The following is a 56464-nucleotide window of genomic DNA, read 5'->3' on the forward strand; positions in this document are numbered from 1 at the left end:
TCTGCACGGGTTCGTCGATCATGCCGCAAAAGAAGAATCCCGACGTGCCCGAGCTCGCGCGCGGCAAGACCGGCCGCGTCAACGGTCATCTGATCGCGCTGCTGACGCTCATGAAAGGCCAGCCGCTCGCGTACAACAAGGACAATCAGGAAGACAAGGAGCCGCTGTTCGACACCGTCGATACGGTCGCCGACACGCTGCGCATCTTCGCGGAAATGGCGGCGGGCATCACGGTCCAGCCGGACGCGATGCGCGCGGCGGCGCTGCAAGGCTTCTCGACCGCGACCGATCTCGCGGACTATCTCGTGAAGCGCGGCCTGCCCTTCCGCGATGCGCACGAAGCGGTCGCGCACGCGGTGCGGATCTGTGACGATCGCGGCTGCGATATCGCGGATCTGTCGCTCGAAGAAATGAAGAAGGAGTTGCCGAACGTCGCGCATCTGATCGGCGAGGACGTGTTCGGCTACCTGACGCTCGAAGGCTCGGTCGCGAGCCGCAATCACGTGGGCGGCACGGCGCCGGATCAGGTTCGTGCGGCGGCACAGGCGGCGCGCGCGGCGCTTTGATCGCGCCGATCGCCTCATGACGCCCGTAACATTGAAGGCCATTCGCAAGGATGGCCTTTTTTGTTTTCCGGCGCGGCGTCGTGTCTCTCCGCGACACCCGGCATTTTCGAGATAATCGGAAGCTCGTCTCCGCTCGTTTGTCGACAAGCCCGCAAATGATCATCCGCCCCAAGCTTAACTGGTTCCGGCTGCTATTTGTATGGCGCGGCTCGGTGCTGCCGCAACTGCTGCCGCGTCTCGGGCTGATCTTCGCGCTCTCGGTGGCGGCGATCTTCATGCACGACCACATGCGGCGATATCCGATGGGACTCGGCACCCCGCCGTTCGCGCTCGTCGGCATCGCGCTCGCGGTGTTTCTCGGCTTTCGCAACAGCGCGAGCTACGAACGCTGGTGGGAAGGGAGGAAGCTGTGGGGCGCGCTGCTCAATACGTCGCGCGCGCTGGGACAGCAAGTGTTGTCCTTGCCCGAGCCACGCGATCCGGCTCAATCGCGGCGCTTTCTCGCGGCGCTCGGCGGACTGGCGCATGCGCTGCGCCATCAGTTGCGCGGCACCGATGCGCTCGCCGATCTCGCCCCGCGTCTGCCGCCCGAACTGCACGCGCGCGTGGCCGCCGCGAAGTACCGTCCCGCGCTGATTTTGGTCTGGCTCGGCGAATGGGTCGCGCAGCGCCGGCGCGAGAACGCCATCGACGGCTACGCGCTGCTGGCCATCGAGCACAACCTGAACGCGCTGTCGGACGTGATCGGCGGATGCGAGCGCATCGCTGCGACGCCGCTGCCGTTCTCGTACTCGGTGATGATCCACCGGACCATCTATCTCTTTTGCGTCCTGCTGCCTTTCGGGCTCGTCGATGGCGCGGGCCTGCTCACGCCGCTGTTCGCGCTGCTGGTCGCGTATGCGTTCATGGCGCTCGAGGCGATCGCCGCGCAGATCGAAGATCCGTTCGGTGTAGAGGAGAACGATCTTGCGCTCAATGCGATCTGCGAGACAATCGAGATCGCGCTGCACGATATGGCGGCCGATCCGGCATTCGTGCAGCCGCCACAACCGTCCACCATCACGCGCGATTTCATTCTCGACTGAAGTCGGGTCGGCCGCGGTCTTTCACCCGGCGACACAATGAGTTTCGTGATAGCGGATGCTGCGCGCGCACGACATCGTTCATAATCGTGCCGATTTATCCTGGAGAAATTGTTTTGAAACTGTTCTACAAGGCAGGCGCCTGTTCTCTTGCATCGCACATCGTCCTCGAAGAATCGGGGCTGCCGTACGAAGTCGAAGCCGTCGATCTGAAGACCAAGCTCACCGCGGGCGGCGCGGATTTCAACCGGATCAACGCAAAGGGCTACGTTCCCGCCCTGCTGCTCGACAGCGGCGAATTGCTGACCGAAGGCCCGGCGATCATGCAGTACGTCGCGGACCAGGCGCCGGCGAAGAATCTCGCGCCGCTCAGCGACGGCATGGCGCGCTATCGCCTGCAAAGCTGGCTCACGTTCATCGGCACGGAACTGCACAAGAACTTCTCGCCGTTCTTCAATCCGGCCGCGTCGAGCGACTGGAAGGCGGCTGCGATGGCCAACCTCGAGCGCCGGCTCACCTACGTCGCGCAGCAAGTCGACGACAAGCAGTATCTGCTCGGCAACGAATTCAGCATCGGCGATGCGTATCTCTTCACCGTGCTCGGCTGGGCGAAGCACATCGATCTCGACCTCGGCAAGTGGCCTGCGCTGACCGCCTATCAGGCGCGCGTCGGTGCGCGCCCTGGCGTGCAGGCGGCGATGAAGGCGGAAGGTTTGATTTAAGCTGTCATCGCGCTTCGAATAAACAAACGGCCCGCGAGGGCCGTTTGCTTTTGCACATCACATCAATCCCGCACGCAGTCGACGAAATACTCGACACGCCCGTTGATCATCTCGCCCACCAGCCCGTGGATATCCGTGTGGAAGCCCGGGAAGCGTTCGTTGAACTCGCGCGCGAAACGCAGGTAATCGACGATCGTGCGATTGAACCGCTCGCCCGGAATCAGTAACGGAATGCCCGGCGGGTACGGCGTGAGCAGGATCGACGTCACGCGCCCTTCGAGCTCGTCGATAGGCACGCGGTCGATCTCGCGATGCGCGAGCTTGGCGAACGCTTCGGACGGCTTCATCGCCGGCTCCATGCTGGACAGATACATCTCGGTGGTCAGACGCGCGATGTTGTTCGCGCGATAGACGCTGTGGATCTGCTCGCACAGATCGCGCAGGCCGATGCGCTCATACGACGGATGCTGCGCGACGAACTCCGGCAGCACGCGCCACAGCGGCTGGTTGTTGTCGTAGTCGTCCTTGAACTGCTGGAGTTCGGTGACCATCGAGTTCCAGCGGCCCTTCGTGATGCCGATCGTGAACATGATGAAGAACGAGTACAGACCCGTCTTCTCCACGATGATGCCGTGCTCCGCCAGATACTTCGTGACGATCGCGGCCGGAATGCCGTTGTCGCCGAACTCGCCGTCCACGTCGAGTCCCGGCGTGATGATCGTCGCCTTGATCGGGTCGAGCATGTTGAAGCCTTCCGCGAGCGGGCCGAAGCCGTGCCAGCGGTCGTTGGGCTTCAGCACCCAGTCCTCGCGGTCGCCGATGCCCTCCTCGGCCAGTGCGTCCGGGCCCCAGACCTTGAAGAACCAGTCGTCGCCGTATTCGTCGTCGACCTTGCGCATGGCGCGGCGGAAATCCAGCGCCTCCGCGATCGATTCTTCCACGAGCGCCTCGCCGCCCGGCGCTTCCATCATCGCGGCCGCGACGTCGCACGAAGCGATGATCGCGTATTGCGGCGAAGTGGACGTGTGCATCAGATACGCCTCGTTGAAACGATGACGGTCGAAGGTGCTGTTCTCGCTGTCCTGCACGAGAATCTGCGACGCCTGCGAAATGCCGGCGAGCAGCTTGTGCGTGGAGTGCGTCGCGAACACGAGCGCGCCGGTGCGCGGACGGCCCGCGCCGATCGCGTGCATGTCCTGATAGAACGAGTGGAACTCGGCGTGCGGCAGCCACGCTTCGTCGAAGTGCAGCGTGTCGAGCAGGTCGCCGAGCAGGTCCTTGATCATTTCGACGTTATAAATGACGCCGTCGTACGTGCTCTGCGTGATCGTCAGAATGCGCGGCTTGATCTTCGGGTTCTTCTCGAGCGCCTCGCGCGCGAACGGATTCGCCTCGATCTTCCTGCGAATGTTTTCCGGCTTGAATTCATCGCGCGGAATCGGCCCGATGATGCCGAAGTGATTGCGCGTCGGCGTGAGGAACACGGGAATCGCGCCCGTCATGGTGATCGCGTGCAGGATCGACTTGTGGCAATTGCGATCGACCAGCACGATGTCGCCCGGCGCAACGGTCGCGTGCCACACGATCTTGTTCGACGTCGACGTGCCGTTGGTCACGAAAAAGAGATGATCCGCGCCGAAGATGCGCGCCGCGTTGCGCTCCGAAGCCGCGACCGGGCCGGTGTGATCGAGCAGCTGGCCGAGCTCTTCCACCGCGTTGCAGACGTCGGCGCGCAGCATGTTTTCGCCGAAGAACTGGTGGAACATCTGTCCCAGCGGATTCTTCAGGAACGCCACGCCGCCCGAGTGCCCCGGACAGTGCCACGAATACGAGCCTTCGTCCGCGTACTGCACGAGTTCCTTGAAGAACGGCGGCGCGAGCGCATCGAGATACACCTTCGCTTCGCGAATCACATGGCGCGCCACAAATTCCGGCGTGTCCTCGAACATGTGGATGAAGCCGTGCAGCTCGCGCAGGATGTCGTTCGGCAGATGGCGCGAAGTGCGCGTCTCGCCGTACAGGAAAATGGGGATATCGGCGTTGCGGCGGCGCACCGCGTTGATGAACGCGCGCAGTGCGACGATCGCCGAAGCGAGTTCCGGGGTATCGCCTTCCACAACGACGTTGTCCGCATAAGGCAGCAACTCGTCGTCATCGATGGACAGAATGAAACACGACGCGCGGCTCGACTGCTGCGCGAACGCGGCGAGGTCGCCGTAGCTCGTCAGGCCGAGGACTTCGGCGCCTTCTTTCTCGATCGCCTCGGCAAGCGCCCGGATGCCGGAACCCGAGATGTTCTCGGAGCGAAAGTCTTCGTCGATGATGACGACGGGGAAGCGGAACTTCATGGGGCGAATCTCCAAATGGAAACGACCGCTGCCCGGGAAGCAATCCCGGAACCAGCGGTCTTTCGACAAGCGTTTGACGTGTGCGTTTCTTCGAGCGCGGCTATCAGTTCAGCGATCAGGTCTTCGGCAGCGTCACGCCGTGCTGCCCTTGATACTTGCCGCCGCGATCCGCGTACGACGTTTCGCACATTTCATCGCTTTCGAAGAACAAGACTTGGGCGACGCCCTCGTTCGCATAAATTTTGGCAGGCAAAGGTGTCGTATTCGAGAATTCGAGCGTGACATAGCCTTCCCACTCCGGCTCGAACGGCGTCACGTTGACGATGATCCCGCAGCGCGCGTAGGTGGACTTGCCCAGACACACGGTCAGGCAGGAGCGCGGAATGCGGAAATATTCGACCGTGCGCGCGAGCGCGAAGGAATTCGGCGGAATGATGCAGACATCGCCCTTGAAGTCGACGAACGATTTCTCGTCGAAAGCCTTCGGATCGACGATCGTGGAATTGATGTTGGTGAAGATCTTGAATTCGTCGGCGACGCGGATATCGTAGCCGTAGCTCGACGTGCCGTAGCTCACGATCTTGCGGCCGTCCTCGGCCACGCGCACCTGATCGCGCACGAACGGCTCGATCATTTTGTGCTCTTCGGCCATGCGGCGAATCCACTTGTCGGACTTGATGCTCATAGGGGACGCTACTCAGGGATGAACGGCTCCGGTCTCGCGACCGCCGCCTGCGGTGAAACGGAGCATGGCTCGCCGCGGCGTGTCGCGCGAGCCAGGCCAAACGAAATCGAAAGCGCGTATTTTACGCGATTGAGCCGCGGCGCCGCGCGCGACGCGAACGGCCGCCAGCGGCTAGCGGCGGATGACGCCGCACGCCAGCGCGGGGCCCACGTTGTGCGGCGCGAGCGCGTAGGGGTCCATGGCCTCGCGATGCAGCATGATGGCGCGCGAAATAACCGAGCGCACTCCGTCGAGCGAGACGTCGGTGGCGACGATGAAGCCGGTGGCCGCGCCGGTCGGGTCGGCGTGGATATTGCCGAGTTCGCCCTCGAGCCGCGAGCTCGGCTTTCTGCGCTCCGAGGGCAGCGCGAACACCGGGCTCGTGTCCTGTTCGTTGACGGCGATGCAGTCGCTGCGCTCATGCACGGTCAGCGCGTGATCGCTGTTGGGCGGCATGTCGGTGAAGCTGTAGGAAACCTGCACGCCGTCCGCGCGCTCGATCATCGTGACGGTGCCGCGCGTCGCGTTGCCGGGCGTCGGCTGGAGCATCGCGTCCGCGCGCTTTTCGTGATTCTGGAAGATGAGGCCGCAGCCGGAGAGCGCAACGCTGCACGCAGCCGTTGCGATCAACGCGCGAAACGCCCGTCCGTCGAATCTGTGTCTCATGCGATCCTCTCGGCGGCCCGCCGACGCCCGGTGCGTCCAGGCGGCCGCCTGTCGAAGGCGACATGATACCGCGAGCCGCGTTGCACAAGGCTCGCGCAGATTCGATCGTGCGCTCGAAATCAGGTGTTCTGCACGACGATGCTCGGAAACTTCGAGCTCATGTCGCGCTGACGCTCGGCGATCGAGATCGCGACGCGCCGCGCAATCGCCCGATACGCCTCCGCGATGCGGCTCTCCGGCTGCGACACGACGGTTGGCTGGCCGGCGTCGGTGCGCTCGCGAATGGCGATATCGAGCGGCAGGGAGCCGAGAATCTCGACGCCGTATTCCTTCGCCATGCGCTCGCCGCCACCCGTGCCGAAAATGTGCTCTTCATGACCGCAGTTCGAGCAGACATGCGTGCTCATGTTCTCGACGATACCGAGAATCGGAATGCCGACCTTCTCGAACATCTTGAGGCCCTTCTTCGCGTCGAGCAGCGCGATGTCCTGCGGCGTCGTGACGATCACCGCGCCGGTCACCGGCACTTTCTGCGACAGCGTGAGCTGGATGTCCCCCGTGCCCGGCGGCATGTCGACGACGAGGTAATCGAGGTCGCGCCAGTTGGTCTGACGCAGCAATTGCTCGAGCGCGGAAGTGACCATCGGGCCGCGCCAGACCATCGGATTGTCCTGCTCGATCAGAAAGCCGATGGAATTCGCCTGGATGCCGTGCCCTTCGAGCGGGTTCATCGTCTGATTGTCGGGCGACTCGGGACGGCCGGAAATGCCGAGCATCATCGGCAGGGACGGGCCGTAGATGTCCGCGTCGAGCATTCCGACCGAAGCGCCTTCGGCCGCGAGCGCGAGCGCCAGATTCGCCGCGGTCGTGCTCTTGCCGACACCGCCCTTGCCCGACGCCACCGCGATAATGTTCTTGACGTTAGGCAGCAGTTTCACGCCGCGCTGGACCGTGTGCGCGACGACCTGCGACGTAACGTCCACGCTCACATTGCCGACGCCGGGCAACGTGCGCAGCGCGCCTTCCACCTGCGCGCGGATCGCGCCGAACTGGGACTTCGCCGGATAGCCGAGCACCACGCTCACCGAAACGTTCGCGCCATCGACGGCAACATTGCGGAAGCTTTTTGTGTCGACGAACTTGCGGTTGGTGTTCGGATCGGTCAGTGTGGCGAGTGCGTTGTCGATCTTCGCGCGGTCAATGCTCATCGAAACTCCATGGAACGCTTGTTGCTAAAGGCCTTTGGAGCGGTCGCATCAAGCTGAAGAAATTGAAAGTAATTGTTAGCGCCGTTGCGCGTGTCTCGCGCGCATTGCACTATCCCGCTGCAAATCTTTCCGGGGACGCATCGCATCGGGCAGTCCTGCGCCTTTCTCAATATTGTAGAGGCTCGTCCCGAGGCACGTCCGAAGACCCTTTCGCACTGTCGGCGCCCGGCGCCGAATCGTTCGTTGAATCAAGGAGATCAAGTATGAACACGAAGTTGATGACCCGCTTGTCCGTCGTCGCGCTGGTAGGAGCGCTTCTGGCAGGCTGCCAGACGCAGCAAGGCACCAACACCGCGGTCGGCACCGGTGCGGGCGCTGCGACGGGAGCGGCAATCGGCGCAATCTTCGGCGGCGGCAAGGGCGCGGCGATCGGCGCGGGCGCAGGCGCGGCAGCAGGCGGCATCGTCGGCTACAACTGGCAGAACATCAAGAACAAGATTTCGGGCGACTCGAAGGGCACCGGCACGCAGGTGACCGAGCAGCAGGACGGCTCGCTCAAGGTCAACATCCCTAATTCGATTTCCTTCGATACGAACAGCTACGCCATCAAGCCGTCGTTCGATCCGGTGCTGAATTCCGTCACGCAGACGATGCAGCAGCATCCGGAACTGATCGCCAACGTCATCGGCCATACGGACAACACCGGTCAGCCGGCCTACAACCAGACGCTGTCGCAGAACCGCGCGCAGAGCGTGTCCTCGTACATCTCGACGCACGGCGTGCCGGCGCAGCGTTTGTCGGCGCAGGGCATGGGCCAGAACCAGCCGATCGCGGACAACTCGACGGAAGCGGGCCGTGCGCAGAATCGTCGCGTGGAAATCTATCTGCGCGCGACCGCGCAGCCGGGTCAGGTTCAGTAAAACGGTTGATTTGAAAGGAGAATCCGCCTTCGCGAAGGCGGATGGCCGGGTAGCGATTCAGCGTTGTTCAGGTGTCTGAAAAATTTTTGAAACTTGGGCGCGCGGCGCTTGTCTGTCTTTACGGTAGGTGGATGGCCAAGCCATCACCTGCCATTCTCCTCTTGTCGTTGTTGCTCCGGGGCCCGATTGGACCCCGGTTTTTTTTGGGCCTGTGGTTTTGCGCTTCGCGCTTCAGGCAATCGAGATGTTCAGGCGCTTTCCGAGCGAGTGGAACGCCGCTTCCATTGCTTCCAGCTTCGATGAATGGCGCGGGTTGAGCAGACGGTCGACTTGCGGCATATGTACGTTGAGACGGCGCGCGAGCTCCGACTTGCGTACGCCTTGACGGATCATCTCGTTGGCGAGAAGGACTTTGGTCACCGTCAGCGCGGGCAGGCTCACCACGAGTTGCCCTTTTTTGCGCTTGGACGGCATGGGCACCTCGCGTTTGTCGTCGAAATAGAATTCGATGGCCGTTTCAAGCGCATCAAGTCCATTGAGCAGCGCCTCTCCCTCGTCGTCTCCCGCTGTAATGGCTTCCGGGATATCTGGGAACGTAACAAGGAAAGTGTTGTTCGCGTCGAGTTCCAGATTGACTGGATAGGAAAGCATGATGGTGGATTCTCCAAAGAACATTGCGCCCTCGCTCATTTCAGTCCGAGTTGTCTCTTGATCGCTTCCGCGATTCCATTGCCGATCTCTTTGCTACCGTAGTCCGGGAACGTGGGCTTCTTGCCATTGGGCGTCGCGCGAAAGTGACTCCCCTTGCCTGGCGTAAGTTCGACGCCTTGCTCGCGAAGTCATCTTTTGAATTCACTGAACTTCATGATCCCTCCAGACAATGCGGAGAGATCAAAACACAACACGAATGTTGTATCCTGCTAAGCGAAAAATGCAACTTATTTGATGCATTTTGTCGTTGCAGGAAAGCAGTGTTTCGCCCCACGCCGTGCCGATCCCGCCCGCCTTCCCCCACCCTGCTAAAATCGAATTCCGCATTTTTTTACCAACCCCAAGCACTTCCACGGGCCGCGCCTTTATGTCAGCACCGATTTCAGCCTCCGCCTCCGCCGCGCCCGCCGCTTTCGCCAACGAAAACGGCCGCCGCCAGATCCTCGTCACGTCCGCGTTGCCGTATGCGAATGGTCAGATTCATATCGGCCACATGGTCGAGTACATTCAGACGGATATCTGGGTTCGGACGCTGCGAATGCATGGCCATGAGGTCTACTACGTCGGCGCGGACGACACGCACGGCACGCCCGTCATGCTGCGCGCCGAAAAGGAAGGCATCACGCCCAAGGCGCTGATCGAGCGCGTGTGGAAGGAACACAAGCGCGATTTCGACAGCTTCGGCATCTCGTTCGATAACTACTACTCGACCGATGCCGAAGAAAATCGCGTGCTTTGCGACTCCATCTACACCGCGCTCCAGCAAGCCGGCCTGATCGAAGCGCGCGACATCGAGCAGGCCTACGATCCGGTCAAGGAAATGTTCCTGCCGGACCGCTTCATCAAGGGTCAGTGCCCGAAGTGCGGCGCGAAGGATCAGTACGGCGACAACTGCGAAGTCTGCGGCTCGACCTACCAGCCGACCGAGCTCGTCAATCCGTACTCGGTCGTCTCGGGCGCGACGCCCATCCGCAAGACCTCGACACATTACTTCTTCAAGCTCTCCGACCCGCGCTGCGAAGACTTCCTGCGCGGCTGGGTGAGCGGCCTCGCGCAACCCGAAGCCACCAACAAGATGCGCGAGTGGCTGGGCGACAAGGGCGAGGCGAAGCTCGCCGACTGGGACATCTCGCGCGATGCGCCCTACTTCGGCTTCGAGATTCCGGGCGCGCCGGGCAAGTACTTCTACGTCTGGGTCGATGCGCCGGTCGGCTATTACGCGAGCTTCCAGAATCTCGCGGGCCGCATCGGCGTGAATTTCGACGAATGGGTGAAGCCGGGCGCCAAAGCCGAGCAGTACCACTTCATCGGCAAGGACATTCTGTACTTCCATACGCTGTTCTGGCCGGCGATGCTCGAGTTCTCCGGCCATCGCACGCCGACGAACGTGTTCGCGCACGGCTTTCTCACCGTGGACGGCGCGAAGATGTCGAAGTCGCGCGGCACCTTCATCACCGCGCAGAGCGTGATCGACACGGGCATCAATCCGGAATGGCTGCGCTACTACTTCGCCGCCAAGCTCAACAGCACGATGGAAGACATCGACCTGAATCTGGAGGACTTCCAGGCGCGCGTGAACAGCGATCTGGTCGGCAAGTACGTGAACATCGCGAGCCGCGCGGCGGGCTTTCTGATCAAGCGTTTCGACGGCCGCGTGCAGGACAGCGCGATGAATCATCCGCTGATCGGGCAACTGCGTGCGGCGATTCCGCAGATCGCCGGCTTTTACGAGGCGCGCGAATACGGCCGTGCGCTGCGCACGACGATGGAACTGGCCGACGCCGTCAACGCGTACGTCGATACCGCCAAGCCGTGGGAACAGGCGAAGGACCCGGCGAACGCCGTGGCGCTGCACGAAACCTGCAGCGTGAGCCTGGAGGCATTCCGCCTGCTGTCGCTCGCGCTGAAGCCGGTGCTGCCGAAGCTGATCGAAGCGGTGGAAGCGTTCCTCGGCATCGCCCCGCTCGTCTGGGCCGATGCGAACCAGCCGTTGTCGTCGGCGCACGCGATCAACGCGTACAAGCACCTGACGACGCGTGTCGATCCGAAGCAGATCGAAGCGCTGCTCGCCGCGAATCGCGAATCGCTGCAACCGGGCGCGGAAGCCGCCGCGACCACTGCCGCCGCCGCTCCCGCAAAATCAACGAAGAAAGCCGAAGCGAAGCAGGAAGAACCTGGCGTTATCTCCATCGACGACTTCGCGAAGGTCGATCTGCGTATTGCGAAGATCGTCGACTGCCAGGCCGTCGAAGGCTCCGACAAGCTCTTGCAACTGACGCTCGACGTCGGCGAGGAGAAGACGCGCAACGTGTTCTCGGGCATCAAGTCGGCATATCAGCCGCAGGACCTGATCGGCAAGCTCACGGTCATGGTCGTGAACCTCGCTCCGCGCAAGATGAAGTTCGGGCTGTCGGAAGGCATGGTGCTCGCCGCATCCGCCAGCGACGAAAAGGCCGAGCCCGGCCTGTACATTCTCGAGCCGCACAGCGGCGCGAAGCCGGGCATGCGCGTGAAGTAAGAACGCCGTCCTGAAGCACGAAGGGCACGCGAAACCGCGTGCCCTTTTTGTTTGCCGGCGCCGTCCGCTGGGCCGCCTGGTTCAGCCGCTCAATCCGCGTCGTGCGAAGAATCCGCGCCGGACGCATCCGAAGCACCCGACGCGTCAGCCGCACCCGATGCACCCGAAGCCGAATCCGCCGCCGACGCCCGCGCCGCCGAGGACGACGACGCCCACAGCCGCGCCCACGAATTGAAGCGCCGCGTATAGGACAGATCGACGCCCTGATACGTGCCGCCATACGCCGTCACGGCCCAGTAGCGCGATAGGTTGAGCGTCGCCTTGACCGCGTTCTGCGCCGATTGCAGCCCTTGCTCGTAGCCGATCACGAGGCGCTCGTTGATCGCCTTCGACAACAGCACGACTTGCGGGTCGGTCAGCCCCACTTCGCTCGAACCGACAGTGAACTCGTCGAGCCCGACCGTCTGCGCGATCTTCGCCCCGCCCCTGCTGCCGAGCAGCGCGAGCGCGCTCGTCATGGCGCTCTGCTGGCCGACGTTGTTGCCCTGATCGGTGCCGTGGCCGAAGAGCAGCCACGAGAGCTTTTCGTTGTCCGGCACGCTCGGCTCGGAGATCAGCTTGGCGACCGGCGCCTGCACAGTGCCCGTCACCTGAACGCCCGCCTCGACTTCCTGATTGCGCCGCATCGCAAGAATATTGATGCCCGGATTCGCCACCGGCCCGTTGAACGTGAAGAAGCCGTTCTCGATGTTCAGCTTGCGCCCGAACGCGGTGTACGACGAACCCGGCGTCGTCACGCGCACGTTGCCGACCGCGCGCAGCGGCATGTTCGGCGCGCTCGTCGCCGTGATCGTGCCCGCGAGGCCGAGATCCGCGCCCGCGCCCTTGAAGCGAAACTTCTGCCCCAGATTGATTTCGATGTTCGCGCGCGGCGTGAACGGCCCGACGGGCTTCTCGGTCTTCGCCGTGATCGACTGGTTCTCGCCCTTGATCGTGCCGTCGGGACGCTCGATCACGACATCGTCGCCGAGCGAGGGCGCGGACGATTCCGGCAGATCGATGAGCGCGTGATCGACGGTGAACTTGCCGTCGATCGCCATGCCGCCCTGCAGCCCCGCGTTCGCGATGTTCGCGCTGCCGGACAACATCAGCTCGCGATCCGGCGAAGCGAACAGCTCCAGCTTGTCCGCGATGATGCTCGCGGTCAGATCGGGCTGCTGCTGGTCGAGCCGCACCTTGCCGGTCGCGCGCAGCGTGCCGCTCGCGCCGTGGAACTCCACGCGCTGCAAGTCGACGAGATTCTCCGTGAGCGCAATCCGGATGATGCCGTCCTTCAGTTGCACGCCCTGATCGACGACCGTTGCGGAGAGGTTGTCGCCGGTGAGCGAGCCGGACAGATTCGGCTTCGCGACGATGCCCGCGATCACCAGCTTGAGCGCGATCCTGCCGCCAAGCAGATAGTTCGCGCCGAGCAGCCCGCCGGTCGTGCGCAGTTCGGGAATGTTCGCGTCGATGCCGCCGGTGAGCGGCGCGTTGTCGTCGATGGTGAGCATGCCGTCGCGATTGGCGAGCGGCGTATGCACGTTGGCGTCGATCAAGCCGATGCGGCTCGCCTGCACATGCAGCGACGCATTCAGGCGATTGCCGTTGCTGAAGTCCGCGCGCGCCGCCACGTCGGTCACGCCGAGCGCGGACAGGCCGCGCGTGCCGTCGATCGTCACATCGCCGCTGCGGCGCTTGATCTGCGCGTAGCCGGTCGCCGTCGCGCCGAGCGAGAAGTTCCAGTCGCCGTCGAAGATCAGATCGGTGCGGATCGGCGGTTCGGCGCCGGTCAGCTCCTGCCGCACTTCGAGCAGGTGCGGCACGGAAACGTTCGTCAAAGTGCCCGCCGATTGCAGCCGGCCGTTTTCCATCGCGAAGGATTTCAGGTTCAGCACCGCGCCTTCCGCGACGAGCCGCGTCGCGCCGAGCACGAGACGCTTCGGTCCGTAGCTCACCGAAAGCGGCGATTCGAGATTCAGCGACGGCGTGCCCTTGTTCGAGAGCTTCGTGATCGTGCCGTCCCAGTGCGGGCCGTCGGGCGCGTCGGTGAACTTTCCGTTGGCGCCGAGCGCGAGATTCACCGGCTGGCCGCGCACCTTGCCCGTGGCGGTGACGTCGAGCGTGTGATGCGCGCGCGTGCCGTTCAGGCTGGCGTCGAGGTTCGCGATATCGACGCCCTCGGTGCTCGCGTCGCGCGCCTTCAGCGTGAACACGAGCGCGCCGTTCGCGCCGTCGCGGATATCGGCGCGGCCTTCCGCATGACCGAGCCGGTTCGCGCCGAACACGACGCCATCGGCCTGATAGTTCGCCGCGACGTTCGGATGCGCGATCGAGCCGGTCAGATCGCCATCCGCCTTCACCGTGCCCGCAATGCCGAAGCCCAGCCGCTCGAGCGCGGGCGCATCGACCTTGAAGCGCAGCCGGTCGCCGGGCGCGCCGAAGCTGCCGTTCAGATCGACGTCGTTGCCCGCCACCGAGAGCGCCGCCTTGCTCGGCAACAGACGCGTGCCCGCGACCTGCACCGTGCCCTCGCCCGTCAGCGGCAGATTGTCGTACATGCTGTCGGTGAGCTTGAAGGTGGCTTTGGTCGTGAGCGTCGGCGCGAGCTGGCCGGTCGCGGCGAGCGTGCCGTTCACGCGCGCCTCGATCACGCGCGCCGGCGCGGCCGGTTTTTTCGCGACGCTTTTTTTCGCCGGCGCGGGTTTCGGCGCGATCAACTGCTGCTGCAGCAGGAGCGGATTGAAGTCGACGATCTTCGCCTTCAGGTCGTAGCTCGAATTGGCGTCCTTCTTCAGCGCGCCCGTCAGTTCGACGCGACCCTTGCCGACTTCGAGCTTCACGCTGTCGAGCGAAGTCTGCTTCGGATCGAGCTTGACCAACGCCCGCGCGCGGATCGTCGTTTTAGGATCGTTGAGATCGGCGGTGATGGTTTGCGTGCTGCCCGCGAGCACGACGCCGATCGGCCCCGCGAAATCGGTCGGGCGCAGCGTCGGTTCGATCGCGTTCAGGTCGAGCTTCGCCACCTTGAGGTCGAACTTGCCGTCGCCGCCCTTGAGCGTGCCGCCGCCCGTCACGGTCGCGTTCTTCAGGAGCCGCACGTTCAGGTCAGTGATGCTCTGCTCGGACGCGTCGAGCCGCACGTTCGCGCGGGCGTCGATCAGCGGCAGCAGCTTCTTGTCGATCGAACCGGGCTTCGCGTTCACGATCGACACCGGCCCGCTCACGACGAACGCCTTCGGATCGGCGCCCTCGACCGGCTTCACCTCGGCGCGCACGGCGAGATCGGCCTCGGGCGCGCCCGGCGCGAAGGCCTGCGGATTGAGGTGATCGACGGTGACGAGCGCCGATTTCAGCGGCACGTCGGCGAACGGCAGCGCCTCGACGTGCGCCTGGCCTTTGAGCTTCATGCCGCTCGCGTCGACGTCGGCGATCAGGTCTTCGAGCGAGCCGGACAGCCGCGCGCTCACGTTCACCGCTTCGTTGTTGACCTTGCCCGCATAGCCCGCGTCGCCCGACAGCGGGAACGGCCGCGCGCCGCCGTCGAGTTTCGCCGAAGCCGTCACGGAGCCGAACGGCGTGTCGAGCCGCTGCACCGTCGCCTGATGATGCTGGCCGTCGCTGCGGCCATTGAAGAGCAGGCGCGAGAACTCGGTCGTGGTCGTGCCCTGATGCAGGCGCAGCTTGTCGACCGACAGATCGTTGATCGCGAGCTGGATCGGAATGCGCAGGTCCTTCGGCAACTCGGTCTTCTTGCTCGGCTCGTTCGACGGCGCGATGCGCGCGTCGATGGTCCCGACATGCAGATAATCGATCGTGAAGCGCAGCGGCTCGCGCGTGAGCGCCCAGCGCCCCGAGACGCTGTCCACGGCGATATCCGTGCCGTCGTGGCCCTTCCAGTGGACATCGCGCAACTGCAGGCCGGTCGCGATCGAGCCGCCGCCGAGCTTGCCGGTGAGCTGGCCTTTGAGCAGCGAGGTCGCCGTGTCCCACGCGTAACGCGTGCCGCGCTCGGTCGTCAGCACGTAGAACACGCCGCCCACCGCGAGCGCCGCGATCAGCACGACGAGCAGTACGAACGCCCCGAGCCAGCGGAAAAGGCGCCGCCAGCCGCTTTTGCGCGGCGGCGGCGTCTGGGGTGCGCCGCCGTCGCCGCCTTCGCCGCTTTCCTTGCGGGGCGGCGGAGCGTCAGCGTCCGCGGATTTGATCGGGTCCGTCATGCCGTTTCAGTTTCCTTCATCGTTCCACACGCGCATCAGAACGCGATGCCGAGCGTCAGATACGGTTTGATGCTCTTGTTCTTGAGGCCATACGCCACGTCGACGTTCACCGGACCGACCGGGCTGCGCCAGCGCGCGCCGACGCCCACGCCCGGCTGAAACACGCGTTCGCCCCAGGTATCGGTCGCCGTGCCGATATCGAAGAAGACCGCGCCGCCCCAGTCGTGCGTGAACCAATGCTGATATTCGCTGCTGCCAGTCACCATGTACTTGGTTGGCAGAATCGATCCGTCGACGTTATTGCCGATACTCAGATAGCTGTAGCCGCGCACCGAGTTCGCGCCGCCCGCGCGGAACAAGAGCGACGCCGGCACGCCGCTCGACGGTCCGCTCGTGAAGACGCCGCCGAATTCCGCGCGGAACACGAGCAGATCGTTCTTGCCGAGCGGCACGTATTGCTGCGCGTTCGTATAGAGGCGCGCGAAAGTCTGATCCGCCAGCAAGCCCTTGACGGCGAAGCCCGCCTCCGCGCGGATGATGTTGCCGCGCCGTGGAAACAGCGGATCGTCGACATCGCGGCGCACCCACGTCCACGCGGGCACGAGCGCACGCGCGGTCGACGGATTCGGGTCGTTCTGCGTCAGGCGGTCGTCGTAGAAGGTGAGCGAATACGTCGTGTCGATGTTCTGACGCGAGCGCGAGCGCTGCACACCGACGCGCGCGCTGTAGATCTTCGTGCTGGAGACGTCCGTGATCGTGTACGAGCCGAACACGGCGTTCACCCAGCCGCGCGAATCGGGCGGCATGGCGAGCTGCACGCGACCGTACTGCTGCGTCTGGTCCAGACGTCCGGAAATCGTGAACGGATACGCGGCGTTGAAGGTATTCAGATAGCTGTACGCGCCCTGGATGTGAAACCCGGTGTCCGTCGCGTAGCCCACGCCGTAGCGGATGCTGTTGTACGGATACTCGCTGACTTTCACGTGCAGAGGCGTTTCGGTCGGCTTGTTGACGTCGGCGTCCGCGTCGATCGCCACGCTCGCGTAGTACGGCGTGTTCTGAATCTGGCGCTGCAATTCGTTGAGGCGCGCGACCTCGTAGATCTCGCCTTCCCGGATAGGATTCACGTGATCGATGATCCACGCCGGATAGCGCTTCGGGCCGCTCACGTCTAGCTTGCCGAGCGTAAAGGTCGGGCCGCTGTCGAAGGTCACCGAGAGATCGGCCAGATGCGCGCGCGGATTGATGCGCGCCTGCGAGCGCACGATCTTCGCGCCGAGATAGCGCTTCGCCTGCAACGCTCTCAGCGCCGCGTTCTTGGCGTCGTCCCAGCCGCTTTGCGTGAAAGGATCACCTTCGCTGACCGAAAAAGCGAAGCGCGCCGCGTTCTCCTGCGCGCGGTCCTCGGTCGCCACCGCGCCGGTGAAATTGAGCTGCACGGAGGCAACCATCGTGCGCGGGCCGGGATCGACGCTTACCTTGACGTTGCGCTTGCCTTCATCGGTCGTGACATCGGTGCGCACGACCGGCGAGAAGTAGCCTTCCGTGGCGACGAGATCGCGCACGTCCTTCGGCGCCGCCGTGACGAGGAACTGGAACTGGTCGTCGCTCACGTCGTCGCGTTTGGCGAAGCGGGCGATATCGAGGTTCTCCTTGAGCAGCTTCTTGACGCTGCGCGGCGCGTCGATATCGACCTCGTACTTCGCGAACGCGGGCGCGGCGAAGCCGAACGCAAGGAGCGCCAGCACCACGAGCCGCGTGGCCGACAAGCGCCCTGGCGCAGGCTTCGCGCGCAATGCGCGCAGCGGATCAAACGAACGCCCCGCCAAACGTGACCTCCGGCATCGGAAAGAGTGAGATTGAAAGGTGAATGTGCGGCCGTCGCGCTTTGGGACGCAGGCGCTATTTCACCACATCGATGCAGTGGACCATCGCAAAAATGGCCGGCTCGCGCCGCACGTGCGCCTCTTGGACGGCTCCCCTGCCGCCGGGTTCCGCGAAATACGCACGCGCGTGCGCCGCCGGCCTTCGAATCCACACGCCGATATGCGTGAGGGCCGCACGCTTGCGGTAAAATTGCGGCGCACGGGCGCGTCGCGGATTGCCGCCATCGCCGCCTTCGTCACAAAAGACGTGAAATCAGCGTCATTGCACGCGAACACGCATCGTCCCCTACGAAAGACTCAACGGAACGACCCAGGAAGCCGGATCATGTACCAGTCGGATATCACCCAGTTCATCAATCAGTTGAAAGAGCAGAAGCCGTCGCTGGAAGAAGAACAGCGCAGCGGCCGCTCGCTTCTGTGGGACAAGCAGCCGATCGACCTCGACGAGCGCAGCCAGCAGCAGCAATCGCGCGTGAAGCAGACGTCCTACGTCTACTACCAGAACTTCTGAACGTGAGCGCGGACGCGGGCCACGAGCCGCAACCGCCGCGCGGCGAGCCGCGGGAACACGCGCGCGATGAGCGGGCCGTCGCGCTCGCCACGCCCGCCACCGATTCGACGCCCGACACCATCGACGGCGTCGCGATCGCGCATCTGTACGGCGAGCCGCTGTGGAAGCTGCCCAACGACCTGTACATCCCGCCCGACGCGCTGGAAGTTTTTCTCGAAGCGTTCGAAGGTCCGCTCGACCTCTTGCTGTATCTCATCCGCAAGCAGAATTTCAACGTGCTCGACATTCCGATGGCGGATGTCACCGCGCAGTATCTCGGCTATGTCGACCAGATTCGCCAGTCGAATCTGGAACTGGCGTCGGAATACCTGCTGATGGCGGCGATGCTGATCGAAATCAAGTCGCGCATGCTGCTGCCGGTCAAGAAAGCCGACACCGGCGAAGAAGCGGAAGACCCGCGCGCCGAACTCGTGCGCCGTCTGCTCGAATACGAGCAGATGAAGCTCGCCGCCCAGAAGATCGACCATCTGCCGCAGCTCGGCCGCGACTTCCTGCGCGCGGACATTTACATCGAGCAGGCCGCCGAGCAGCGTTTTCCGGACGTCGACATGAACGACCTGCGCGCCGCGTGGGCCGACGTCATCAAGCGCGCGAAGCTCGTCCAGCATCACAAGATCACGCGCGAGGAGCTCTCGGTGCGCGAGCACATGAGCGTGATCCTGCGCCGCCTGCAGAGCGCGCGCTTCATGGAGTTCACGGAGCTGTTCGACACCACGCGCGGCGTGCCGGTGGTCGTGGTGAACTTCATCGCCATGCTGGAGCTCTCGCGCGAGGCGCTGATCGAAATCACCCAGGCCGAACCGTACGCGCCAATCTACGTGCGGCTCGCGTATTCTCCCGCTTGAGTTTTCCCTACCCTTTCCTCGTTGCGGCACTCAAGGCCGCCCGACAGGAGACACCTGCTCGATGAAAGTCATCAGCTCCATCCATGAACTGCGCGACCAGTTGCGCGGCCAGAATCGCACCGCCTTCGTCCCGACGATGGGCAACCTCCACGAAGGCCACCTCTCGCTGATGCGCCTCGCGCGCCAGCACGGCGATCCGGTAGTGGCGAGCATCTTCGTGAACCGCCTGCAATTCGGCCCGAACGAGGATTTCGACAAATATCCGCGCACGCTGCAGGACGACATCGAAAAGCTGCAGAGGGAAAACGTCTACGTGCTGTTCGCGCCGACCGAGCGCGACATGTATCCGGAGCCGCAGGAGTATCGCGTGCATCCGCCACACAATCTCGGCGACATTCTCGAAGGTGAATTCCGCCCCGGTTTCTTCACGGGCGTATGCACGGTCGTGATGAAGCTGATGTCGTGCGTGCAGCCGCGCGTCGCGGTGTTCGGCAAGAAGGACTATCAGCAGCTGATGATCGTGCGCGCCATGTGCAACCAGTTCGCGCTGCCCACGGAAATCATCGCCGCCGAAACCGTGCGCGATGAAGACGGCCTCGCGCTGTCGTCGCGCAATCGCTTTTTGTCGGCGGATGAGCGCGCCGAGGCGCCGAAGCTCGCCGAGCAGTTGCAGCGCGTGCGCGAAGCGATGCTCTCGGGCAACCGCGATATCGCGGCGCTGGAGCGCGACGCGATGAACGCGCTCGCCGAGCGCGGCTGGAAGCCCGACTACATCAGCATCCGCAAGCGCTCGAACCTGCTGCCGCCGGGCGAAGCGGACGCGGATGCGCCGCTCGTCGTGGTCGCGGCCGCGAAGCTCGGCGCGACGCGCCTCATCGACAATCTGGAAATCTGAAGCAACGCACTCAGGAAGGAAGCATCATGCAGCGCACCATGCTCAAATCGAAGATCCACCGCGCCACCGTCACGCATTGCGAGCTGCACTACGAAGGCTCGTGCGCGATCGACGAAAATCTGCTGGAAGCCGCGAATCTGCTGGAGAACGAGCAGATCGACATCTGGAACGTGAACAACGGCGAGCGTCTGACCACGTACGCCATCAAGGGCGAGCGCGGCAGCGGCATGATCTCGCTGAACGGCTCGGCCGCACGCCGCGCGCAACTGGGCGATCTCGTGATCATCGCGGCGTTCGCGCAGGTGGACGAGGAAGAGATCAAGGCGGGCTGGAAGCCGAATCTGGTTTTCGTCGACGATGAAAACCGCATCAAGGGCAGCCGCGATCACGTACCGACGCAGAACTGGACGTAAGCGCTTTTTGCCTCGCGCGAAGCCGGCGTTTCCTCACGGACCGCCGGCTTTTTCATTTCTTCGACACCCATTCCACGATCGGCTCCCACTGCTCCAGATCCTTCTCGACGCGGCTCTTCGCCACGTCCCAGATCGTGAGCCCGTGCGCGGCGAGCTGCACGTAGTTCTGCGTGTCGCGCAAAAAACCGAGCACCGGCAGATCCAGCCCTTCGACGAAGCGATGCAACTGCTCCGCCGAGCGCGTGCGCGAATCCACCCGCATGCCAACCACGCCGACCTGGATCGAGCCTTTGCGCACCGCCTTTTCCTTCGCGAGCCGGGTGAGGAAATCCTGCGTCGCGAGGATGTCGAACATTGACGGCTGGAGCGGCACGATCACCTTGTCCGCCAGTTCGAGCGCAACGGAAAGCCGGTTGCCGTGCACACCGGCGGGCGTGTCGACGACGGCTTTCTCCAGACCTTTGGGCGGCTTTCCGGGCGAATCGACGTCGATATCCCACTCCTCGATCTTCGGCAGCGTGTCGATCCGCAGCGAAAGCCACGCGTGCGAGGAGCGCTGCTTGTCCAGATCGGCGAGCGCGACCCATTCGCCCTGGGACGCGAAATAACCCGCCAGATTGGTTGCGAGCGTGCTTTTGCCGACGCCGCCTTTAGGATTTGCCACCACGATCACGGTCATTAAGTGTCCTGGATCTTGTTGTGCGCGCGAACGGACTGCGGGCGTTCGGGGCGCGGTTTTCGTCGTTACGAGAACAGGTGCATGATTTCGAGCGTTGATATTATCGGCAAAACTCGCGCGGCCGGCATCTATGCCGAACGGCCGTACGACTTTCCTCCTCTCCTTTGACCGAACGCCCATGACCATGCTCCGCCCCGACGTCACGCTCGACTTCCTTCGCAACCGCCAGAAAGGCCGCCTGCCCGAGCTGCTCGGCGTGCAACTGATTTCTCTCGATCAGGGCCGGTTGAGCGGCGAGCTCACGATCCGGCCGGAATTGCTCGCGCCCAACGGCTTTCTGCATGCGGCGACGGTCGTCGGTCTCGCGGATACGTGTTGCGGATATGCGTGCATCGCGCATCTGCCGGAGAAGGCGCAAAACTTCACGACGCTCGAACTGAAGAGCAATCATGTGTCGACGACGCGCGAGGGAAGGATCATCGCGAAGGCGTCGGCCGTGCATCTCGGGCGCAGCACGCAGGTCTGGGACGCGACGGTGACCAACGGCGACGGCAAGCTCATCGCGATGTTCCGGTGCACGCAGATGATTCTTTATTGAGCGAAAGCAGCTTCGAGCGCGCCCATGTCCAGCGATTCCGCGAACGAATCCGCCAGCCGGTCCAGCGAGGCCTCGCGCAGCGCCGGGTAATCCAGCGCCTGGGCGCTCTGCACGCCCGCCCACGCGAGCAGCGCGGCGCAGGCTTCGGGCGTGTCGAACACGCCATGCAGATAGGTCGCGGCGATCTGACCGTCGTCGGAGATCGCGCCGTCGAAACGTCCCGAATCCAGCGCGACGAACGGCCGCGCCAGCGCCGCGCCGTACGTGCGTCCCATGTGAATTTCGTACCCGCGCACGGGCGCTCGCGTGTCGCCGAGCGTCAGCGCGCCCGCGACATTTTCCAGTTGCTTCTGTGGCGTCAGCACGGTGAAGAGATCGAGCAATCCGAGCCCGCCGGCGCAGCCCGCCGCGCCTTCCACGCCATCCGGATCGTCGACTTCACGTCCGAGCATCTGCATGCCGCCGCAAATGCCCAGCACCTTGCCGCCGTATCGCAAATGCCGATCGATTGCGCGATCCCAGCCGTTTTCGCGCAGCCACGCGAGATCGCGCTGCACGCTTTTCGAGCCGGGCAGCACGATCAGATCGGCGGGCGGCGGCGCGACGCCCGCGCGCACGTATGAGAAGTCGACCTGGGGATGCTCGCGCAGCGCATCGAAGTCCGTGTGATTGCTGATGCGCGGCAGCGCCGGCACGATCACTTTCAATGTCGACGCCACGTCAGACGCTGCGCGCGCGGGCGGCTGGCTCGGCAGCATGTCTTCGGCGTCGAGCGTGAGGCCGTGCAGATACGGCAGCACGCCGAACACGGGCTTGCCGGTCTGCGCCTCCAGCCAGTCGAGCCCCGGCTGCAACAAGCCGATATCCCCGCGAAACCGGTTGATGACGAAGCCGCGCACGCGCGCCCGTTCGCTCTCCGACAAACACGCGAGCGTGCCGACCAGATGCGCGAACACGCCGCCGCGATCGATATCGGCGACGAGCACGACCGGACAATCGACGTGTTCCGCGAAGCCCATGTTGGCGATATCGCCGTCGCGCAGATTGATTTCGGCGGGACTGCCCGCGCCTTCGACGATCACCGCGTCGAAGTCATGCTGCAAGCGCCCGTACGACGCGAGCACCGCGTCGAAGGCGATGCGCTTGTACGCGTGATACGCGCGCGCATCGAGATTGGCGTGCGCGTGACCGTGAATGATGACCTGCGCGCCGCGATCGCTGGTCGGCTTGAGCAGCACCGGATTGAAGTCGATGCGCGCCGCCACGCCCGCCGCGATCGCCTGCAACGCCTGCGCGCGGCCGATCTCGCCGCCATCGACGGTCACCGCGCTGTTGAGCGCCATGTTCTGCGGCTTGAACGGCGCGACCCGCACGCCCGCCCGCCGCGCGAGCCGGCACAGACCGGCGACGAGCGTGCTCTTGCCGGCGTCGGACGTCGTGCCCTGGATCATCAGCGTGCCGCGAGGCGTGAATGGCATCGGACAATTCCCATGTAGAACGACGCGCTATCTTAGCCCCTCAGTACAATATCGCGATGACCTCACGCGATCTCACATTCATTCTCGGCGGCGCGCGCTCCGGCAAGAGCGCCTGCGCGGAGCGGCTCGCGGCCGAAAGCGGCCTGCCGGTCACGTATCTCGCGACGGCGCGCATCGGTGACGCCGAGTTCGCCGAGCGCGTACGGCTGCATCGCGAACGCAGGCCCGCGCACTGGGCGCTCGCCGAAGCGCCGCTCGATCTCGCGGGCGCGTTGCGCGAGGCCGATCGCGCCGGGCATTGCGTGCTGATCGACTGCCTGACGCTGTGGCTCGCCAATCTGCTTTTCACTTCCGCCAGCGCGAGCGAAGAACTCGCAGTGCTGCCCGACCACGCGCGCGAAGCCTTCGCCCGATTCGATGCGGCGCTTGAAGAAACGCGCGGCAAGGTGATCGTCGTGAGCAACGAGATCGGGCTGGGCGTCGTGCCGCTCGGCTCTGTCACGCGCCTTTACGTCGATGAGCTCGGCCGGCTCAATCAGCGCGTCGCCGCCGCCAGCACTCGCGCGACGCTAATGGTGGCGGGCCTGCCGCTCGCGCTCAAAGGCTGAACCCGCGATGCTCTTTCTCTCCATTTACGCGATGGCCCTGCTCGCGGTGCTCGGCGTGATCGTCGATCGCATCCTCGGCGAGCCGCGCGCGCGGCATCCGCTCGTCGGTTTCGGCACGCTCGCGACGAAGCTCGAAGCACGCATGAACACGGGTTTTCGCGCGCGTCCGGCGGGCATTCTCGCGTGGTTCGTCGCGGTCGCGCCGCCGGTCGGCATGGCGTGGCTGCTGGTCAGCGTGCTGCCGTTCGCCTACGCGGGTCTCGTGCATGTGCTGCTGCTGTGGTTCGCGCTCGGCGCCAGGAGCCTGCGCGATCACATCGCGCCGATCGCGCGCGCGCTCTCCTTCGGCGATATCGAAGCGGCGCGCACGCTGACTTCGCGCATCGTTTCGCGTGACACTTCGCAAGCCGATGAAAACGCGCTCTCGCGCGCGGCGGTCGAATCCGCGCTCGAAAACGGCAACGATGCGATCTTCGGCGCGCTGTTCTGGTTCGTCGTCGCGGGCGGCCCGGGCGCGCTGATGTTTCGCCTGGCCAACACGCTCGATGCGATGTGGGGTTATCGCACGCCGCGCCATCTGCGCTTCGGCTGGGCGGCAGCGCGCTTTGACGACGTGCTCAACTTCGTCCCCGCGCGCCTCACGGCCGCGACCTACGCGCTCGCCGGCGACACGCACATGGCCTGGCACTGCTGGCGCACGCAGGCGCGCTCGTGGGACAGCCCGAACGCCGGCCCGGTGATGGCCGCGGGCGCGGGCAGCCTGAACGTGCTGATCGGCGGCGCGGCGGTGTATCACGGCGTGCTCGAAGCGCGTCCGACGCTCGGCGCGGGGCACAGCGCGAATCCGAGGCATGTGGTCGCGGCATTGCGGCTCGTCGAGCGCGCGACGCTCATGTGGCTCGCGGTGCTGCTGATCGTCGCCGTCATAAGTGTGACCACGAGTGGCTGACATGGAACGTCCCGTCCGACACGGCGGCAATCTGCGCGAAGCCGCGCGCCGCTACGCGATTCCTCTCGAAGACTGGCTCGATCTGTCGACGGGCATCAATCCGCGCGGCTATCCGGTGCCGCCCGTGCCGCCCGATGCGTGGCGTCGTCTGCCCGAAGAAGACGACGGTCTCGCCGAATCCGCCGCACGCTATTACGGCGCGCCGCTCGCGTTGCCGGTGGCCGGTTCGCAGGCGGCGATCCGCGCGTTGCCGGCGCTGCTGCCGCGCGGCACGGTCGGCGTGGCGCCGCTGACGTACGGCGAATACGCGCCGGCGTTCGCGCGTGCGGGACACGCCGTCGCGCCGCTCGATATCGACGCGCACGCACTGCCCGATGCGCTCGATCACGTGATCGTCGCCAATCCGAACAACCCCACCGCCGGGCGACTTTCACGCGATACGCTGCTGCGCTGGCACGAACGGCTTGCATCGAAAGGCGGCACGCTGATCGTCGATGAAGCTTTCGCGGACGTCGATCCCGCTGATTCGCTGGCGGATGAAACCGCGCGCGATGGTCTCGTCGTGCTGCGCTCGGTCGGCAAGTTCTTCGGGCTGGCGGGCATTCGCGCGGGCTTTGTGCTCGCGGCGCCTGCCGTCGTCGATGAACTGCGCAACACGCTCGGCGCATGGACGGTAAGCGGCCCGGCGCGTTTCGCGGTCGAAGCCGCGTTCGGCGATCGCGAATGGCAACGCGACACGCGCGCGCGCCTGCAACGCGATGGCGCGCGTCTGGCCGCGCTGATCGCGAGCCACGGTTTCGACGTGCGTTCGACGCCGCTGTTCGCGTGGACCGAAACGCCCGATGCGCCCGCGCTGCAGCACGCGCTCGCCGCGCGCGGCATCTGGACGCGCCTCTTCGACCTGCCCGGCATGACGACGAGCCTGCGCATCGGCTTGCCCGGCGCGGAAGGCGACTGGGCGCGCCTCGCACTCGCGTTGAAGGAGATTCGCGCTTGAAGCTGCGTTTCGGGATCGCGTGGGTGTCCGCGCTCGTCATGACGCAAGCGCATGCGATCACGGTTACTGATGACACCGGCGCATCGGTCACGCTCGCCGCGCCCGCGCAACGCGTCGTGTCGCTGGCGCCGCACGTCACCGAATTGCTGTTCGCGGCCGGCGGCGGCGCGCGCATCGTCGGGGCGGTTTCGTATAGCGACTATCCGAAAGAGGCGCAGTCGATTCCGCGCGTCGGCGACAACAAGGCGCTCGATCTGGAACGCATCGTCGCGCTGCATCCGGATCTGATCGTCGTATGGCGGCATGGCAATGCGGCGCGGCAGATGGATCGACTGAAAGCGCTCGGCGTGCCGATCTACTTCAGCGAGCCGAAACATCTCGCCGATATCGCCGCGAGCATCGACAAGCTCGGGGCGCTGCTCGACACACGATCCATCGCGAAGCAGGCGGCAGATGCGTTCACGCGCGACATCTCGCAATTGCGTGCGCGTTATGCGCAAAGGCCGCCGGTCAGCGTGTTCTACCAGGTCTGGGACGATCCGCTGATGACGCTCAATCGCGACAACGTCTTCGACGAAGTGATCGGGTTATGCGGCGGCGTCAACGTGTTCGCGTCGGAGCAAGCGCGCGTGCCGACGATATCGACGGAAGCCGTGCTCGCGGCCAATCCCGAGGCGATCGTCACGTCGACGCCTGGCGCGACAAAGCCGGATCGCGCGTTGCCCGCGCTCGAAAGGTGGAAGCGATGGACTTCGCTGACGGCGGTCGCGCGGGGGAATCTGTTCGGGATCGATGGTGATTTGATCAATCGGCCGACGCCGCGGATTGCAACGGGTGCCGCGGAACTGTGCCGCGATCTGGAGACGGCGCGCGAACGGCGGCCGAAATGACTAGGCGTTCCAGCGCACGAGCAGCCATTCATCGCGCACGCGCCTGAAACCTGCGATCGCGCCAAAATCGAGCGGCCATTGCAGCGCCGTTTCACGCTCGACGCCAAGCAAATGAGCCGCAAGCACGCGCACCACGCCCGCATGCGCGACCACATGCACGGCTTCATCGCGCTTCGCGCACGTCTCGTCGAACCACTCGATCACGCGCCGCGAGAACTGCGCGAAGCTCTCCCCGCCATGCGGTCTTGCATGCGTGACATCCGCTGCCCATTCATCGATCGACGCGCGATCGATCGTGTCCCACGCGCGGTCTTCCCACGCGCCGAAGTGCATCTCCGAGAGACGCGCGTCGATATGCGCGTCGGTGGCCAGAGCCTTCGCGAGCAAAGCGCATCGCTGAAGCGGGCTCGTATGCCACCCGTCGACACATGCGGGCACGTTCAGCGCTTGCATGCGCGCGATCAACTCACGCGCGAGTTCATGCACATCGCGCTTCAAGGGCACATCCGTTTGCCCGTAGCAGACGCCCGCGTCGATAGCGACTTCCGGATGGCGAATCAGTACGAGATCCATGCAAGCCCGATGAGATAGATTGCGATCTCGAACACTTGCTGCGCGAAGCCGAGGCAATCGCCCGTATAGCCGCCGATGCGACGCACGAAGTAACGCCCAATAAAGAACCGCAACACGATCGACGCCGCAATCGTGACGCACGCGAGCTTGGAATCAATCAAGAACAACCACGGCAACCCGAACACCAACGCAAGCGCAAGCGACCCCAAACCCATCCGCTGCGCGACCGGCTTCGCCTTCCCTTCGGCCCGCACGTAATCGAGCGTGACGAGATAACTGATCGCGAAAACCCGGCTCGCGGCGTGCGCGGCGATCATCGTCCAGGCGACGCGTTGCGGCGGCAGCGCCGCGAGCGTCTGCCACTTGAGCGCCAATGCAATCACGATGGCGATCGCGCCGAACGCGCCGATGCGCGAGTCATGCATGATGCGCAACGCGTCCTCGCGCGTGTATGCGCCGCCGAATGCATCGACGCAATCCGCCAGCCCGTCCTCGTGGAATGCACCGGTCAGCACGAGCGTCGCGGCCATCGAAAGCAGCACCGCGACGCCCGGCGGAAACACGCGCAACGCAGCGAGATAGACGAGCGCGGCGACACCGCCGACCATCGCGCCGACGAGCGGAAAATAGCGCGCCGCCGCATTCAGATACTCGCGCTCGAAGCCGACCCAGCGCGGCACCGGCACGCGCGTGAAATAGCCGAGCGCGGTGAAGAAGTAGCGCAGTTCGTCGAGCGGGCGGTTCATCTCAATCGGCTTTGTTCGACACGCCCGCCGACTCGAAGCTCGCCATTTCATTGACGAACGCGACGGCCGCGCGCAGGATCGGCAACGCGAGCGCCGCGCCCGTGCCTTCACCGAGCCGCAAGTCGAGTTGCAACAGCGGCGCGGCATCGAAATGCGCAAGCATGCGCCGATGCCCCGTCTCGTTCGACGCATGCGCGAACACGCAATAGCCAAGCACTTCAGGCGCGATCTTCGATGCAACCAGCAGCGCCGAAGTCGCGATGAAACCATCGACGAGAATCGTCATGCCTTCGCACGCCGCCGCGAGATAAGCGCCCGTCATCATCGCGATTTCGAAGCCGCCGAAGGTCGCGAGCGTATCGATCGCATCGCCTTCGTGCGCGTGGAGCGCGAGCGCCTTCGAAAGCACGTCGCGCTTGTGCGCGAGACCGCGGTCGTCGAGACCCGTGCCGCGCCCGACGCATTCGTCGACAGGCAAGCCACACAGGCGGCTCATCAGACACGCCGCCGCCGACGTATTCGCGATGCCCATCTCGCCGAAGCCGATCACGTTCGTGCCGAGCGATGCGTGATGCCGCACACGCGCCGCGCCGCGCGCGATGGCTTCGAGCGCGGTCTCGCGCGACATCGCCGACTCGGTCGCGAAGTTGCGCGTGCCGAGCCCGAGCGACAGACGCTCATAACCCTGATCGATAGGAATCGGCGTCGCGACGCCCGCATCGACCACTTCGAGCGTCATGCCGACCGAGCGCGACAGCGCGTTGATCGCAGCCCCGCCCGCCAGAAAATTCGCGACCATCTGCGCGGTGACTTCCTGCGGATACGAACTCACGCCCTCCTTCGCGATGCCATGATCGCCCGCGAACACGATCATCGCTGGGCGCTCGATGCGCGGCTTCGTGGTCCGCTGAATCAGACCCATCTGCAGCGCGAGCGCTTCGAGCCGGCCAAGGCTGCCGGGCGGCTTCGTCTTCGTATCGATGACACGGCGCAGTTCGGCTTCGAGCGCGTGCTCGAGTGCGCGGGGCATCGGGATGTCGTTGAACGTGGACATCGAAATTCCTCTTAAAGGCGATGAATGGTGGGCACGAGCGCTTCGTACGCGCCGTCGCGGATCAGCGCGAGCGGATAGCCGAATGCGGCGCTCGCGCGCTCGGGCGTGAGCACGTCGGCAACGGGGCCGGCGTGCGCGCCGCCGCGGCCGTCGAGCAAGAGCGCGTGCGTCGCGAAACTGCGCGCGAGATTCAGATCGTGGCACGAGAAGATTACGGTGCGCTTGTGCTCGCTCGCCGCGTCGCGCAACGCATGCAGGCAATCGATCTGATGATGCAGATCCAGATGCGAAAGCGGTTCGTCCAGCAGCAGCAGCGGCGCGTTCTGACACAGCGTGGCCGCGAGCGCGACACGCTGGCGTTCGCCGCCGGAAAGCGTCAGCACGTCGCGCGAGGCCAAGGGAGCGAGGCCGAGCAGATCGAGCGAAATGCGCGCGGCGCGACGATCGTCGTCGCTTTCCCAGCCCCAGCCGGTGAGATAGGGGAAGCGGTTCAGCAATACGGTATCGAGCACGGTCGCGCCGAACGCGTCGTGCGTGGCTTGCGGCATCAAGGCGCGCGCGCGGGCGAGTTCAGCCGGGCGCCATGAAGCGAGCGCGCGGCCATCGAGCGACACGCTGCCCGCCGCCGGCTTCGCAAGACCCGCGAGCACGTTGATGAGCGTTGTCTTGCCCGCGCCATTCGGCCCGGCGATGCACCACACCTCGCCCGATGAAATCGTCTGCGTGAGACCGTCGACGAGCGTGCGCGCGCCCGTGCGCAAAACGATGGCGTCGAGTTGCAGGCTCATCGCGGTCTCCGCAACAGCATCCACAGGAACATGGGCACGCCGATCATCGCGGTGATCACGCCCACCGGCAATTGCGCGGGCGCAATCACGGTGCGCGCGGCGAGATCGGCCGCCATCACGGCCACGCCGCCCGCGAGCGCGGCGGCGGGCACGAGCATGCGCTGATCATTGCCGAACGCGAGCCGCAGCAGATGCGGCACCACGAGCCCGACGAAGCCGATGGTTCCCGCCGTCGTAACCGCCGCGGCCGCCGCGAGCGACGCCAGCAGGTACACGCGCACACGCAATCGCGCGACCGGCACGCCGAGCGCCAACGCGGCCGCATCGCCGCGCAACAGCACGTTCAGTTGCGGCGCGACGGGCAAGATCAGAACGATGGCGGCGGCGAGCGCGATCAGCGCGGGCCACGGCGCCGCGGCGCCGTTCAGATCGCCGGTGAGCCAGAAGATCATGCCGCGCAGGCGATTCTCGGGCGCGATGCTCAGAATCAGCGTGATCAGCGCGCCCCAGCCCGACGCGAGCACGACGCCCGTCAGCAAAAGGCGCGGCGACGCGTCCTGCCCGCTGCCCCACAAATCGCGGCGCGCGAGTCCGAGCACGAGAAGAATCGATGCGAGCGCACCCGAGCACGCGGCGAGATCGACGCCCCACCACGGCGACGAAGCCAGCATCGCGATCAGCGCGAAGGTGGCCGCGCCGCCGGAGACACCGAGCACGTACGGCTCGGCGAGCGGATTGCGCAACAGCACTTGCAGAAGCGCGCCGGCCAGCGCGAGCAATGCGCCGCAAGCAAAGCCCGCGAGCGCGCGCGGCAGGCGCAGCGTGAGCACGATTTCATCGGCGATATCGGGCGTCGTGGCGTGCGCGTGCAGCAGCGCACTCAGCGCGCGCATCGGCGGCAAGGCGACACTGCCCATCGCAAGCGAAGCGACGAGCACGGCCAGCGCCGCGATGCCGAGGGCGATCCAGATGGCCGATGCCCGCGCCGCGTTCATCGCGCGCGGACGCCGCAGCGGATCAGGCGCGCCGCTCACGACGGCTGCCAGCCCAGCGTGATGTATGCGCCGCGCCGTGGCGTGTTGTACGAGTAGGCAAGTGCGTAGTCCTTGTCGAAGAGATTGTCGATGCGAGCCGTGACGTACCACGACTTCGAGATGTCATAGCGCGCCGACAGGTTCACGACGCCATAGCCCGCGAGCGTCGAGTCGTAGTCACTGCGCTGGCCGCTCACGATCCATTCGCCGCCCACGCGCCAGGGCCCGAAACTGCGATGCGCGGTGAAGGTCGCGAAGCGCCGCGCGCGGCGCGTCAGGTCTTCGTGATTCGTTTCGTCGACGGGATTCTGGAACGTCACGCCCGCGCGCAAATCCGTGCCGTACACGCGCCCCGCCCACGATCCCTCGATGCCCTGCACCTTCGCGCGCCCGACGTTCTGCGCGACATAGTAGAAGCCGCCATCGGACACGTAGTCGATCAGGTTCGAATAGCGCGTCTGGAACAGCGTCACGCGCATCACGCCCAGCGCATTCGACGCGTACTGCAACGCCGCCTCGACCGAATGGCTGCGTTCCGGCTGGATCGACGGATTGCCGCTGAACGGATAGTAGAGGTCGTCGAAACTGGGCGCGCGAAACGACGACGCGTAGCTCGCGCTCGCCTTCCAGTGCGCGTCGAAGTTGTAGGCGTAGCCCAGATAGTAGCTGTTCGCGCCGCCGAAATCGGAATACTGGTCGTGGCGCAGATTCGCCTGCAGTTCGTTCGCGCCAAGGTGACCGACATAGCCCGCGAACACCGAATCCACATGACGATCGGGCGCGCTGAGCTGATCGGAATCGAGCGTCTGATCCAGATGCTCGTAGCCGAAGAGAAGCTTGTGCGCGTCCGTGATCCTGAAATCGTTCTGCCACGTGTACTGCCGGTTCTCCGAGTTGAAGCGGCTCGTGTAGATGCCGTTCTGCTCGATGTTCGAGCGGTCCTGTCCCTGCGCGACGATGAAGTGCGTGGTCCAGTCGTCGGTGAGCCTGCCGTTCGCGAACACGGACATCGAGCGCACGCGATTGTGCGATTCGTTGATGTCGGTCGGCTGGCCGTAGGCATCGTCGAAACTGTTGATGCCGTTCGATTGCAGGAAGCGCACGCCCGCGTCCCACTTGTCGGTGAATTTGTGGCGCAGCGTCGCCGCGACGCTCTCGTTCAGATAGCCGTTCGCGTTCGGATTCGCGCCAGGCGCGATGTTCGGATCGATCGACGAAAATCCATCGGTCTTTTCGCGCGACACGTTCACGCTGAAGGTCGTGCGGCCTTCCTTGTCGAGCGCGCCGTTCACGCCCGCCGACTGACGCTGCGTGTGATAGCTGCCGTATTCGGCCTCGAAGTTGAAGCGCGGCGGATGCGGCTCGCCCTCCTTCGTGAAGATCTGCACGACGCCGCCGATCGCGTTCGATCCATACAGCGCCGACACGTTGCCGTTCACGACCTCGACGCGGCCGATCTGATCGAGCATCAGTTGCGACAACTGCGCCGCACCGAGCGACGCCGATTCGACGCGCACGCCGTCGATCAGCACGAGCGACTGCGACGACGCCGCGCCGCGTATATACAGCCCCGAGTTCGCGCCCGGCCCGCCGTTGCGCGTGATCTGCACGCCGGGCGCGAGCGCGACGAGGCCGAGCGCATCGCTTGCGTTGGCGTCGGCGATATCCTGCGCGTCGAAGAGCGAAGTCTGCGGGATGGCGTCGGCAAGCGGCTGCGGCGCGCGCGTCGACGTGACGACGACAGGCGCAAGCGTTTGCGAGGCCTCATCCGCTGCAAGCGCGGCGTGTGCGGTGGTGACGAACGGCAAGCCGACTGCAGCGACGGCGCGCGCGCGGCGGCGAAAGCGGCCGTCGCTGAGCGCGGCCAGAGGCGATGACATGTGTGAAGCGTTCCCGTTGACGATGAGCGCGACCCCGCTCCCCGCGAGATCGATGCGCGACGAACGCGCCCTGCGCGATGCATGCGATGCAAGCAGTGCGATGAGCGCGTCGGATTCTGGCCGGTATCCGGGCTGGCGACACATCGTCAGGCCTTCCCGCGCATTGAGCGCAGTGGCGTCGACACGTTTCTTGCAGTGAGTCGGAGGATCGACCCGGCGTGATGAAAAACCACACGTTTGCGCTGCAAAAACGCGCATGAGACGACTTGCAACTTGCGTTGCGGTCGCTTACCGTTGCGGGGGCAGCACAGGTTGGCTCGTCCCGGTCGTACTTCGGGGACTTCGCTCCCTGTTTCCCGTTTGACTGCATTCGCGAGAAACGCGAATGCGAGCACCAAAAAGTGCGGCAAGTGTAGGAGCGCGGGTTGGGGCCGTCAAGAAAACGGCAAGGACAGCATGGCGCGCGGCACAAGACGAATCGAACGAAAACCGGCCGGGCCTGTCTTCACGAGCGCAGACCAGCGCTCGCGTTTTCTGCACACGAATGCATGACGAGATACGCGCGAATCGATCGATTAAGCGCGAGATCGCGTGCTGTTACGTCTCGAAACGAGACAATTATCGGAAGCTCCGTTGAACCGCGCTAAAATGCGAGGTCTTTAGAGGACGCAGCACATGCTCAACGAACTCGAATCACTGTCAGGAAATATCGGCCGGCTGATCCAGATCAGCGAGCGCCATAATCAGGCGCGCGCCGCGCTGCAAGAACAAATCGAGCAACTGCGTGCGGACTATGCCAACGTGCAGGCCGAACTCGCGCAGGTGCGCGAAGAACGTGACGCGTTGCAATCGGAACGCGACTCGCTCTCCGCGAAGATCGACGACGCGCAAGTGCGCCTCAATGCGATCCTCGAAAAACTGCCCCGCGCGAAATCCGCGCTGCACGACGAGCCGGACAATCAACTCGATCTCCTCGAAGCCAATTCGCAAGGCGCGCATGAGCATGCGCACGAAGCGGAGTTGCACGGCGAGCATCATCAGGGAGAGAAGGCATGAGCACCACGCAAATCGAAGTATCCATTCTCGGGCAGCAATATCGTCTCGCTTGCTCGCCGGAAACGGAAGGCCCGCTGCGCGAAGCCGTGGCGCGCGTGGACGCCGAGATGAACAAGGTGCGCAATGCGAGCAGCGTGCGCGGCACCGATCGCATCGCGGTCATGGCGGCGCTTTCGCTGGCGTCGGAATTGCTTAAGCTGCAGGACAGCGTGCGTCACGGCGAGGCCTTCCCCGCCGAGGAAATCCGCCGCACCATGCATTCGATGAACGAACAACTGGGCGCCGTCATTGCGCAATATGAAGCGCAATGAGAGGTCTGCGCGTCGAGTCAATCAGCGCGCGATGTCGATGAAAAAAAGAAACCGCCGCGGGGCTGCAGAAGGCAAACGATTGGTGTAGAGTGTCGTTTCCCTGCCTGGTACGCCAAGGTCATATATTCCTTGAACCAATGCTACATTGGCACGGTTGCGGAACCTTGCAGCACGGGCGCGCGCGTCGCTAGTCCGATGTACCCGAAGTGTTGCTTACCGCGACCAATCTTGAACCCAGGTTCAGGATGCCGGCCTAGCGGCTGTGGCGGGGACCTAATTTAAACGGCATCGGTTTTTCCGATGCCGTTTTCGTTTGTCCTCGCAGTTTTCTTCGCGATTCGAGCACACCACCATGCGCTACTGGCTGATGAAGTCCGAACCGGACGAAGCGAGCATCGATCATCTCGCGCACGCGCCGAAGAAAACCCTGCCGTGGACCGGCGTACGCAACTATCAGGCGCGCAACTTCATGCGCGATCAGATGCAGATCGGCGACGGCGTGCTCTTCTATCATTCGAGCTGCCCGGAGCCGGGCATCGCGGGTATCGCGAAAGTGTGCTCGACCGCGTATCCCGATCCCACGCAGTTCGACCCGAAGAGCGATTACTACGATCCGAAATCCACGCAGGAAACGCCGCGCTGGATGCTCGTCGACGTGAAGTACGTGAAGAAGACGCCGCTCATTTCGCTCGCCGCGCTGCGCGAGCACGACGAACTCGCGGACATGCAGGTGCTCGCGCGCGGCAACCGGCTCTCGATCACGCCTGTGACGGAAGCGCAGTGGCGATTTATTACCGAGCGTCTCGTCTAACACGGAACTTACGACACAAGGCAAACGCCTAAATGCGGTCGCGAATCACGCGATACCTTGCGTTCGGAGTCTCTCGATGATCAACAAGAAAACCGCCGCTGCACTCGCACTTCTCGCGATGTCTGGCGCCGCGCTCAGCTTCACTCAAACCGCCGCCGCGCAAACAGTGATCAACCAGCAGCCCGCGGGCGTGCTTTCGCTGTCGGCGCAATCGAGCGCGCAAGTGCCGCAGGATGTCGTCAGTATCACACTCTTCTACGAGCAGGAAGCGGCCGATCCGTCGTCGCTCACCAACACGCTCAATCAGCGCGCCGAGGCCGCGTTGCGCGAGGCGAAAGGCGTCGATGGCGTGACGGCCAAGAGCGGCTCGTTCACCGTGTATCCGTCAACCGATCGCGACGGCAAGATTTCCGCGTGGCGCGGCCGCACGGAAGTCGTGCTCGAATCGCACGATTTCGCGGCGGCGTCGAAACTCGCGGGCAAGATGAGTTCGTCGATGCAGGTAGGCAGCGTCGCGTTCTCGCTGTCGCCGGAAGCGCAACGCACGGCCGAGCAAAAGCTCGTCACGCAGGCCATCGACTCGTTCCGCAAGCAGGCGCAGACCGCCGCGCAGGCGTTCGGCTACAGCAATTTCACGATTCGCGAGGTGAACATTGGACGCGGCGGCATTCAGCCGCGCCCGGTCATGATGATGCAGTCGCGCGCCATGAGCGCCGATGCCAAGATGGCCGCGCCGATCGCGATGGAAGCCGGCACGACCACCGTGACCGTCGATGTGAACGGCTCGGTGCAGATGGGGCGTTGAGCGCGCAAACGCCGCTCAGGAAACTTTGACCGGATCGGGCGGCAGGCGCAGATTGCGCTTGTACGCCCACACCATCATCAGGACGCCCGCGATGATCATCGGCAGCGAGAGCCACTGGCCCATCGAAAGGTTCAGTGCGAGCAGGCCGAGATAATCGTCCGGCTCACGCGCGAACTCCACCGTGAAGCGCGCCAGTCCATAACCGATCAGGAACAGCGCGGAAATCGCGCCCACGGGCCGCTGCTTGCGCGAGAAGGTCCAGATCACGATAAACAGCACGAGCCCTTCCAGCGCGATCTCGTACAACTGCGACGGATGGCGCGGCAGCATGTGATAGCGCTCAAAAACTTCGCTGAGATGATATTGCGCATCCATTTGCGGATTCTTCGAGAGCCAGATCGCATCGTCGTTCGACGAATGCTGGAACAGCATCGCCCACGGCGCGTTCGGGTCCGTCACGCGGCCCCACAATTCACCGTTGATGAAGTTGCCGAGACGCCCGGCCGCGAGGCCCAGCGGCACCATCGGCGCGACGAAATCGGTCACCTGCAGCCAGGTGCGCTTGCGCTGGTACGCGAACAGCACCATCGCGAGCGTCACGCCGAGAAAGCCGCCGTGGAAGGACATGCCGCCTTCCCAGACCTTGAAGATATCGAGCGGATGCGCGGCGTAGTAACTCGCCTTGTAGAAAATCACGTAACCGATGCGCCCGCCGAGAATCGTGCCGAGCACGCCGTAAAACAGCATGTCGTCGATATCCTTCACGGTCCAGCCCTGGGCGGACACATAAGGCAGCCGCAGCCGCAGCCGGCCGATGACGATGGCCGACACGAACGCCACCAGATACATGAGGCCGTACCAGCGCACGGCGAGCGGTCCGAGATGAATCGCGACGGGATCGAAATTGGGATGTATGAGCATTCTGATGTGGGAGCCTGAGCGAACTACAACGCGAACTACAAGGGCGAATCATACCGAACCGGCGGAGTCTGCCCGCGCTCGGACGATCTCGATGAACCCGGCGAGCACCGGGCTCACTTCGGCGGCGCGCCACACGAGTCCGGTTTCGACGAGCGTCGCCGACTCGCGCGCCGGCCGCAGAGGACGATACACAACCCCCGTGCGACGCAGATGACGCAGCGACTGCGGCACGAGCGCGACGCCCATGCCGGCGGACACGAGGCTCACGATGGTCTGCATCTGGATCGCCTCCTGCCCGATGCGCGGCGCGAGTCCCGCCGCGCCGTAGCAGCCCATGATGATGTCATACAAACCGGGCGCCAGCGGTCGCGGGAAAATGACCAGCGGCGCGTCGGCGAGATCGTGCAGGTCGACGGGCGTTTCCGCCCATTCTTCCGCGCCCTGCCCCAGTTCGCGCGCCGCATCGGCCGATATCGCGATCACCAGCGGCTCGCGCGCCACCGCCAGATACGACAGCGCGCTCGCGTAACGCGGCGGCAGCGGCGGAATCACGAGACCCGCGTCGATGCGCCCGGCGACGAGTTCCTCGATCTGCACATCGCTGGTTGCCTCGGTCAGTTGCAGGCGCACGCCGGAAAAACGCGCCCCGAATTCGCGCAGGAGATCCGGCAGCAGCCCGTAATCGGCCGTGGACACGAACGCCAGCGACAGCACGCCCGCCTCGCCGCGCGCAAGCGACTGCGCGAGCGGGCGCAGCGCGTCGGCGGATGCGAGCAGGCGCCGCACTTCCGGCAGCAGATCCTTGCCGACCGGCGTCAGCTCCACGGTCCGTTTCGTGCGCACGAACAGCGCGACGCCGAGCGCTTCTTCCAGCGCGCGGATCGCCTGCGACAGCGGCGGCTGCGTCATGGCGAGACGCGCGGCGGCGCGGCCGAAGTGCATTTCTTCGGCGACCGTCACGAAATAGCGCAAGAGTCGCAAATCCATTGATACTTTTTCCGACCTAATTAGCCTTGAATAATATATTGGACAGGCACATCGCGGGAGTTGCATTCTTGCTGCACTAGATCAAAAACATCCCCCAAGGAGCACACCATGGCCTTCAATCGCCGCTCGAAGCACATCACCCAGGGCGTCGCGCGCTCGCCCAACCGTTCGATGTATTACGCCCTCGGCTACAAGGAAGAAGATTTCGACAAGCCGATGATCGGCGTCGCGAACGGTCACTCGACCATCACGCCGTGCAACGCGGGCCTGCAGCGCCTGGCCGATGCGGCCATCGAAGCGATCAAAAAGTCCGACGCCAATCCGCAGATCTTCGGGACGCCCACGATCTCCGACGGCATGTCGATGGGCACCGAAGGGATGAAGTACTCGCTCGTCTCGCGCGAGGTGATCGCGGACTGCGTCGAGACGGCCGTGCAGGGACAGTGGATGGACGGCGTGGTCGTGATCGGCGGCTGCGACAAGAACATGCCGGGCGGCATGATCGGCATGGCGCGCATGAACGTGCCGTCGATCTACGTGTACGGCGGCACGATTCGCCCGGGCAACTGGAAAGGCCGCGACCTGACGATCGTGTCGTCGTTCGAGGCGGTCGGCGAATTCACGGCGGGGCGCATGTCGGAGGAGGATTTCAAGGGCGTCGAGAAGAACGCGTGTCCGTCGACCGGTTCGTGCGGCGGCATGTACACCGCGAACACGATGAGCTCGTCGTTCGAGGCGCTCGGCATGTCGCTGATGTATTCGTCGACGATGGCGAACCCGGATCAGGAAAAGGTCGATTCCGCCGCGGAATCCGCGCGCGTGCTCGTCGAAGCTGTGAAGCAGGATCTGAAGCCGCGCGACATCATCACGAAGAAGTCGATCGAGAACGCGGTCGCGCTGATCATGGCGACGGGCGGCTCGACCAACGCCGTGCTGCACTATCTGGCGATCGCGCATGCGGCCGAGGTGGAATGGAGCATCGACGACTTCGAGCGCATGCGCAAGAAAGTGCCGGTCATTTGCGATCTGAAGCCGTCGGGTCAATATGTCGCGACCGATCTGCACAAGGCCGGCGGCATCCCGCAAGTGCTGAAGATCCTGCTGGACGCGGGCCTGCTGCACGGCGACTGCGTGACGATCACCGGGCGCACCATCGCCGAAGAACTGAAGGACGTGCCCGCGAAGCCGCGCGCCGACCAGAAGGTCATCTTTCCGATCGAGCAGGCGCTTTACAAGGAAGGTCATCTGGCGATCCTGCGCGGCAATCTCGCGGAAGACGGCGCGGTCGCGAAGATCACCGGCCTGAAGAATCCGGTCATTACCGGCCCGGCGCGCGTGTTCGAAGACGAGCAAAGCGCGATGGAAGCGATCCTCGCCGACAAGATCAAGGCCGGCGATATCCTCGTGCTGCGCTATCTCGGGCCCGTCGGCGGCCCCGGCATGCCGGAGATGCTCGCGCCGACTTCGGCGATCATCGGCAAGGGCCTGGGCGAATCGGTCGGCTTCATCACGGACGGGCGCTTCTCGGGCGGCACGTGGGGCATGGTGGTCGGTCACGTCGCACCGGAAGCCTTCGCGGGCGGCACCATCGCGCTCGTGCACGAAGGCGATTCGATCACCATCGACGCGCACAAGCTGCTCCTGCAACTGAACGTGGACGACGCAGAACTCGCGCGCCGCCGCGCCGCGTGGAAGCAGCCCGTGCCGAAGTACACGCGCGGCGTGCTGGCGAAGTTCGCGGCGCTCGCTGGGCCGGCGAACAAGGGGGCGGTGACGGGGTGATCCTTTTGCCGCGATGAGACGAAGGGGCGCGCGTGCGCCCCTTTTTCATTGCGTGCGCGCCGTGACGCGTCTCCTATAATGCGCCAGACACCAGCCCGGCGCAGTCATCGGGGAGACCACATGAAATCGATTCGAAGGAGTGTCGTCGCGACATTCGCGCTGCTCGCCCTGTGCGGCACGGCGAACGCGCAGAACGACAACACGACGATGCTAGGCTTCGCGCAGAGCCACAACTGCATGAGCTGTCACTCCATGTCGCGCACCTTCATGGGCCCGTCGTTCAACAGCGTCGCGCACAAATATGCGCACACGGAAGGCGCGCGCACGCAACTGGCGCGCAAGATCGTCGAAGGCGGCGTGGGCGTGTGGGGACCGGTGCCGATGCCCGCGAACACGCAGATTTCGTCCGATCAGGCGATCGCGCTGGCGGACTGGATTCTGTCGCTGCGATAGAAACTCACTCGCCGCGCTGACGGCGCAATTCTTCTTCCACCGCCTCGCGCACCCATTCGCGCATGCGGCCTTCGAGCGCCAGTGCGACTTCGCGCGTAATGGCCGAGACGAGCTGCGTCGAATGTTCGCGCAGCACGTCGCGGCAGCGCTCTTCGATCAGCGCGCGGGCGTCGCCCGTCAGAAAGCCCGTGAAGCGACCGCTCAGCCGCTCGGCGATCTGGTCCGCGTCATATTCGATCGCCGCATCGGCGGACGGCGCGCGCGCGTATTCCGGCTTGCCGGGCACGACGACATCGGTCAGAACCGGGATGGACGGATCGAAGGATTCGGGCTTGTTCGTCATTGGCTGATCTCTAGTGTGAGCGAGCGCGACGCCAGCGGCGCCCGCGCTTCGCTCTCAGGTGATGCGCTCGGGTGATTCGCTCACGCGCCTTGATTGTGCGTCTGGATCGCGTAGCCGCGGTCGCGGTAGAAGCGATAACGCTCGCGGCCCGCGGCGAGTTCATCGCCGTCGTCGCCGACGATTTCCACCAGCCGCTCGAAGCGGGCGAACTGCGCGGGCATCGGCGCGCCCAGATTCACGAGCACCTGATGATGCGGCGCCTCGTCGAGATTCGACGTCAGCACCACGGGCGTGTCCTGCGCGAGCGGGCTCTTCGCCATGCAATGCGGGATGAACTCCAGCGGCTCGAAAGTCCACAGTTGCTCGTCGAACGCGGCGAGACGCTGCGGCTCGGCGAGCACGACCACGGGCTTGCCGCTCGCATACGCCTTGCGCGCGAGGCGGCAGGCGTACGCGAGCGGATCGCCGACGTTCGTATGAAAGTCGATGCGCGTCATGCAGCTTTCACGCGCCCGCGCGATCGATCAGGAACTGCGACAGCAACGGCACCGGACGTCCTGTCGCGCCCTTCGCCGCGCCGCTCTTCCACGCGGTCCCGGCGATGTCGAGGTGCGCCCACGGATAAGCCGTGGCGAAGCGCGACAGAAAGCACGCCGCCGTCACGCTGCCCGCCGGACGTCCGCCGATATTCGCGACATCGGCGAAATTCGACTTGAGCTGATCCTGATACTCGTCGTCCAGCGGCAGGCGCCAGGCCGGATCGACCGCCTCGCGCGAAGCGTCGAGCAGCTCGCCCGCGAGCGCGTCGTCCTTCGAGAACAGGCCCGTGTTGTGATGACCGAGCGCGATGATGCAGGCCCCCGTCAGCGTCGCGATGTCGACCACGGCGGCCGGCTTGAAGCGCTCGGCGTAGGTCAGGGCGTCGCACAGGATGAGACGGCCTTCGGCGTCGGTGTTCAGCACTTCGATGGTCGTGCCGTTCATCGACGTGATGATGTCGCCCGGCTTCACCGCGTTGCCCGCGGGCATGTTCTCGCAGGTCGGGATCACGCCGATCACGTTGAGCTTCAGGCCCATTTCAGCGACCGCGCGCATCGTGCCGAACACGGAGCCCGCGCCGCACATGTCATATTTCATCTCGTCCATCGCCTCACCCGGCTTGATCGAGATGCCGCCCGAATCGAACGTGATGCCCTTGCCGACCAGCACGATCGGCGCGTTCCTGCCCTTGCTCTTGCCGGTGTCGGCGCCCGCGCCCTGGTAATGCATGACGATGAACTGCGGCGGTTCGACCGAGCCCTTCGCGACCGAAAGGAACGAGCCCATGCCGAGCGCCTCGATCTGCTTCTGGCCGAGCACTTCGACCTTGAGCTTGAAGTCGCGGCCGAGCTTCTTCGCGGTCTGACCGAGATAGGTCGGCGTGCAGACGTTGGGCGGCAGATTACCGAGATCGCGCGTGAGATCCATGCCGTTGGCGATCGCGACGCCCTGCTTGAGCCCGACCTTGGCGGCTTTCTCGTCGGCGGAATCGACGCTGAACACGACCTTCTTGAGCGAGCGTGCGCCGTTGTCGGGCTTGCTCTTCATCTGCGTGAACTTGTAGGTCAGTTCGCGCAGCGCGAGGATCGCGGCGCGCACGCCCCAGTCGCCGGTGCGATCCTGAACGGGCAATTGCGCGAGCGTGAAGGTCGCCTGAACGATCTTCGAGCCGAGCACCACGCGCCACGCGGCACGCACGGCCTCGCCGTAGGCTTTCTGATTGAAGGCGTCCTGCTTGCCCAGGCCGACAAGCAGCACGCGCGATGCGCCGATGCCAGTCACTTCGGGCACGAGCAGCGTGGTGCCCGCGCGGCCGCTCATGTCACCGGCTTTCACGACACGCGAAATCAGGCCCTTGGTGGCGACATCCATGTCGCGCGCGGCGCCCGTGAGCGTCTGCGCTTCGAAGATGCCGAGGACGATGACATCTGACTTCCCGGTAAGGAAACCATTTGCCTCGCCTTTGCTCCAATCACAGGCTTTTATGCTAAAGTCCATCGCGCTTATCCTCGGATAAAATCTTGGCTGAAGGATGAAAGCCGCAATTATCCGCTATTTTTTCCGCGGCGGTCACGGGCACCCGGCGCTGGGGTAAGCGAACTTGAGCGAATACCCTTCCCGTCTGCCACGAGATGCGTGCATGATTCCGCATCCCCGCCGGCTCAAAGCAAACATCAATGATCTTCGAACGCTCCCTGCAGCGCGAACTCGCGTACACGGCCGGCGCCGTGTTCATGGTGCTGCTCACGATCATGCTCACGACGATGATGATCCGCATCGTCGGCTTCGCGGCGCAGGGTCAGGTCGACCCGAAAGACGTCGTCGTGCTGATCGGGCTCACCGTCATCGGCTATCTCGCGGTCATGCTGATCGTGACGCTGTTCGTCTCCATTCTCTTCGTGCTCACGCGCTGGTATCGCGACTCCGAAATGGTCGTGTGGCTGGCCTCGGGCGTGAGCCATACGCAGCTCATCAAGCCGGTCGCCGTGTTCTCCACGCCGATCATCATCCTCATCATCTTCTTTGCGTTCGTCGGCTGGCCATGGTCGAACCAGCAGAGCAAGCTCATCAAGGCGCGTTTCCAGCAGCGCGATGAAGTGTCGCTGCTCGCGCCGGGGCAGTTCCGCGAATCGCCTTCGAGCCATCGCGTCTTCTTCATCGAGAAGATGTCGCCGGATCAGAGCCAGGTGCAGAACGTATTCGTGACCAGCACCGAAGGCGGCAAGGTCAACGTGATCGTCTCGCAGACGGGTCACACGGAAACGCGTGAAGACGGCGACCGCTTCATCGTGCTGGATAACGGCCGCCGCTATGACGGCCTGCCCGGGCAGCCAAACTTCCGCATCATGGAATTCGAGCGGTATGGTGTGAAGATAATGAACCATCAGGTCGTCAACACGCCGACCACCACCGGCATCTCGACACCCGACCTGCTCGCCCGGCCGACCAAGGAAAACCTCGCGGAATTCGCCTGGCGCGCGGGCCTGCCGCTCATCGCCATCAACCTGATGCTGCTCGCCATTCCGCTGTCGTACCAGAATCCGCGCCGCAGCCGCACCATCAACCTCGTGATGGCCGTGCTGATCTATCTCACGTATTCGAACCTGTTGAACGTCGTGCAGTCGTGGATCGAGCAGGGCAAGCTGTCGTTCGGCGTGGGCATCGTCGGGCTGCATGTGATCGTGGGGGCGGTCGTCGCGTTCATCTTCTGGCTGCGCATCCGTAACCGGCCGCTCTTCAGGCTGCCTTCGCTCGCGCGTTCGAAGGGAGCCTGACGCATGCGTATCTACGAACGATATTTCGCGCGCCAGATCTATCTCGCGTTCATCTTCATCCTGTTCGCGTTTTCGGGCCTGTTCTTCTTCTTCGACCTGATCAACGAGCTGAACACGGTCGGCCACGGCAACTACAAGTTCACGCTCGCGGTGCTGCGCGTCGCGCTGCAGACGCCCTCGCGCTTCTACGAAATCATTCCGGTCGCCGCGCTGATTTCGGCCATCTATGTTTTCGCACAGATGGCGGCGGCTTCCGAGTTCACGATCTTTCGCGTGTCGGGACTCTCGACGGGCGCCGCGCTGCGCTCGCTGCTCAAGATCGGCATTCCGCTCGTGCTGATCACGTACATCATCGGCGAGGTGGTCGGGCCTTATACCGATCAGCTCTCCGAGCGCGTGCGGCTCGAAGCGCTGGGGTCATCGGTGTCGTCGAACTTCCAGTCGGGCGTGTGGGTGAAGGACACGCTCACGGCGAAAGAAAACGGCGAGCAGGTCACGCGGTTCGTGAACGTCGGCACGCTGAATCCCGACACGACCATCGCCGATGTGCGCATCTACGAGTTCGATTCGAAGTTTCGTCTGACCAACGTGCGCATTGCGAAGAGCGGCGTGTACCAGCCGCCCGGCCACTGGAAGCTCACGGACGTCACTGACACGAAACTGAGCGACGCGCCGCCGCAGGCCGTCAATCCCGGCGATACGCTGAACCCGATCTATCGCGCGACGCAATCGACGTTGCCCGAATACTCGCTGCGCTCCGAGCTCACGCCGCAGATTCTGTCGGTGCTGCTGGTGTCGCCGGATCGCATGTCGATGTTCAACCTGTTCCGCTATATCCAGCATCTGACGGAGAATCATCAGAACACGCAGACGTATCAGATCGCGTTCTGGCGCAAGATTCTTTATCCGTTCGCAGTGTTCGTGATGCTGATTCTGTCGCTGCCGTTCGCGTATCTGCATACGCGAGCGGGCGTGGTCGGCGTGAAGGTGTTCGGCGGGATCATGATCGGGATGAGCTTCCAGCTGGTCAACACGCTGTTCTCGCACATCGGCAATCTGAACACGTGGCCCGCGCCGATCACGGCGGCGGCGCCCGCCCTCGCCTATCTCGCGGTCGGTCTGATCGGGCTGAAGTGGGTCGAGCGGCACTGAGATTTCTCCCGGGAGCACGCGATGAAGAAGCACGGCATCATCCTGTTCGGCCACGGGGCGCGCGATCCGCGCTGGAAGGAACCGTTCGAAAGGCTCGCGGCGAAGCTGCGGGCCGCGCGTGGCGATCAGCCGGTGGCGCTGGCGTTTCTTGAACTGATGTCGCCGGATTTGCCTACGGCTGTGGCATCGCAGGTCGCGGAAGGGTGTGACTCGGTGACGGTCGTGCCGGTGTTTTTCGGGCAAGGCGGCCACGTGCGCAAGGATTTGCCGGAGATCGTCGAGAAGTGTCAGGCGGCGCATCCGGGCACGGTCATTTCGTGCGCGACGGCTGTCGGCGAGGACGATGCGGTGCTGGAGGCGGTGGCAGAGTATTGTTTGCGGGAGATGGGCCGATAGCCCCAATCGTTGGCCAACTGGCCGAATTTTCCTCAAGCCTTTTGGCAGCTATCCTTGGATATACGTTCCCGTATATCCAAGGATGCTCTTGATGAACCTGATCCTTTCCAAATGAGGCAACAGCCTCGCAGTCCGGATTCCCGCTGACTACCTGCGGCACACGGGCCTGTCCGAGGGAGACCAGGTGCAGGCCAGTCTGACGGTAGACGGTGGCATTTGCTTGCGGCCAGGTAAATGGGACCGCCGTGCGTTCGCCGAGGAACTCGCGAAAACTCGGAACGCGATGCCGATGACCGAATCGGTCATGGACGAACTTCGACGCAGGGCGCGCTACTGATGGTCTAAGTAGACACGAGCGTTCTCGTCGCGCTGTTCGTCAGAGAGCGTATGACTTCGGCCGTTTCGAACTGGTACGCGTCAGTCAAGGACGATCTGATTTCAGTAGCGTGGCGCGTCACGGAGTTCGCCGGCGCTCTGGGCATCAAGCGGCGAACCGGACAACTTACCGAAGAGCAGTCGACGTTTGCCTGGCAGAGCTTCGAACGAATGTGCGCAAGCGACCTGCAACTGACGCCAATCGAGCCGCCGGTGTTTCATCAGGCCACCCTCACGCTCGACGGGTCGACCGGACTTCGCGCCGGAGATGCGCTTCATCTTGCCACGGCACTGGATTGCAACGCCAAGACGATCGCCACGCTGGACACCGTGCTGGCAAACAACTCAAAAAGAAAAAAGATCAGGCTGGTCGATTTCTAAGCCTGTCTGCAAACAAAAAAGCGCACCGTTTCCAGTGCGCTTCTTTTTTCCGTAGGTCGATCAAACCCGAACTCAAGCCGCCGCCTGCATCCCCTTCAAATGCACCTTCGACTTTGCGGCCGCAGCCCGTTCGCGGAACGCCTCGCCGATCATCAGCAAGCTCGGCTGCGACGGGTCGAGCCACTCCTGCGCCTCGCCCAGCGCCATGCGCGCGAGCGTCAACGTGAGCGTGCGTTCACGCGGTGTGCTGCATGCCTCGACGATCGCCACCGGCGTCTCGCCCGGCCGCCCCGCGTCGATCAACTGCTGCGCGATATCCGGCGCACTGTCGCGCCCCATGTAGAACACGAGCGAGTCCGCCTTTGCCTGCTCGCGGATTTCATCGCTGTCGGCGGCGCGCGAATGTGTCGCCAGCGCGACGCTGCGCGCCACGCCACGCAAAGTCAGCGAGCGCTGCAAAGTCGCCGCGCTCGCCAGCGCCGCCGTGATTCCCGGCACCACTTCGAATTCGATGCCCGCCGCTTCCAGCGCGCGCATTTCCTCGTCGGCGCGGCCGAAGAGCATCGGATCGCCGCCCTTCAGACGCACGACGACACCATGCTCCAGCGCCGCATCGACGATCTGCTTGTTGATGAAGTGCTGGGCCGTCGAACGCTGTCCACAGCGCTTGCCGACGGCGATCCTCTTCGCATGCGGCGCGTAGTCGAGCATCGCCGGTTCGATCAGCGCGTCGTGCAGCACGACATCCGCCTGTTCGAGCAGCCGCATGCCGCGCACGGTGATGAGATCCGCCGCGCCCGGCCCCGCGCCGATCAGATAGACCTTACCCATAGCTTTCATCGTCGAACTCACGCGTTCAGCATCCTCATGCGGAAATCGCACGAATCATACCGGCCGCGACCGTGTGATGCGTCGCTTCGTCGATCAGCACGAACGCGCCGGTGCCCTGATGCGTATCGTACTCGTCCGCGACGATAGGCTTCTGCAGAGTGAGCGCCACGCGGCCGATATCGTTCATCGCGAGCGTGCTGCGGTCCACGGAATGCGACAGCGTGTGCACGTCCAGCACCTGTTTGACCGCGCCGATGCGCGCGAACACCGTGCTCGTCGTCTGCTTCAGCAGATACTTGCGCTGCGGCGAGAGCGGCTCTTCGTCGAACCAGCAGAGGTCGGCTTCGAGCTTCTTCGCCGGCTCGACCTTTTGCGACGCCGGCACGAAGGTGTCGCCGCGCGACACGTCGACGTCTTCCGTCAGGCGAATGGTGACCGTCTGGCCTGCGAACGCGCGATCCACCGGCGCCACGCCGCCCGGCACCGGCGCGATGATCTCGGCGACCGTTGCCTCGCGATTGCCCGGCAGCACGGTGAGCGCATCGCCGACGCGCACTTCGCCCGCCTCGACACGGCCCATGTAGCCGCGGAAATCGTCGGCCTGCGAGCCGTCCTGACGTGCAACCCACTGAACCGGGAAACGCAGCGCCTGATCGTTCGGCTGCGCGACGGGCAGCGATTCGAGCAGATCGAGCAGCGGCTCGCCCGCGTACCACGGCATGCGCTCGCTCGCGGACACGATGTTGTCGCCCTTCAGCGCCGACACCGGCACGAAGCGCACATCGGCAATGCCGAGCTGGCGCGCGAGAGCGACATAAGAGTCGCGAATCTCGTTGAAGCGCGCTTCGCTGTACTCGACCAGATCCATCTTGTTGATCGCGACGATCACATGCTGCAGGCCGAGCAGCTTGACGATCGCGCTGTGGCGCTTCGTCTGCGGCAGCAGTTGCGCGACGCCGTCTTCGAACGTGACGCGGGTCGCGTCGACGAGAATGATCGCGGCATGCGCCGTCGATGCGCCCGTCACCATGTTGCGCGTGTACTGCTCGTGACCCGGCGTATCGGCGATGATGAACTTGCGCTTGGCGGTCGCGAAGTAACGATACGCGACGTCGATCGTGATGCCCTGCTCGCGCTCGGCTTCGAGGCCGTCGGTCAGCAGCGAGAGGTCGATTTCATCCCCGACGGTGCGCTTGTTCTTCGCGCGCGAAATCGCCGACAGCTGGTCGGACAGCACAGCCTTGCTGTCGTAAAGCAGACGGCCGATCAGCGTGCTCTTGCCGTCATCGACGGAACCCGCGGTGATGAAGCGCAACACGCCCAGATCTTCAGCTTGATAGATGCTCATGACTCGTTTCTTCCTGTGGCGTGTTGCTTAGAAATAACCTTGCTTCTTGCGCTGTTCCATCGCGGCTTCGGACGCCTGATCGTCCATGCGCGTGGCGCCGCGCTCCGTGATTTCCGTCACGGCCGTTTCCGCGATGATCTTCTCGACGTCATCGGCATCGCTCGCGACCGGGCACGTGCAGCTGATGTCGCCAACGGTGCGGAAACGCACTTGCGCGATCTCGGCGGTTTCGCCTTCGCGCACCGGCGTGAGCGGCGTCACCGGCACGAGCAGGCCGTTGCGGCGCACGATCTCGCGGTCATGCGCGTAGTAGATGTTCGGCAATTCGAGTTTCTCGCGCGCGATGTACTGCCACACGTCGAGCTCGGTCCAGTTCGAGATCGGGAACACGCGCAGATGCTCGCCGTTGTGCAGACGCGCGTTATAGATGCTCCACAGTTCCGGGCGCTGCGCCTTCGGGTCCCACTGGCCGAATTCATCGCGGAACGAGAAGATGCGCTCTTTCGCGCGCGCCTTTTCTTCGTCGCGGCGCGCACCGCCGATCATCGCCGTGTAGCCGTATTCCTCGATGGTTTCGAGCAGCGTCACCGCTTGCGCGGCGTTGCGCGAATCGGTTTCGCGACGCAGACGCACGGTGCCCTTCTTGATCGAATCTTCCACATGACCGACCACGAGTTCCGCGCCGATTTCGGCCGCGCGGCGATCGCGGAAGTCGATCACTTCCTGGAAGTTGTGACCCGTATCGATATGCACGAGCGGGAACGGCAGCGACGTCTTGCGATTGCCGCCCAGGCCGAACGCCTTGAGCGCGAGCGCCAGCACGACGACCGAATCCTTGCCGCCCGAGAACAGCAGCGCGGGCTTGCTGCATTCCGCGACGAGTTCGCGAATGATGTGGATCGACTCGGCTTCGAGCCAATCCAGGTGATCCATGCGAGTCGCCTTGTTGACGACCGGTGCGGTGACGGTAGAGTCGAGCGTCGTGCTCATGTTCGTCGATCCTTTTCTTGGCGATCTTGCTGTGAAGACCGCGTTCAGTGACAGGGTTTTGATGCGGCGTCTTGCGCGCCTGTTAGATCGTGGAGCTCGGAGCTTCCTCAACGACCTTGATATTCGTGATGTGCAGGCCGCATTCCTTCGTATCGCGCGATTCCCACCACCAGCGGCCCGCCCGGCTATCTTCGCCGGGACGCACCGCGCGCGTACACGGCTCGCATCCGATGCTCGGATAACCGCGCGCATGCAGCGGATTCACCGGCACGTCGAGCGCCTTCAGGTAGTCCCACACATCGGTCTCGGTCCAGTCCGCGAGCGGATTGAACTTCGCGATGTTGCGCGGTTCGTCGTGCTCTTCCTCGTGCAGTTCGGCGCGCGTCACCGACTGCTCGCGACGCTGGCCCGTGACCCACGCGGAAACATCCGACAGCGCGCGGTTCAGCGGCTCGACCTTGCGGATATGGCAGCAGCTCTTGCGCAAATCAATGCTTTCGTAGAACGCGTTGAGGCCGTGATCGCGCACGTAGACATCGACCGCGTCCTGCTGCGGATGAAACTGCTCGATGTCATAGCCGTAACGCGCTTTGACCGTATCGAGCATGCCGAGCGTTTCCGCGTGCAGGCGGCCCGTGTTCAGCGAAAAAATGCCGATCTTCACGCCGCGCGAAAGAATGGCGTGCGTGAGCACCATGTCTTCGGCGGCGAGGCTGCTGGCTAGCTTGACGTTCTGGTGACGCGCCGCGATCGAATCGAGCAGCGCATCCAGGCGTTCAACCTTGGCTTGCAATTCAGGGGTCATGCTTCAGGCTCCGAGAGCTGCGATCAATGCCGCGCGACGGCGGAACAGCGGTTCCAGATTGTCGGTCGCGCCCTGATACAGCTCGGTGAACTCGGTGAAGGCGTTGAGCGCGTCGTTGATGTCCTTGTCCGCGCGCACGGCGAACGCGTCGAAGCCGCAACGCGCATGGAACGCGACCTGATCGCGCAGCACGTCGCCGATCGCGCGCAACTCGCCCGTCCACTGGTAACGCTCACGCAGCAGACGGCCGATGGAGAAGCCACGGCCATCGCGGAACACGGGGAAATCCACCGCGATCACGGCGATCTGCGCGAAGTCCGCGACGATGTCGGCGGGCTCGTCGTCCGGCGCGAGCCACACGCCGATTTCATCCTTCGAACGCGATGCGACGATCGCCGCCTTGTGCTCCTTCCACAGCGCGAACGGCACGATGATCTTGCCGGCGGGAAGCGCTTCGACTGCGGGCAGCGCGCCGTCTTCGGCGGCACGCACAACGGTGAAACTGTCTTCGACCACCGCGCGGTTCTTGATAATCAACGTCATGTGCAGATCCTTAAGCGTGTGCCTGGCGCGATGCGTACACGCGCTCCTTGAACGGCGCGATGCCGATGCGGTTGAACGTCTCGATGAAGCGCTCATCCTCGGTCCGATGCTCGACGAAGGTGTCGATCACCTGCGAGATCACGTCGGGCATTTCCTCGGCCGAGAACGACGGGCCGATCACCTTGCCCAGATGCGCGCCGGTTTCGCCCGAGCTCTGCTCGCCGCCGAGCGTCACCTGATACCACTCCGAGCCGTCCTTATCGACGCCCAGAATGCCGATGTTGCCCACGTGGTGATGACCGCACGCGTTGATGCAGCCCGAGATGTTCAGCGACATGTCGCCCAGGTCGTACACGTAGTCGAGATCGTTGAAGCGGTCCTGAATGGCGAGCGCGATCGGAATCGACTTCGCATTCGCGAGCGAGCAGAAATCGCCGCCCGGGCACGCGATGATGTCCGTCAGCAAGCCGATGTTCGCCGTCGCGAAACCGAGCGCCTTCGCGCGTTCCCACACGGTGTACAGATCGTGCTTCTTCACGTTCGCGAGAATCAGGTTCTGCTCGTGCGATACGCGGATTTCGCCGAACGAGAATTCGTCGGCCATCGTGGCGACGTCGTCCATCTGCTGGTCGGTGGCGTCGCCCGGCGCGATATGGCGCTGTTTGAGCGACAACGTGACCGCCGCGTAGCCCGGCACCTTGTGCGGGCGCACGTTGCGCTCGACCCAGCGCGCGAACTGCTTGTTCTCGATCAGATGCTTTTCATACGACGCATCCGTGTCCGCGAGCTTCTCGTAGACGGGCGGCGCGAAGAACTTCGACACGCGATCGACTTCTTCCTGCGTGATCGTCGACGGGCCGTCCTTCAGGTGCTGCCATTCTTCCTCGACCTGCTTCGAGAACTTCTCGGCCGACAGCGCCTTCACCAGAATCTTGATGCGCGCCTTGTACATGTTGTCGCGGCGGCCGTAGCGGTTGTATACGCGCAGCACGGCTTCGCAATAGGTGATGAGGTGTTGCCACGGCAGATCGCGCTTGATGATCGCGCCGACGATCGGCGTACGGCCGAGACCGCCGCCCGCGAGAATGTCCATCACGAGCTCGCCCTGGGCGTTCTTCTTCAGATACACGCCCATATCGTGGATCTGCACGGCCGCGCGGTCTTCCGCCGAGCCGTTCACCGCGATCTTGAACTTGCGCGGCAGCCACGCGAATTCCGGATGGAACGTCGACCATTGACGCAGGATTTCGGCCCACGGACGCGGATCGACGACTTCGTCGGGCGCGACGCCCGCGAACTGGTCCGCCGTGATGTTGCGAATGCAGTTACCCGACGTCTGGATCGCGTGCATCTGCACCGAGGCGAGCTTGCGCAGGATTTCCGGCGTCTCTTCGAGCTCGACCCAGTTGAACTGGATATTGGTGCGCGTCGAAAAGTGGCCGTAGTTGCGGTCGTGCTCGCGGGCGATCGTGGCGAGCATGCGGAGCTGGTCGCTGCGCAGGTTGCCGTACGGAATCGCGATGCGGTGCATATACGCGTGACGCTGATAGTAGAGGCCGTTCTGCAGACGCAGCGGACGGAATTCCTCTTCGCTCAATTCGCCCGACAGACGGCGGCGGACCTGGTCAGCGTACTGCGCGACACGTTCGTCGACGATGCGTTGGTCGATCTGATCGTATTGGTACATTCGGGGGCCCCAAGTTCTTGTCAAAAGCGCTGCGTCCTAGGTTACGCAGCGCGTCTCATCCAATCGAATATCCATTGATTCACTGCCGCGCGAGCCGTTCAGACGGATCGCTCATTTGCTTATGACAGGTGGAGATATGGATATTGGAAAAATTGGACTGATAGTAAAGAACCTGCTATATATTGCAAACGACTGAAAAATTACTTTGATATGCGGCTGGGTTATAAATGAATCTGCATCAGTTCCGCTTCGTGCGCGAGGCCGTCCGGCAGAACTTCAACCTGACGGAAGCCGCGAAGGCGCTGTATACGTCGCAGCCCGGTGTGTCCAAGGCGATCATTGAGCTGGAGGACGAACTGGGCGTCGAAATCTTCACGCGGCACGGGAAACGCGTGAGGTCGCTCACCGAGCCGGGGCGGATCATCCTCGCGTCGGTCGAGAAAATATTGCAGGAAGTGGAGAGCCTTAAGCGCGTCGGTAAAGATTACGCGGCGCAGGATCAGGGCAATCTGGTGATCGCCGCGACACACACGCAGGCGCGTTATTCTCTGCCCGCCGCCATCGCGGAGTTCAAGAAGCGCTTTCCCAAGGTCCACCTTTCGATTCTGCAAGGCAGCCCGACACAGGTCGCCGAGATGGTGATCCACGATCAGGCGGATATCGCCATCGCGACCGAGGCGATCGCCAACTACAAGGAACTGGTGTCGCTGCCCTGCTTCCAGTGGCAACATCTGGCCGTCATGCTGCCGGATCATCCGCTGCTGGAACGCAAGACGCTCACGCTCGACGATCTCGCGCAGTACCCGATCATCACCTACGAGGCGTCGTTCGCCGGGCGCAGCAAGATCAATCAGGCCTTCGGATTGCGCAATCTGACTCCGGATATCGTGCTCGAAGCGATCGATGCGGACGTCATCAAGACTTACGTCGAACTGGGGCTCGGCGTCGGGATCATGGCGGATATCGCTTTCAATCCGGAGCGCGACCGTCATCTGCGCGCGATGCCGGTCGGACATCTGTTCGGCACCAACGTCACGCGGCTCGCCCTCAAGCAAGGCGCGTATCTGCGCAGCTATGTGTACACGCTCGTCGAGTTGCTGTCGCCGTCGCTGAACCGCAAGCTGATCGAACAGGCGCTGTCGGGCGAGCACGAAAGCTACGAGCTTTGAATCGCGGCATCAAGCGGTGGCCGCGCGCTGCCGAAAATAACGAATACCTTTCCCTTGGAGACCTTCCGATGACGTTGTCGAAGTTCACGCGCCGGCTCCTGGCCGGCGTTGTCTTGTCCGCAATCGCCGCCGCCGCGCACGCGCAACTGAAAGTAGGCATCGATCTGTCCAGCACGGGGCCGGCCGCCGCGATCGGCATTACCAGCAAGAACGCGATGCTGATGTGGCCGAAGACGATCGCCGGCCAGAACGCGGAGTACATCATCCTCGACGACGGCTCGGACCCGGGCGCGGCCGTGCGCAATATCCGCAAGCTCATCAGCGAAGATCACGTCGATGTGATCGTCGGGCCGAACATCACGCCGGCGGCGCTCGCGGCGCTCGATCCCGTCGCCGAATCCGAAACGCCGATGATCACGCTGATCGGCTCGGCTTCCGTGGTCGAGCCGCAGGAAGGCAAGAAAGTGTGGGCGTTCAAGATGGCCCAGACCGACCGCGCCATGGCCGACGTGATGACGCGTTACATGGCGAATCACGGCATCAAGACGGTTGGATTCATCGGTTTCGCGGACAGCTACGGAGATAGCTGGCTCAACGAATTCACCAAGTTCGCCGATTTGCGGCATATCAAAATCGTCGCGAGCGAGCGCTTCAACCGGACGGACGCGAGCGTCACCGGCCAGATCCTCAAGCTGATGTCCGCGAAGCCGGATGCGGTGCTGATCGCGGGCGCGGGCACACCGACCGTGCTGCCGCAGCGCACGCTGGTCGAGCGCGGCTACAAGGGCGCGATCTATCAGACACACGGGATTGCCACGCCGGAGTTCATCAAGCTGGGCGGCAAGGACGTCGAAGGCACGCTGTTTCCGACGCAGCCGGTGGTCGTCGCGCGCACGCTGCCGGCGGATCATCCGTCGAAAAAAACCGCGCTCGCGTTCGTGAATGCCTATGAAGAGAAGTACGGCAAGGGCAGCGTCACGCAGTTCGCGGGCGATGCAGCGGGCGTATATCCGCGTCTGCAGGACGCCGTGGCGCGCGCGCTCAAGGCGGGCAAGCCGGGCACCAAGGAGTTTCGCGTCGCGCTGCGCGCGGAGCTCGAACACGCACATGAACTCGTCGTGCCGAACGGCGTGGTGAATACCAGCGCGACGGATCACGTCGGACTGGATCAGCGTGCAAGCGTGATGGGCGTGATCAAAAACGGCGCGTTCACGTATCTGGCCCAGTAATTTCGGATTTTCCGAAAACGCCGCCGGAGTTGCTTGCCTGCGATGGCTTTTTGGGTAATAATCGCCGACTCGATTGGCTCGTTGTGACGCTGTTTCGCTACGAGCCTAATGCGAGCCCAGGTGGTGAAATTGGTAGACGCAGGGGACTCAAAATCCCCCGCCGCAAGGCGTGCCGGTTCGATTCCGGCCCTGGGCACCAGGATTCTGTGAAAAAGCCGCTTCTTCGGAGGCGGCTTTTTTGCGTTTGGAGTTTTGACTTCGCCGCATGCGTAGCGCCCTTCTGCGCCACGGCTCGGTTACGCGTCGTTGCGCCGGTCCAGCCAGGCGTCCAGCCAGGGAAAGCCGAAGTGCATGATCATGCATGCCACCAGAACGATCCAATATTCTCTGAAAAACCCGAGTACGAAGCTCAACATCTCGCCACCCTTCCCTTAAGCAACGCCAACCGCACAGAAAATATGTAGCACCCCAAAGATTCAACGAGTGGATACGGAGGCAGGATCTCCCTGACCTCTTCGCTGAACCAGCGAGGCGAAAATTCCCATATTTGCGATCAACACCGCACGCTCAAATCGCTGCCGCGGGAACACGTCAATCTCGGCCGGAAAAGCGGCTACGGTCACATTAAGGGAAATACCCGACGCCACTAGAGAAACAGGAAAGAATTCTTCCTTTCCGGGTTGCCGCAGCGCCACCCGCAGGATGTATTCGATCACGCCCAGAAATGCGGGTAGCCAGACCACCAGATATCGTGCCGTCGTTTCGAAACTGCCGAGCCTCATCGTCACCCTCTGTCGTTTGCGGTAATCGCCACTTTTCCACGCACGCACATGCGCTGACAGTCATCCAGGTGGCCAACCCGCGTCGTCTCTACCGCGCCCCTCGCGTTTCCCCTAGCCTCTTCATTGCGCGAATGTGCGCAATCGCGTATACGTGTTTCGCTGCGCGCCGCAAAAATTGGCTTCCGAACGACCAAGACCGGCACGCGGGGAATCGCGAGGATTCTCATGCGCGCGGCGCCCGCGTTTCGGGTTGCTTAGGACTTTTTTGATGCCGTGAGCCGCCCACGCGAAGGGCGACAACTCGAAGATGGGTGCGACATGAATCGACCTGAAAACTCGCTGTCGCTAGACTCAGTAATTTGCCGCCGCTGCAACGCCGTTTCCGGCGCCGGGGAAAGCACGTGTCCGTTTTGCGGCGCAGATCGCGAGGGCGCGATCTTCACCGCCCGCGCCGACACTCCGGCGCACGCCGCCAACGACGACTACGCGACGACCCCCAATCAGCTCGATGTGCGCCGCAGCAACTGGCTCACGCGGCGCGTGCGCCGCAAGATGCTGACGTCGTATCCGGGCATGGCCGAGCCCGACAATTCGGCGCCCGCGTCGCCGCGCCGGCCCGCGCGCAGCGGCATCGCGGTGCTGGTCGGCATGATGTTCGCGGTCCTCGCGGCGGGCGTGTATTTGTATGTCGATTCGGATGACGACGATCCGACCGCCGGACGACTGGCCGTCAGCGCGGCGGGCGCCGTTCGCGACGGCCCCGCATCCGCCGATACGCCCGAAACGAACGCAGTCACCGCGCGACCGTCTATCGACGAAAAGCGGCTTGGGTCCGAGGCCGCGGTCGCGGCAGGTCCGGCGACCGAACCCGCGCCGCTCGTCAGGCGCGACGGACGTGCATCCCAGACGCCCCGTGTGGTCGCGGCAAGCGGACCAGTAATTGCCGCGATCGCGTCGCCGGGCGTTTCGGTCGCGGGTATCGTGCCGTCGATCGCGCCGGCAGCGCCGGTGGTGTCAGTGGCGCCCGCGAACAAAAACGCGGCCACGTCGGCGGCAAAACCATCGACGGCAAGAGGCATCGACTCCGCGACGCAAACAGCCGCCCCGCTCGACAAACCCAACGCGAGCACGACTCAAGCGGCGGCAGGCAAAGAAAAACCCGGCATGCGCAACATCGCCTCCCTCCAGCAGGCGCTCGCCAGCCACGATCTCGCGTCGGCGCGCCGCCAGATGCGCGGGCTCTCCGCGAGCGAGCGGCGCAGTCCGGAAATTGAGCGCTTCGCGGCCGATCTGTCCCGCCAGGAGCGCGAGCGCGACCGCGCGATCGCCACCTCACATGCATGCGCCGCGAGCAGAGACCCGGCATGCGCCGTACGCAACGCCCG

General features: G+C 64.0%; 53 protein-coding genes, 1 tRNA gene, 1 other RNA gene, 3 pseudogenes and 1 riboswitch (2 of these 59 running past the window's edge). Of the genes and pseudogenes, 30 read left to right on the top strand and 28 right to left on the bottom strand.

Annotated features, from left to right (window positions below):
* From argH to gstA, 3 genes are all read left to right on the top strand, one after another.
* Positions 1-566, top strand: partial view of an argininosuccinate lyase gene (argH, locus tag AWB79_RS08150; protein WP_061166864.1) — the 3' end only. 838 nt of this gene lie to the left of the window's left edge; only the last 566 of its 1404 coding nucleotides appear in the window; its start codon lies beyond the left edge, outside the window; the stop codon is at positions 564-566.
* A gap of 155 nt (positions 567-721) precedes the next feature.
* Positions 722-1651, top strand: coding sequence for a bestrophin family protein (locus AWB79_RS08155; RefSeq protein ID WP_061166865.1), 930 nt, complete (start codon positions 722-724; stop codon positions 1649-1651).
* A 113-nt stretch (positions 1652-1764) separates the two neighbouring features.
* On the top strand, positions 1765-2370 hold the full coding sequence (gene gstA / locus AWB79_RS08160; protein ID WP_061166866.1) for a glutathione transferase GstA: 606 nt from the start codon (positions 1765-1767) through the stop codon (positions 2368-2370).
* A 62-nt stretch (positions 2371-2432) separates the two neighbouring features.
* On the opposite strand, the gene AWB79_RS08165 is transcribed toward gstA, so the two are convergent.
* From AWB79_RS08165 to apbC, 4 genes are all read right to left on the bottom strand, one after another.
* A complete protein-coding gene (locus AWB79_RS08165) occupies positions 2433-4718 on the bottom strand; it encodes an arginine/lysine/ornithine decarboxylase (RefSeq protein ID WP_061166867.1) in 2286 nt (761 codons plus the stop codon).
* 115 nt (positions 4719-4833) lie between these two features.
* Complete coding sequence (gene dcd / locus AWB79_RS08170) at positions 4834-5403, bottom strand: dCTP deaminase (protein ID WP_008351052.1); 570 nt, start codon at positions 5401-5403, stop codon at positions 4834-4836.
* A gap of 171 nt (positions 5404-5574) precedes the next feature.
* The gene (locus tag AWB79_RS08175) at positions 5575-6108 is read right to left on the bottom strand and encodes a superoxide dismutase family protein (protein WP_061166868.1); all 534 of its coding nucleotides are present in this window, start codon (positions 6106-6108) and stop codon (positions 5575-5577) included.
* A gap of 119 nt (positions 6109-6227) precedes the next feature.
* A complete protein-coding gene (gene apbC / locus AWB79_RS08180; RefSeq protein WP_061166869.1) occupies positions 6228-7316 on the bottom strand; it encodes an iron-sulfur cluster carrier protein ApbC in 1089 nt (362 codons plus the stop codon).
* Positions 7317-7579: 263 nt separating this feature from the next.
* Between apbC and AWB79_RS08185 the strand changes: the two genes are divergently transcribed.
* A complete protein-coding gene (locus AWB79_RS08185; protein ID WP_061166870.1) occupies positions 7580-8236 on the top strand; it encodes a YiaD family glycine zipper/OmpA-like lipoprotein in 657 nt (218 codons plus the stop codon).
* A 231-nt stretch (positions 8237-8467) separates the two neighbouring features.
* Here the strand turns inward: AWB79_RS08185 and AWB79_RS08190 are convergent, their stop codons facing one another.
* Both AWB79_RS08190 and AWB79_RS40925 read right to left on the bottom strand, forming a co-directional pair.
* Positions 8468-8926: a type II toxin-antitoxin system HicB family antitoxin gene (locus AWB79_RS08190; RefSeq protein ID WP_332459659.1), complete on the bottom strand. Its 459-nt coding sequence runs from the start codon at positions 8924-8926 to the stop codon at positions 8468-8470.
* A pseudogene (locus AWB79_RS40925) lies at positions 8923-9063 on the bottom strand (type II toxin-antitoxin system HicA family toxin); the annotation flags it as partial. The pseudogene AWB79_RS40925 and the gene AWB79_RS08190, both read right to left, overlap by 4 nt.
* Positions 9064-9314: 251 nt before the next feature.
* Here AWB79_RS40925 and metG point away from each other — a divergent pair.
* Positions 9315-11465 (top strand): methionine--tRNA ligase, encoded by a 2151-nt coding sequence (gene metG, locus AWB79_RS08195; protein WP_061166871.1) that lies wholly within the window; start codon positions 9315-9317, stop codon positions 11463-11465.
* Between the two features lie 89 nt (positions 11466-11554).
* On the opposite strand, the gene AWB79_RS08200 is transcribed toward metG, so the two are convergent.
* Together AWB79_RS08200 and AWB79_RS08205 are read right to left on the bottom strand one after the other, a co-directional pair.
* Complete coding sequence (locus AWB79_RS08200; RefSeq protein ID WP_061166872.1) at positions 11555-15724, bottom strand: translocation/assembly module TamB domain-containing protein; 4170 nt, start codon at positions 15722-15724, stop codon at positions 11555-11557.
* Positions 15725-15759: 35 nt separating this feature from the next.
* Positions 15760-17553 carry an autotransporter assembly complex protein TamA gene (locus tag AWB79_RS08205; RefSeq protein ID WP_061166873.1) on the bottom strand — a complete coding sequence of 598 codons (1794 nt, stop codon included), beginning with the start codon at positions 17551-17553 and terminating at the stop codon, positions 15760-15762.
* 379 nt (positions 17554-17932) lie between these two features.
* On the opposite strand from AWB79_RS08205, the gene AWB79_RS08210 reads away from it, so the two are divergent.
* The 4 genes from AWB79_RS08210 to panD all read left to right on the top strand — a co-directional run bounded on the left by AWB79_RS08210 (position 17933) and on the right by panD (position 20334).
* Complete coding sequence (locus AWB79_RS08210) at positions 17933-18121, top strand: DUF3460 family protein (protein ID WP_198398996.1); 189 nt, start codon at positions 17933-17935, stop codon at positions 18119-18121.
* A gap of 119 nt (positions 18122-18240) precedes the next feature.
* Positions 18241-19026, top strand: a complete 786-nt coding sequence (locus AWB79_RS08215; RefSeq protein ID WP_061167029.1) for a segregation and condensation protein A — start codon at positions 18241-18243, stop codon at positions 19024-19026.
* Between the two features lie 61 nt (positions 19027-19087).
* Entirely contained in the window at positions 19088-19921 is an 834-nt protein-coding gene (gene panC / locus AWB79_RS08220; protein WP_061166875.1) for a pantoate--beta-alanine ligase, read from the top strand.
* A 26-nt stretch (positions 19922-19947) separates the two neighbouring features.
* Positions 19948-20334 (top strand): aspartate 1-decarboxylase, encoded by a 387-nt coding sequence (gene panD / locus AWB79_RS08225; RefSeq protein ID WP_061166876.1) that lies wholly within the window; start codon positions 19948-19950, stop codon positions 20332-20334.
* A 52-nt stretch (positions 20335-20386) separates the two neighbouring features.
* Here the strand turns inward: panD and AWB79_RS08230 are convergent, their stop codons facing one another.
* Positions 20387-21013: a ParA family protein gene (locus AWB79_RS08230; RefSeq protein WP_061166877.1), complete on the bottom strand. Its 627-nt coding sequence runs from the start codon at positions 21011-21013 to the stop codon at positions 20387-20389.
* Between the two features lie 178 nt (positions 21014-21191).
* On the opposite strand from AWB79_RS08230, the gene AWB79_RS08235 reads away from it, so the two are divergent.
* On the top strand, positions 21192-21611 hold the full coding sequence (locus tag AWB79_RS08235) for a PaaI family thioesterase (protein WP_061166878.1): 420 nt from the start codon (positions 21192-21194) through the stop codon (positions 21609-21611).
* Here the strand turns inward: AWB79_RS08235 and AWB79_RS08240 are convergent.
* Positions 21605-23089, bottom strand: a complete 1485-nt coding sequence (locus tag AWB79_RS08240) for a cobyric acid synthase (RefSeq protein WP_061166879.1) — start codon at positions 23087-23089, stop codon at positions 21605-21607. The genes AWB79_RS08235 and AWB79_RS08240 overlap by 7 nt on opposite strands.
* 56 nt (positions 23090-23145) lie before the next feature.
* On the opposite strand from AWB79_RS08240, the gene cobU reads away from it, so the two are divergent.
* The 4 genes from cobU to AWB79_RS08260 are packed head-to-tail and all read left to right on the top strand — an operon-like array spanning position 23146 to position 26533.
* Positions 23146-23697 carry a bifunctional adenosylcobinamide kinase/adenosylcobinamide-phosphate guanylyltransferase gene (cobU, locus tag AWB79_RS08245; protein ID WP_061166880.1) on the top strand — a complete coding sequence of 184 codons (552 nt, stop codon included), beginning with the start codon at positions 23146-23148 and terminating at the stop codon, positions 23695-23697.
* 7 nt (positions 23698-23704) lie between these two features.
* Positions 23705-24646, top strand: a complete 942-nt coding sequence (gene cbiB, locus AWB79_RS08250; protein WP_061166881.1) for an adenosylcobinamide-phosphate synthase CbiB — start codon at positions 23705-23707, stop codon at positions 24644-24646.
* A 1-nt stretch (position 24647) separates the two neighbouring features.
* Entirely contained in the window at positions 24648-25643 is a 996-nt protein-coding gene (cobD, locus tag AWB79_RS08255; protein ID WP_061166882.1) for a threonine-phosphate decarboxylase CobD, read from the top strand.
* A gap of 38 nt (positions 25644-25681) precedes the next feature.
* Positions 25682-26533 (top strand): cobalamin-binding protein, encoded by an 852-nt coding sequence (locus AWB79_RS08260; protein WP_061167030.1) that lies wholly within the window; start codon positions 25682-25684, stop codon positions 26531-26533.
* Here the strand turns inward: AWB79_RS08260 and cobC are convergent, their stop codons facing one another.
* Genes cobC through AWB79_RS08290 form a run of 6 tightly spaced genes read right to left on the bottom strand, consistent with a single transcriptional unit; the run spans position 26534 to position 32608 of the window.
* Positions 26534-27106 (bottom strand): alpha-ribazole phosphatase, encoded by a 573-nt coding sequence (gene cobC / locus AWB79_RS08265; protein ID WP_061166883.1) that lies wholly within the window; start codon positions 27104-27106, stop codon positions 26534-26536. It lies immediately after the preceding gene.
* Positions 27091-27852, bottom strand: a complete 762-nt coding sequence (locus AWB79_RS08270; RefSeq protein WP_061166884.1) for an adenosylcobinamide-GDP ribazoletransferase — start codon at positions 27850-27852, stop codon at positions 27091-27093. The genes cobC and AWB79_RS08270 overlap by 16 nt, the downstream gene beginning before the upstream one ends.
* A gap of 1 nt (position 27853) precedes the next feature.
* A complete protein-coding gene (gene cobT / locus AWB79_RS08275) occupies positions 27854-28906 on the bottom strand; it encodes a nicotinate-nucleotide--dimethylbenzimidazole phosphoribosyltransferase (protein WP_061166885.1) in 1053 nt (350 codons plus the stop codon).
* 11 nt (positions 28907-28917) lie between these two features.
* Positions 28918-29694: an ABC transporter ATP-binding protein gene (locus tag AWB79_RS08280; RefSeq protein ID WP_061166886.1), complete on the bottom strand. Its 777-nt coding sequence runs from the start codon at positions 29692-29694 to the stop codon at positions 28918-28920.
* Positions 29691-30689, bottom strand: a complete 999-nt coding sequence (locus AWB79_RS08285; protein ID WP_061167031.1) for a FecCD family ABC transporter permease — start codon at positions 30687-30689, stop codon at positions 29691-29693. The genes AWB79_RS08280 and AWB79_RS08285 overlap by 4 nt, the downstream gene beginning before the upstream one ends.
* A 35-nt stretch (positions 30690-30724) precedes the next feature.
* On the bottom strand, positions 30725-32608 hold the full coding sequence (locus tag AWB79_RS08290; RefSeq protein ID WP_061166887.1) for a TonB-dependent receptor domain-containing protein: 1884 nt from the start codon (positions 32606-32608) through the stop codon (positions 30725-30727).
* Positions 32609-32709: 101 nt separating this feature from the next.
* Positions 32710-33022, bottom strand: a riboswitch (cobalamin riboswitch).
* 261 nt (positions 33023-33283) lie between these two features.
* On the opposite strand from AWB79_RS08290, the gene AWB79_RS08295 reads away from it, so the two are divergent.
* From AWB79_RS08295 to AWB79_RS08315, 5 genes are all read left to right on the top strand, one after another.
* Positions 33284-33664 carry a hypothetical protein gene (locus tag AWB79_RS08295; protein ID WP_061166888.1) on the top strand — a complete coding sequence of 127 codons (381 nt, stop codon included), beginning with the start codon at positions 33284-33286 and terminating at the stop codon, positions 33662-33664.
* On the top strand, positions 33661-33975 hold the full coding sequence (locus tag AWB79_RS08300) for a cell division protein ZapA (protein WP_061166889.1): 315 nt from the start codon (positions 33661-33663) through the stop codon (positions 33973-33975). The genes AWB79_RS08295 and AWB79_RS08300 overlap by 4 nt, the downstream gene beginning before the upstream one ends.
* Before the next feature lie 94 nt (positions 33976-34069).
* Positions 34070-34251: non-coding RNA, 6S RNA (ssrS, locus tag AWB79_RS08305), on the top strand.
* A gap of 76 nt (positions 34252-34327) precedes the next feature.
* Positions 34328-34786 (top strand): EVE domain-containing protein, encoded by a 459-nt coding sequence (locus AWB79_RS08310; protein ID WP_061166890.1) that lies wholly within the window; start codon positions 34328-34330, stop codon positions 34784-34786.
* A gap of 76 nt (positions 34787-34862) precedes the next feature.
* Positions 34863-35591 carry an SIMPL domain-containing protein gene (locus AWB79_RS08315; protein WP_198398989.1) on the top strand — a complete coding sequence of 243 codons (729 nt, stop codon included), beginning with the start codon at positions 34863-34865 and terminating at the stop codon, positions 35589-35591.
* 15 nt (positions 35592-35606) lie between these two features.
* Here the strand turns inward: AWB79_RS08315 and lgt are convergent, their stop codons facing one another.
* Together lgt and AWB79_RS08325 are read right to left on the bottom strand one after the other, a co-directional pair.
* Positions 35607-36512 (bottom strand): prolipoprotein diacylglyceryl transferase, encoded by a 906-nt coding sequence (gene lgt / locus AWB79_RS08320; protein ID WP_061166891.1) that lies wholly within the window; start codon positions 36510-36512, stop codon positions 35607-35609.
* A gap of 48 nt (positions 36513-36560) precedes the next feature.
* The gene (locus tag AWB79_RS08325) at positions 36561-37499 is read right to left on the bottom strand and encodes a LysR family transcriptional regulator (RefSeq protein ID WP_061166892.1); all 939 of its coding nucleotides are present in this window, start codon (positions 37497-37499) and stop codon (positions 36561-36563) included.
* Between the two features lie 108 nt (positions 37500-37607).
* Here AWB79_RS08325 and ilvD point away from each other — a divergent pair, with 108 nt between their 5' ends.
* Positions 37608-39281, top strand: coding sequence for a dihydroxy-acid dehydratase (ilvD, locus tag AWB79_RS08330; RefSeq protein ID WP_061166893.1), 1674 nt, complete (start codon positions 37608-37610; stop codon positions 39279-39281).
* A 120-nt stretch (positions 39282-39401) separates the two neighbouring features.
* Positions 39402-39734: a c-type cytochrome gene (locus tag AWB79_RS08335; RefSeq protein WP_061166894.1), complete on the top strand. Its 333-nt coding sequence runs from the start codon at positions 39402-39404 to the stop codon at positions 39732-39734.
* Between the two features lie 4 nt (positions 39735-39738).
* On the opposite strand, the gene AWB79_RS08340 is transcribed toward AWB79_RS08335, so the two are convergent.
* The 3 genes from AWB79_RS08340 to AWB79_RS08350 form a co-directional block, all read right to left on the bottom strand.
* Positions 39739-40077: a DUF2486 family protein gene (locus AWB79_RS08340; RefSeq protein ID WP_061166895.1), complete on the bottom strand. Its 339-nt coding sequence runs from the start codon at positions 40075-40077 to the stop codon at positions 39739-39741.
* Positions 40078-40157: 80 nt separating this feature from the next.
* On the bottom strand, positions 40158-40574 hold the full coding sequence (locus tag AWB79_RS08345) for a DNA polymerase III subunit chi (protein ID WP_061166896.1): 417 nt from the start codon (positions 40572-40574) through the stop codon (positions 40158-40160).
* Between the two features lie 7 nt (positions 40575-40581).
* Positions 40582-42114: a leucyl aminopeptidase gene (locus tag AWB79_RS08350; RefSeq protein WP_061166897.1), complete on the bottom strand. Its 1533-nt coding sequence runs from the start codon at positions 42112-42114 to the stop codon at positions 40582-40584.
* A gap of 179 nt (positions 42115-42293) precedes the next feature.
* Here AWB79_RS08350 and lptF point away from each other — a divergent pair, with 179 nt between their 5' ends.
* The 5 genes and pseudogenes from lptF to AWB79_RS08370 form a co-directional block, all read left to right on the top strand.
* Positions 42294-43391 (top strand): LPS export ABC transporter permease LptF, encoded by a 1098-nt coding sequence (lptF, locus tag AWB79_RS08355; RefSeq protein ID WP_061166898.1) that lies wholly within the window; start codon positions 42294-42296, stop codon positions 43389-43391.
* Positions 43392-43394: 3 nt separating this feature from the next.
* On the top strand, positions 43395-44543 hold the full coding sequence (gene lptG, locus AWB79_RS08360) for an LPS export ABC transporter permease LptG (protein WP_061166899.1): 1149 nt from the start codon (positions 43395-43397) through the stop codon (positions 44541-44543).
* Between the two features lie 21 nt (positions 44544-44564).
* Complete coding sequence (locus AWB79_RS08365) at positions 44565-44939, top strand: sirohydrochlorin chelatase (RefSeq protein WP_061166900.1); 375 nt, start codon at positions 44565-44567, stop codon at positions 44937-44939.
* A gap of 127 nt (positions 44940-45066) precedes the next feature.
* Positions 45067-45276 (top strand): annotated as a pseudogene (locus AWB79_RS38090) (AbrB/MazE/SpoVT family DNA-binding domain-containing protein); the annotation flags it as partial.
* Positions 45277-45296: 20 nt separating this feature from the next.
* Positions 45297-45695, top strand: a pseudogene (locus tag AWB79_RS08370) (type II toxin-antitoxin system VapC family toxin); the annotation flags it as partial.
* Between the two features lie 72 nt (positions 45696-45767).
* Here AWB79_RS08370 and cobA read toward each other — a convergent pair.
* The 6 genes from cobA to AWB79_RS08400 form a co-directional block, all read right to left on the bottom strand.
* Positions 45768-46526: a uroporphyrinogen-III C-methyltransferase gene (gene cobA, locus AWB79_RS08375; RefSeq protein WP_061166901.1), complete on the bottom strand. Its 759-nt coding sequence runs from the start codon at positions 46524-46526 to the stop codon at positions 45768-45770.
* Positions 46527-46560: 34 nt separating this feature from the next.
* Positions 46561-47874: a sulfate adenylyltransferase subunit 1 gene (locus tag AWB79_RS08380; RefSeq protein WP_061166902.1), complete on the bottom strand. Its 1314-nt coding sequence runs from the start codon at positions 47872-47874 to the stop codon at positions 46561-46563.
* Between the two features lie 27 nt (positions 47875-47901).
* A complete protein-coding gene (cysD, locus tag AWB79_RS08385) occupies positions 47902-48864 on the bottom strand; it encodes a sulfate adenylyltransferase subunit CysD (RefSeq protein WP_061166903.1) in 963 nt (320 codons plus the stop codon).
* A gap of 82 nt (positions 48865-48946) precedes the next feature.
* A complete protein-coding gene (locus AWB79_RS08390; protein ID WP_061166904.1) occupies positions 48947-49669 on the bottom strand; it encodes a phosphoadenylyl-sulfate reductase in 723 nt (240 codons plus the stop codon).
* A gap of 3 nt (positions 49670-49672) precedes the next feature.
* On the bottom strand, positions 49673-50212 hold the full coding sequence (locus AWB79_RS08395; protein ID WP_061166905.1) for a DUF934 domain-containing protein: 540 nt from the start codon (positions 50210-50212) through the stop codon (positions 49673-49675).
* 10 nt (positions 50213-50222) lie between these two features.
* Positions 50223-51899 (bottom strand): nitrite/sulfite reductase, encoded by a 1677-nt coding sequence (locus AWB79_RS08400; RefSeq protein WP_061166906.1) that lies wholly within the window; start codon positions 51897-51899, stop codon positions 50223-50225.
* A 227-nt stretch (positions 51900-52126) separates the two neighbouring features.
* Between AWB79_RS08400 and AWB79_RS08405 the strand changes: the two genes are divergently transcribed.
* From AWB79_RS08405 to AWB79_RS08415, 3 genes are all read left to right on the top strand, one after another.
* The gene (locus AWB79_RS08405; RefSeq protein WP_061166907.1) at positions 52127-53068 is read left to right on the top strand and encodes a CysB family HTH-type transcriptional regulator; all 942 of its coding nucleotides are present in this window, start codon (positions 52127-52129) and stop codon (positions 53066-53068) included.
* Between the two features lie 68 nt (positions 53069-53136).
* Positions 53137-54297 carry an ABC transporter substrate-binding protein gene (locus AWB79_RS08410; RefSeq protein WP_061166908.1) on the top strand — a complete coding sequence of 387 codons (1161 nt, stop codon included), beginning with the start codon at positions 53137-53139 and terminating at the stop codon, positions 54295-54297.
* Between the two features lie 114 nt (positions 54298-54411).
* Positions 54412-54496 (top strand) — tRNA-Leu (locus tag AWB79_RS08415).
* A gap of 277 nt (positions 54497-54773) precedes the next feature.
* On the opposite strand, the gene AWB79_RS08420 is transcribed toward AWB79_RS08415, so the two are convergent.
* The gene (locus AWB79_RS08420) at positions 54774-55079 is read right to left on the bottom strand and encodes a hypothetical protein (RefSeq protein ID WP_232470843.1); all 306 of its coding nucleotides are present in this window, start codon (positions 55077-55079) and stop codon (positions 54774-54776) included.
* Positions 55080-55397: 318 nt separating this feature from the next.
* Between AWB79_RS08420 and AWB79_RS08425 the strand changes: the two genes are divergently transcribed.
* Positions 55398-56464, top strand: the 5' portion of a protein-coding gene (locus tag AWB79_RS08425) for a hypothetical protein (RefSeq protein ID WP_061166910.1). The gene runs 268 nt beyond the window's last position; 1067 of the gene's 1335 nt are visible here — the first part of the coding sequence; its start codon is at positions 55398-55400; its stop codon lies beyond the right edge, outside the window.

The sequence above is a fragment of the Caballeronia hypogeia genome, assembly GCF_001544875.2.
Lineage (GTDB): Bacteria > Pseudomonadota > Gammaproteobacteria > Burkholderiales > Burkholderiaceae > Caballeronia > Caballeronia hypogeia.

Coding starts and splice junctions, on each gene's coding strand:
- AWB79_RS08285 (WP_061167031.1), bottom strand. CDS start 30,689: ATGAACGCGGCGCGGGCATCGGCCATCTGGATCGCCCTCGGCATCGCG.
- cobD (WP_061166882.1), top strand. CDS start 24,648: ATGGAACGTCCCGTCCGACACGGCGGCAATCTGCGCGAAGCCGCGCGC.
- cobT (WP_061166885.1), bottom strand. CDS start 28,906: ATGTCCACGTTCAACGACATCCCGATGCCCCGCGCACTCGAGCACGCG.
- AWB79_RS08400 (WP_061166906.1), bottom strand. CDS start 51,899: ATGTACCAATACGATCAGATCGACCAACGCATCGTCGACGAACGTGTC.
- AWB79_RS08185 (WP_061166870.1), top strand. CDS start 7,580: ATGAACACGAAGTTGATGACCCGCTTGTCCGTCGTCGCGCTGGTAGGA.
- AWB79_RS08410 (WP_061166908.1), top strand. CDS start 53,137: ATGACGTTGTCGAAGTTCACGCGCCGGCTCCTGGCCGGCGTTGTCTTG.
- AWB79_RS08235 (WP_061166878.1), top strand. CDS start 21,192: ATGACCATGCTCCGCCCCGACGTCACGCTCGACTTCCTTCGCAACCGC.
- cysD (WP_061166903.1), bottom strand. CDS start 48,864: ATGAGCACGACGCTCGACTCTACCGTCACCGCACCGGTCGTCAACAAG.
- AWB79_RS08395 (WP_061166905.1), bottom strand. CDS start 50,212: ATGACGTTGATTATCAAGAACCGCGCGGTGGTCGAAGACAGTTTCACC.
- AWB79_RS08175 (WP_061166868.1), bottom strand. CDS start 6,108: ATGAGACACAGATTCGACGGACGGGCGTTTCGCGCGTTGATCGCAACG.
- ilvD (WP_061166893.1), top strand. CDS start 37,608: ATGGCCTTCAATCGCCGCTCGAAGCACATCACCCAGGGCGTCGCGCGC.
- AWB79_RS08270 (WP_061166884.1), bottom strand. CDS start 27,852: ATGAACCGCCCGCTCGACGAACTGCGCTACTTCTTCACCGCGCTCGGC.
- AWB79_RS08315 (WP_198398989.1), top strand. CDS start 34,863: ATGATCAACAAGAAAACCGCCGCTGCACTCGCACTTCTCGCGATGTCT.
- AWB79_RS08380 (WP_061166902.1), bottom strand. CDS start 47,874: ATGAGCATCTATCAAGCTGAAGATCTGGGCGTGTTGCGCTTCATCACC.
- AWB79_RS08405 (WP_061166907.1), top strand. CDS start 52,127: ATGAATCTGCATCAGTTCCGCTTCGTGCGCGAGGCCGTCCGGCAGAAC.
- lptG (WP_061166899.1), top strand. CDS start 43,395: ATGCGTATCTACGAACGATATTTCGCGCGCCAGATCTATCTCGCGTTC.
- metG (WP_061166871.1), top strand. CDS start 9,315: ATGTCAGCACCGATTTCAGCCTCCGCCTCCGCCGCGCCCGCCGCTTTC.
- AWB79_RS08230 (WP_061166877.1), bottom strand. CDS start 21,013: ATGACCGTGATCGTGGTGGCAAATCCTAAAGGCGGCGTCGGCAAAAGC.
- AWB79_RS08300 (WP_061166889.1), top strand. CDS start 33,661: ATGAGCACCACGCAAATCGAAGTATCCATTCTCGGGCAGCAATATCGT.
- AWB79_RS08240 (WP_061166879.1), bottom strand. CDS start 23,089: ATGCCATTCACGCCTCGCGGCACGCTGATGATCCAGGGCACGACGTCC.
- cobC (WP_061166883.1), bottom strand. CDS start 27,106: ATGGATCTCGTACTGATTCGCCATCCGGAAGTCGCTATCGACGCGGGC.
- AWB79_RS08165 (WP_061166867.1), bottom strand. CDS start 4,718: ATGAAGTTCCGCTTCCCCGTCGTCATCATCGACGAAGACTTTCGCTCC.
- cbiB (WP_061166881.1), top strand. CDS start 23,705: ATGCTCTTTCTCTCCATTTACGCGATGGCCCTGCTCGCGGTGCTCGGC.
- apbC (WP_061166869.1), bottom strand. CDS start 7,316: ATGAGCATTGACCGCGCGAAGATCGACAACGCACTCGCCACACTGACC.
- AWB79_RS08155 (WP_061166865.1), top strand. CDS start 722: ATGATCATCCGCCCCAAGCTTAACTGGTTCCGGCTGCTATTTGTATGG.
- AWB79_RS08365 (WP_061166900.1), top strand. CDS start 44,565: ATGAAGAAGCACGGCATCATCCTGTTCGGCCACGGGGCGCGCGATCCG.
- cobU (WP_061166880.1), top strand. CDS start 23,146: ATGACCTCACGCGATCTCACATTCATTCTCGGCGGCGCGCGCTCCGGC.
- AWB79_RS08190 (WP_332459659.1), bottom strand. CDS start 8,926: ATGAGCGAGGGCGCAATGTTCTTTGGAGAATCCACCATCATGCTTTCC.
- AWB79_RS08290 (WP_061166887.1), bottom strand. CDS start 32,608: ATGTCATCGCCTCTGGCCGCGCTCAGCGACGGCCGCTTTCGCCGCCGC.
- AWB79_RS08295 (WP_061166888.1), top strand. CDS start 33,284: ATGCTCAACGAACTCGAATCACTGTCAGGAAATATCGGCCGGCTGATC.
- AWB79_RS08345 (WP_061166896.1), bottom strand. CDS start 40,574: ATGACGCGCATCGACTTTCATACGAACGTCGGCGATCCGCTCGCGTAC.
- AWB79_RS08340 (WP_061166895.1), bottom strand. CDS start 40,077: ATGACGAACAAGCCCGAATCCTTCGATCCGTCCATCCCGGTTCTGACC.
- panD (WP_061166876.1), top strand. CDS start 19,948: ATGCAGCGCACCATGCTCAAATCGAAGATCCACCGCGCCACCGTCACG.
- AWB79_RS08200 (WP_061166872.1), bottom strand. CDS start 15,724: ATGACGGACCCGATCAAATCCGCGGACGCTGACGCTCCGCCGCCCCGC.
- AWB79_RS08420 (WP_232470843.1), bottom strand. CDS start 55,079: ATGAGGCTCGGCAGTTTCGAAACGACGGCACGATATCTGGTGGTCTGG.
- AWB79_RS08335 (WP_061166894.1), top strand. CDS start 39,402: ATGAAATCGATTCGAAGGAGTGTCGTCGCGACATTCGCGCTGCTCGCC.
- AWB79_RS08310 (WP_061166890.1), top strand. CDS start 34,328: ATGCGCTACTGGCTGATGAAGTCCGAACCGGACGAAGCGAGCATCGAT.
- lptF (WP_061166898.1), top strand. CDS start 42,294: ATGATCTTCGAACGCTCCCTGCAGCGCGAACTCGCGTACACGGCCGGC.
- AWB79_RS08280 (WP_061166886.1), bottom strand. CDS start 29,694: ATGAGCCTGCAACTCGACGCCATCGTTTTGCGCACGGGCGCGCGCACG.
- dcd (WP_008351052.1), bottom strand. CDS start 5,403: ATGAGCATCAAGTCCGACAAGTGGATTCGCCGCATGGCCGAAGAGCAC.
- AWB79_RS08260 (WP_061167030.1), top strand. CDS start 25,682: ATGACGCAAGCGCATGCGATCACGGTTACTGATGACACCGGCGCATCG.
- AWB79_RS08390 (WP_061166904.1), bottom strand. CDS start 49,669: ATGACCCCTGAATTGCAAGCCAAGGTTGAACGCCTGGATGCGCTGCTC.
- cobA (WP_061166901.1), bottom strand. CDS start 46,526: ATGGGTAAGGTCTATCTGATCGGCGCGGGGCCGGGCGCGGCGGATCTC.
- lgt (WP_061166891.1), bottom strand. CDS start 36,512: ATGCTCATACATCCCAATTTCGATCCCGTCGCGATTCATCTCGGACCG.
- AWB79_RS08325 (WP_061166892.1), bottom strand. CDS start 37,499: ATGGATTTGCGACTCTTGCGCTATTTCGTGACGGTCGCCGAAGAAATG.
- AWB79_RS08350 (WP_061166897.1), bottom strand. CDS start 42,114: ATGGACTTTAGCATAAAAGCCTGTGATTGGAGCAAAGGCGAGGCAAAT.
- panC (WP_061166875.1), top strand. CDS start 19,088: ATGAAAGTCATCAGCTCCATCCATGAACTGCGCGACCAGTTGCGCGGC.